This is a genomic window from Vreelandella nanhaiensis (assembly GCF_003990185.1).
Classification (GTDB): Bacteria; Pseudomonadota; Gammaproteobacteria; order Pseudomonadales; family Halomonadaceae; genus Vreelandella; species Vreelandella nanhaiensis.
Window position 1 is genome coordinate 459,862 of record NZ_RZHF01000004.1, and the last position, 53,105, is coordinate 512,966.

The window sequence follows — 53,105 nt, forward strand, 5'->3', positions numbered from 1 at the left end:
AGTTTTCATAGGCCCGCTTGGCTGCTGCCTGCTCAGCGGTGGCAAGGCGCAACGTTTCGGCTGCTTTGGCGCGGGCCGCCGCAGTAGCGGCTATCTCTGCCTGGGTATTTGCCACCGTGGCAGCGGTTTTTGTGGCCACTTCTTTTGCGGAAGCCGCAAACGCTGCGGCATAGCGCCCCGCCATGACAGCGGCAAACAAGGCTGCCGCATCGCGAGCCGTGCCAAGAATGGTTTCCGCGCCTCCGATTTCCTGAATGAACGCACTGGTAACCTGCAACCCGGAGGTCATTGATGGCACCAGCTCGGCCGCTAGGGTCTGGCTTAAACCCTGGGCGGCAAACTTCAAACGATCAACTTCATCGTTATAAGATGCCATGGCATTAGCAGTATCCTGACTGATCGTCAGGCCCAGGGCATCCGCCTCTGCGCGCATCGCGGCAATGGCGTCTGTGCCACTGTTGACGATCTGCACAAGCTTGACGCCTTCGCTATCCCACAACTTCTGCGCCAGCGCGACGCGTTCGCTGCTGCTCTCCACGTTCTGCATTGCGGTCGCAATACGCTCGAATTGCTCTTCCGGCGCCAGCCGGTTTAATTCGGCTGCATTGAGGTTTAGACGCTCAAGCGCTTTCGAGGCAACGCCGGTTCCCTGGGCGGCTTCAGCAATACGGCGGGTTTGGCGCTGCCAAGCGGTAGTCAGCTGCCCGAACTCGACACCCGACAGCTTCGCAACGTAGTTATACTGACTAAGAGCTTCTGTGCTTGCGCCAATGCGGAGATTGGTTTTCTGTAACTGATCGCCCCAGTCTACTTGGCTTTGGATTGTATTCGCGGCGAACATGCCCGCGATAACGCCCGCAATAGGCGCGGCCGCACGGCGTAGGGTTTCCAGACCGCGCGTAGCTACACTGGCACCTCTGTCGATCTCGGTTAATTGCTGGCCAGCGCGGGCGGCATCGCTGCCAAACCGCTTGGACTGGCGCGAACCACGATCAAAGCCTTGATTGAGCTTCCCCAACTCATCTTCCGTAGCCTTGATGGCCCGGATACCGCCACTGGCATCACCGGTGATAATCAAACCAGCTTTGTAGTTCTGGGCCATTACGACACCTCAAATTGCGGGCACAAAAAAGCCCGCGCTATGGCGGGCTTCTTAGGATGTTAAATTCACATAGTCTTACGGGCAGCGACACTCAGTCGCTTTTTAACTCTTCAAGCTGTCTCAGCAAGGCTTCAGTCTCACGCCGATCGGCTTCCAATGCCTCTATAGCGACCTCGGCATCTTCGTTCAAGGGCACGCCATCAACATCGAAGGCCGAGAAGAAAATAACCTCTGGCACAACCTCATAATTTTTGATGCTTTGAATTTCACCAGGGGCATCAATTTCAAGCGCATACGTATCGCCAGGCTCCACCCCGCCAGGCACATGATAGCTTTGCTCCCAAGAATCTACCCATGGCACAGCTCGGCCTGGGGTAATAAATCGAGCCGCTATGTAGCCTCTCGCTACGGCTCTATCACCTGAATTTTCGATAATCACTTCAAAACCTAAAGCATCCGGCAATAGACTGGCATCAATTACTGCTACGTCTGCTTGTGCGGACATCGAAAGCAGGCAAGCTGAACACGCAATGAGCAATCTATTCATTTATGGACTTCCCGACAGCAAGGGTTTAAGCATTGATATGAAATCGCTTTCTCCAAGGATTCGAATAGTCTGGCCTTTTGAAATCAGCTCTTCCGCTTTCCGGTGCTTGCTACTTTTATCTGCCCCGACTAAGCGCTTTAAATCTTGATCACCTACCACCAGCATGGTTGTTTTTTTACTCACCCCGCCAAGAGGGACGCAGCCCAGTTTCGCAGCCGCTTCGCGAGCCTGCTCTCTTGTCATACTGAGCGCGCCGGTAAACACAATGCCTTCGCCGTGCAGGGCTCCTTCCGTGCTTACTTCATAAGTGGATACGTGCCGTTCATAGCCTTGACCTGGTCGAATAGGTGCGGTGACGCACTGAAGCCAATCCGATACACCGAGACCGCTTGCCTCTATCGCTAACAGGAATATCTCACCGGCGGCGATAGCATCCGCTTCTGCGTCGTGGTGTTTTAGCAAATCCACACCCAGACGCCGGGCCGTCTTGGCTAAGGCAACGCCCTCCGTTGCCGCCTCTTCTGGCCACGCCCTTCTAACTACCGGATGCAAGTTAAGCCACGCTGTTGTCGGGGGCTCTTGACCGTATCGACGGCAAGCTTGAGCTACCGCGGCTCTATCGAAATGGCCATACGAAGCGACAACGCTATCGCTGAATATACGGCTGATTACGGGTAGCACGGCTGCAAAGGTCGGCTGACCCTGCACTAGATCGGGCGTGATGCCATGTATGGCAATATTGAATTCATCGAACCCGTCTTCCGGATCGACAAGCAAGGAGTGCGTCTCCACGCGTCTCCCTTGCTCATATACCGCTAGGCCTACCTGACAGATAGAGCTCATATCAGGGTTCGCGGTTTCTACATCGATTACAACAAATCGCTCTGCCACAGCGCCCCTCCTGTTCTTATGATCTAGGGGGGTTGCGACAATATTCAGCCACGACCAATTCCCCGTTGAGTCACCCCAACAGGGAACGTATCGCACTTAGCTAAGTTTGACTAGGCGTTAGTCAATCAATCGACCTGACATTTTTTCTGTTCGGCCAATCTGACGGGCCAGCCTGCGCCAGTCAGGCCGTGAACCCAGCACGCCGCCGCCCAACTGTCGTTTAATCCAGGGCGTCCAGGGCTCACCGCCGTTCAGCACTTCCTTGATGAAGGCATCGCATAGTTCACGTAACGCCGTATTAAACGCCTGGGTCGCTTGGTACTGTTCTTCCAACATGCTCATGGCTTCGTCGAACTGCTCCGCCGGAAGATCGCTCACCTCACGCAAGTGGAAGTGCACCTTCAGCCGGTTGTTAACTGCCCGCACTGCTGACGGTTCACGCAGGTGGTGACTCATATGCGCGCGGTGGATCTGGCTCTTTAGCTTAACCTGCTGGCTGTGGCTCATTGGGGTTGAGGTGACGCGACCTAGCCATTCGCCCTCAATGATCCTGGCGCTTTCGCGTTCGATGCTGTCCTGAACAAATACCATGGCGCGGTCAACTTGTTCCGGCGAGGCGTCTTCAATATGCGCCACCCCTAAGTAGCCGTTAATGAGTTTCCACATTCCGGCGTAGTCAGCACTTTCACCCTGTGCGCTGCGCAGGTTGGCCAGGGTGCGTACGGCACGATTTAGAGGCTTACGATCCTCAATGCTGGTAAAGCGTGGATTCTCGGCAGCACCTTTTTGCCAGTAATCGCTCAGCACATCGAAGCACTCTTCTTGGTACTCCACCAGCTTTTCGCGAATCTCCGGTTTAACTCGGGTTGCATCTACTCCAAACAACCAGCCATTAAGCTTGTTCAGTGGAAGGGTTAGAAACTTCTGAATACCACCCTTTGAAGGCATGTCCATGATGGACACCCCTTTAGAAAGCACCGGGTGACGCTTGATACGTTTGTGCTGCGCCTCCCATTGAAGCCCAATGCCGTCACAAATTGGTTTCATAGCTACGCGCACAACTCCCTTCACATTAAAGGTAGGAATAGTTGTGCCGTGGAAATTGATAGAAATAGGTGATGCGGTAAGTGCTGTCATGATGAAGATTCCCCTTACTTAAGTTGAGAATCCGTCACCACTTCGACCAAAAAGATGGTGACGAACTGCGCAGGGTTGGTCGACCGGTGTAAGAGGAAACCGGCATACCCCGAAGGGTATCCCCACGCAGCCCGCCATAACAGGCATAAAAAAAGCGCTGTTAAGCGCTGTTGCTGCGCCTCTCACTGTCGGGCGACCAAACCCGAGCCACTGATTTTGCAGCGGCAAGGGAATGTTGGCCCAAGTAGGCGCAGGCGTCAAGCTGCCTGTTTATTATGTGGGCGTTGCGTGGTGCTTTAAATACTCAAAATTAGGTAATTAACCGAAAGTGTTCCCATTGCTGCTTGGCGTACTCGCCGCCACGGGCGATGGTGGTGTATGGGTTTACAGTGGTTGTAAGAGATCGTCCATGGTTTTGCGTTCATGCTGTGGATTTTCACAAATTGCGCGTCTCGCCAGTTGTTGTAAGCTCGGCTTTTACTCACAAGAACAGGTGGCAACTATGCAATATGACAGCAGGTTCATTTTTACAGGCGAAGCCGAGAAGTTCATGAGCGACAAAGAGGGAATCGTAGAGGCGCAATTCCCAGAAGGGCACACCCTCATGCCTAATGATACTGCTACGTTCAGGGTCGCCCCTGGAAACCATCCTGTGAAATTTGTATGTACAGAGCGCCACTACGATTTCTCTGAAGCTCGCAAATGCTCTCTACTGTTTTATTTTGATCTGGCGTAGCACTGTCTACCATATTTTCTTCCGCCCCCCAGCGGCGGGCATCACCCGCCACTGGATCATTAATACTAGGTGTACACGAAGAGGTGTGTTGTTGGGCTTCCAATAACTTGCGAATCTTACGCAATTCATTAAGTAGCTCTTGCATAATAATGCCTCTATTTTTTGAATGGGTTTCCCTAAGCCACAAAGCACTCATCGCCGTAGCCTCCCGCTAGCTCCATCACGTTCATCAGCTCTCTGACATTGATCAGGCTTTTCATTCCCTGCTGATAATCGAAGTCCACACGTTGCTGGATGGCATCGGTGACCTGTTTGGCATCTTCGGCTTCCTGCACGGCCGGGGTGTTTTGTTGGGCCATGGCACTGAGGGCGCCCGCTTCGATGTGCTGGACCTGCGCCAGTAACGCGTCTTGCTCATCAAAGCCCAGGCGGGCGTACTTGGGATGACCGTACAGAGCGGTGTAGTCGATGCCTTGGTGCTGAGCGCCCGCCATGCCAGCCACTACCCGCCACTGGGTGCGCATGGCTAGAAACAGCTCAAGCGCTGGCCAGTGCTCTTCCCACACCTCGTAGTGCGTAGGCGCTTCAGTAATGGTGGCATCTTTTAGCCCCCAGCGGTCAGCGTCTTTCTTACGCTGGTCTTTGGGGGCTGGGCCTTGCGCCCACCACTGGCCAGCGCCTCTTAGTTTTTTGCAGCGGCCTGGTTGCGACCTTCTTGAGCGGCGAACCAGCTGAGGATCAGCGGGCGGCGGATGTAGGTAATATCCATCAAAGCATCCAGCAGCTCTTTATCGAATACCAGGTCATTGCCGCTTTCATCTTTCAGGCCCGCGACATTCTTCAGATCGCCGAGAAGATCTTCATCCGTTTTCTCGCGTTTTTGCTGCGCATCCACGATGGCACGATACGATGCCCAATTATGCAACACCCAGGTGGCCTGAATGGTTGATGGCTTTTCATCACCAGGCACTTGAACGGGCACATCAATGGTGGTGGTAGCGATTTTTTTCAGTACTAGGGTCATGGTGTCGTCCTGATCGTCAAAGAAGCAAAAACGCTGCCAGTTGGCAGCGCTGTTAGTGGATTTAGGGATTAGCGGAAAACGTAGCGGTAGTCACCGTCGCCCTCGGGGGCGGAGAGTAGCCGGGTATCCATCGTGCAATGGGTGATGCCTTGGACTTCCGTTTCCTGATAATTCGAAAGCTGAACGCGGTTTGCTTCAAAATCAACGATGTTCCCAGGCACCGTGTTATGAGAGAACGTGACCGCATCTACCACCGTGCCGTTATGCGATTCGATCTTCTCGAAGATGTTGAAGTCTTCCAGGCGCGGCTTTTGGATGTTGACCTGGCCAGTGGCCTGGCGATCGGTAAGGTGCACCCCTTCGTAACCAACTAAGTTGCGGTGCTCTACCTGCCCTGCCATATCAAACGACCATGATTGCATCGGCGCCTGATAGCCAAAGAGCGTAAACGAGCTGTTCTGCTTGTTTACCGGCACCTCACCGGCCTGGGGTGCGCGGACACCGCCCGCTGGCGGGGCTTCTTTCCGTGGGCGCTGGTACAGGCCGGTTAAGCTAAATTCAAAGTACGGCATGCCTTTGGCATCGGTGGTACGTGTCACGGTACCGCGCACGCCGGGCAACACCTGCAGCTCGTCATTATCGGACCACCACATCAGAGAGACTGAGTGGAAATTGCGCGATACCGGGGAATAGGCGACATACTCACTTCCCACGGTTGTATCGACCTCCTCGCTATGGCCAGCGCACAGCATCAGCGGCCAGAAGGACGGCGGTACGCCGGGGGTGCCAGAACCCGAGTAGGGTACACGGATCGTGCGGGTGGAATACGGGGCGACGTTGACTTGCTCATTGGCCCCAAACCCCGGCTTCACGCGCTCACGCTCGGCGGTATCGCCCTGGTAAACGCCTGGAGCTTCTTTGGTCATCACGTCAAAAAAGACGGCGCCGCTTAGGTCACTGGGCGTGACGCCATACTCATCCTCGATCACCGCGGCGACGGTGAGAATTCGCCAGAGTAATGGTTCATTCATTGACCTTTACCTCTTGCTTGGCCACCGGCGTGGTGGGCTTGGGCGCTGCCGTGTCGGTTTTAACCGGGGCCGCAGCAAATTGTGATTGGACCGCCTTGGCGGGCTGTACGGGGGAAGGCTTGGTGCGATGCACTAGCTCACGCTTGCCGTCACGGATCTCGTAACGGCCTCCTGCGTTTGGCATGGGGGTTCCTCCAGGCAAAAAGAAACCCGCACGTGGCGGGCTTCAGGGTTAGCGGTTGGGGTCAGCTGCGGATCAGGCGTTCGTAGCTGTAGAGCTCACGCCAGAACACCAGGCCGCCCGACACGGCGACGCTTTGCCCGCCGCCGTATTCGAGGGGTGCAACAGCGTCTTGAGGGCTTTCAATGCCGAGCAGCGCGCTTGAGATAACGCGGCGCTGGGCATCTATCTGCGATTGCTCAGCGACCAGCACCACGGCGACTTGCTCGGTAACGGTTTGGCGGACGCTCATAGTGCCGAGACCATTGGGCGTGGCGACGGCGTGAACCGGGTGCACGAACGCGGCGGGCAGCGCAGGCGATGCCATCGCCAAGCTGGTGGCCTGGAGTTCGAAGTGGGCACGGTATTGGCGCTGGTCGTATTCGTAATCCGTGGCGGCGTCAGTAATTTCCCAGCTTTCGGTACCGGTTTGCGCGGCCACGCGCTCAATCAGCTGCGTGGTCATGCCGCGCAAGGGGTCAAACGTCGGGGCGCGCAAGCTGAGTACGTAAGTATCCACGCGGCCCAGGCGGTAACCATCTACCTCGATTCCGCTCTGCCCGGCCAGGCTGTATACGCCGTTGGTGGCGGCGGCATCGGCGGGAAGGTTGAGCGGGTAGACGGCATCGCCTACCACCGGCCCGACGATCTGCACCAGGGCGGGCACGGTATCGGTGCGCGAGGGGTCGGCCTCACTGCTTTGCGCAGCGGTGATGCCGACGCCAGTTAGCGCGGCAATGATGTCGGTGATCATGCAATGTTTCCTTTGCTGCGCTGGCGATCAAGGTAGCGGCTGAGCCCTTGGTAAAACCTGCCCGCGGCCCCGCCTTCATTCTTCTGCAGTGCGGGTAGCAGGAACGGGTTAGGCGTCATGTGCTCTGTGCCTTGTTCGTGCCATAGCCCTTTGCGGCCCTGCCAACGCCCGTTAATGCGGCGGTTGGCCCCTACCAGAATGCCCACTTCGCCCTGAGCCAACCCCAGCCGTGAGCGCTGGCGTTTGTTGATGTTCCGGTGCCCAATGGCTTGGGCGAGATCGCCGGTATCAGCCGGGGCCATAGCCTTGGCGTCTCGCTTGACCGGGGCCGCAAGCGATACCAAGCCTGCACGGATAGCGCGCTCTCGGATGTTCTCTTCAAGGGCGCGTAGCTCCTGCTGAACGTCATCCAGGCGCTGGCCTTGAACCTGCCAGTTAAACCCACTCATGGCACATCAACTCCAGTTCAGTACGCTTTCCGCCGACGTCGATTGCGCGGCCTTCCAGCCGATACACCACCTGGCCAAACCGGACGCGCAGCGTTTTGCCGGTCGCGGCGGCGATGTCGGGGCGGTAACGCATGCGAATGCGCGCGGTCGTTTCGGCGTTGGCCTCTTGCGCGGCAAACAAGGTGCGCCCGCGCAGCTGCTCAACCTCGGCCCAGCGCTTGCGAGGCTCTGGTACCCATTCATCAACCGCCGCGCCGGAGTCGCTGCGGTTGCCCTCTTTCAGCCATTCGAGTGTGACGCGGTGGCGGAGTTTTCCGGCCCTCATACGCCTAGTCTCCGGTAGGGCCACAAGATAGCCTCAACCGCGAGAGGCAGCGTTGCAGTGCTAACACCAACTAACACCGCCTCACGGTTGACGTACCAATGGCCAATCATCAACAGCATGGCGGTAGTGATGTCGTCGTCAAGCACCAGCGGTTTTTCTGCCTCGCTGATCAAGGCTGCCTCTGGAGTCTCGAATAGCGGCCGGTCGGTGTAATTTTCAACGTACCGGCGTGCGGCGTTCGAGTAGGTTTCCAGCAGGCCGTCTTCGTCGGAGTCGTCCGGCTCGATGCGGCACTGCTGTTTGATGATTTCAAGGTCGAGCATGGTGGGCACCGAGCGCGGGGGTTATTTTTTGGCCGGGGCTTTGGCTGACTTGCTAGCGGTATCTGCCTTGGCCTTGGTGTCTTCCGCTGCCTTGGTCTCAGGCTCAGCGGGCTTGACCTCATACTGAGAAGCCAGGCCCAAGCGCACCAAGTCTTTAGCACGTCCGGTCTCTACATCGGTTAGCTTCTGGCCTGCCTTTACCAAGCCTTCCTGCTTCGTACCGTTAAAGGTTTTGAGTGCTGTTAAATCCATCGTCATTCAGGGCGCAATTACGCGCCCTGCTCCATGGTTAATGGGTGGATGCGACGCTTAGGCGCCAGCGGTCGGGTCGGTGGTGTCAGGGAAAGCGCCGACAACAAACGACTCGGGGCGATATACCGCCATGGCCAGGCGCTCTTCGGCACGCACGGTCACCATGTTGTTGATGAAGTTGTCGCGGTCTTCGGTAGACACTTCAACGGTGGTGTTTTCGCGGTCGAAGATCTGCGCGGCCATGTTGAACGCGCCCACCATCATCTGCCCTTCGGGCATGGCGGTAGTTTCGACGACCGGCAGGCCCCACAAACGCGGCTGTGCGCCAGTGGTCGGGTTAGCGAACACATAGGCGTTATCGTCTGTTTTGGTCAGCTCGATGCGCTCCCAGTCAGTCGGGTGCAGAACGATGCCGCTTGCGCGGTACTCAGCTAGACGTACCTGCAGGATGGCGTGACGGATCGCATCGACCCGCGTATCGCCTGCCATGTTCAGGGCTGTGTTGTAGGCCGTTGCCTGCGGAATCAAGCCGAGAATGTTCTGGCCCGTTCCATCGCCCAACAGAAGCTGCTCTTCCTCGACGTAGGTCAGGCCGTAGCGCAGGCGGCCATCGATGTAGCTGGCCAGCTGCGGAGCATCATCCAGAATCTGCTTGGTGGCAGGGATCCAGTGAGCAATGGTGCGCACGTTTGATGTAGCCAGCTCAAAGGACAGGCTTGACTCGGCTTTACGCTGCCCCTCGACTTGCGGTGCGGCGTTGTTAACAAAACCGGTTTCCTTCACATACTCAATGGCGTTGGAAAGCGTACGGCCTGGCATGATGAGATCGCGCACTGTGGCCACGCGGTCGGGCTGGGCGATGATGCCCGGCAGGCGCTCGGTCACCACCAGGTTGCCGGCAGAATCATCAGCGCTGGTAATGGCCTTTACCTCGATGCGCCCGGTACGGCCCAGGCGGCCATCGGCCATGGACTTGAAGGATTCTGTATCGACAACCGACTGCCCCCAGGACTTGGCCTGGGCTTGGGATTTGCCGCGGCGAGCACCCTTTTGCTCCAGTGCTGTCAGGCGCTCCTGCATCTCGGTTCCGGACTTAGCTAGTAGCTCCAGGGCGCCCTTGGTGTCGTCGGCAATCTTGCCGGTTTCCTTGATTTCCTTCTGTGCATTTTCGCAAAAGGTTTTGATCTCAAGATCGCGCTTGGTTAGCGCATCCATGAGGCCCTTCATTTCCAGGTTGTCCTGGTTATGGTCGTCATTGCTGCCGCCACCATTTTTACGGCTCATGGTGCGTACAGGCGGGAACTTATGGTGCATACCCATGTGCTTAATTCCTTAAAATTTTGGGAGTGAGAAGCCTGCCAGCACATCCTGCAGCGCCTTGAGGTCTTCGGGATTGGATTGCTTCGCCTCGCCCGCGGACTCACTCCGGAGCAGATGGGACAGGCCACGGTTGGCGATCACCGCAGACTGCGATTTCGAGAAGCCGGCCTCACGCAGGAACCGCTCGAAATCTGGAAGTGTTGGCAAGTCGCCGTGAGCGATCGCAAACTTGACCGCCTCAACACGCGCTTCGTCATTAGCTGGAAACGTCACCAGTGATATTTCCATGAGGTCCAGCTCTTTGAGGCGGCGGACGCGCTCTACCTCGTCGTAGCTGTCGTCGATAACGTAATAGCCAATCGATAAGCCGGAGACCGCTTCCGCCTGCATTAAGGCGTGTGCCTCTGCTGCCTGGCGTACTGAGTCCTTAAGCAACCGTCCTTCGACGTAGAGGCCGTGCTCGTCTTCCTCCAGCTTGGTATAAATGCCTATCGGCTCGCCCTGGCGGTGCTGCCAAAGCACCGGCACCTTACGGCCAGAGGCGTTAATGCGTTCCAAGGTTTTGGAGAATGCGCCCGGCATGACGACTTCGCCGTAGCTGTCGGCATTGCCAAACACACTGCCGTAGCCACTAAAAAAGCCGTCATCATTGACGGCTTTAATGTTGAGCTCGAAGTCTCGTACCTTTAGCGATGCTTTTTTACGTTTCACGCGGCTGCTCCTCTTCTTTAAGCCACGCGCGAAACGCGGCCTTAGCCTGCTGGTCGTCGGTGTTTTGGCCCAGCGCGTCCAGACTGATCATGTTGGATTGCACCGTCAGAACATCGCCGCCAGGCATTGGGGGCAGGTTCTCTCTGGCCCTGATCTCGTTACGGGTATTGATGCCGTTTTGCGACATCTGGCTGTAGAGAGCGGCGCGCCCTGCGCTATCTGCCCTCAGAAGGCCTTCAAGGTTGAACTCGGCAAAGTAGCGCTTACGCTCAGCGGGCGTGAGCAGTTGGCGTTTAACGGCCTGCTCGATGCGCGTTAGGTAAGGGCGCAGCGAGTAGGTAAGAAAGGCTATGTTCTGCTGTTCTAGGCCTGTGCCCCAGGTGGTGCTTTTTTCGGTGTGTCCAATCATCCAGGGCGGCACCCTGAACCAGCGGCATATCTCTTCAATATTGAATGCCCGGGTCTGTAGCATCTGGGCGTCTTCGGGCTTCATTGTCAGCGGCTGGTAGGTGAAGCCGCCTTCTAACAGCAGAGTCTTGCCTGCGTTATTCGAACCGGTGAAGTCTTTCAGGCTCGCCCGAAATGTATCGCGCTGCTCTTTCGTTAGGACCTTGTCAGCCTGCACAAAGCCCGAGCTTTGCATTCCGTTAGCGAACATCTTGCCGGCGGTTTCTTCGGTGGCGATCGCCACACTAATGGAGTTACGCGCCACCCCAATGACCGAAAGCCCTACCCGGCCATTCACGCCGAAACCCTTGACGTGAAAAACCTCATCCTCGCCCAGCGTTTCGGCCCCGTCGGGCCCGTTGTAAACGAACTGCAGGTTGCCATCCTCGTCGTAGTCCGGGTCGTTCATGAACTCGGGCCAGAGCGGTTCCAGCGAAACGACGTGGCCAGCGCCGTTACGGGTTATGCGGGAATAGTGGTTACCCCACATTGCTACGTGGCAGACGACCAGCTCCCAGTATTCGACCGCGGTTAGGTCGGCGTGGGGCTGGTCATGCAGTAGGGTATAAAGCGAATGATCAGAGACCGCTCGTTTACCACCCTTTGCATCTCGTTCATAAAGCCCCAGCGGGAGAGTTGATACAGTTTCAGACAGCAGGCGAACGCAGGACCATACAGCCGATAGCTGCAGCATGGTTTGTGCCGTAACGCTTTTGCCTGCGATTGAGCTGCCGCCATAGTAGGACTGCCAAAATCCGCCGTCGGTCAGGCGTAGCGTTTTGCCAATCCACTGACGCGTGGCTGTTAGGAGTCCCATTAAACGGTCACCATGTTGTTAATGAAGTCGTCGAGATCCTCGACAGATGTTTGTGCTGCGTTCATTGCACGGCCTATTGCCATGATTAAAGCCACGGCGCCGTCGATCTTGTTGTGTGAGCCCTGCTTAATCGGGCGCACCACGTCATCATTACCGGGCAGGTACTTGCCTACTACGTTGCCCACGCACCAGGTCATGATCGGGTGGCCGTCGTGGTGGAAGCGGCCGGTTAATATCGCGGCTTCCAGTTCCTTCATCGGGTCCGACATGTGGGTGTAGCTTTGCTGGAGGGTGACCGGGTTCATGCCCGCGTCGTCCAGTTGGTGCGATAGGTTCGCCGCGCCGTGTGGGTCGATGCCTGACTCTTGCGCCGGGGCTTCTTCGTGGGCTTCGGTCGCCTGGGCAAGCACTTCGCGGTAGTCAATCTCCGCACCTTCGGTGCTCTCAAGCTGCTGTGCTTCGACCCATCCTTGGTACCGGTCAGCCGTGCGGCGGTCATCGTTGCTGAATACCGTGTCTTCCGGCACCCAGAACGTCGGGGCGATGCAGTAGTAGTGCGTCTTGCCGTCGATCTGTTTAACGAACACGCGGACCATGCCGGTTAAATCCAACTTACGGGCAAGGTCGAAACCGTAGTAGCAGTCGATGCCGCGGAACTGCTCAATCGTTAGCGTCCGGTCTTCGCACTTGCGCCAGGCCTCCATGTTGAAGAAGCCTTCTTTCGAAGAGACCCAAACGTTCAGGTGCTTTGTCTTGATGCGGTTGGCTGTGCGTGCCCGGGCCACGGCGGTTGCGATCTGGCTCTTGAGCCAGTCCAGCCCCACCGACACGTTGGCGTTGGGGTTGGCCTTGATCAGCGCCTCTTCGCTGGTCCAGTCGTCGTCTGCATCGATGGTGTAAATCAGAGCGAACAGCTCGTCGTCCAGCTGCGTGCCGTCGAGCATTTCGATGCAGCGCTCGCGATGCGCGTAACACGGCCCCGCTATATCAAAGCCCGCTGTTGTGATCGCGAGTATCAGCGGCTGAAGGCGCGCACCCATGCCCGAGATCATCGTGTCGTACAGGTTTGAATCTGGGTGTTCGTGGTACTCGTCGATGATGGCCATCGAAGGACTGGAGCCGTCGCCAGGGTCTCCGATAACCGGTTCGAACTTGCTGCCGTCGGCACGCTCCAGCTTCTTTGCCCAGACCACAACACCGAAGCGCTTACGCAGAGCGGGCAGCTTCTTCGCCATGGCCAGCGCGGGTTTGAATACTTCCCATGCCTGCTTTTCGCTTGTCGCGCCGCAGTACACTTCCGCGCCGTATTCTTTATCGGCACAGAAGGCGTATAGGCCTGACGCGGCGGCGATGATCGATTTGCCGTTCTTACGCGGCACCTCGATGTAGGCCTCGCGGAACCGGCGCGTTCCATCCTTCTTTCGCACCCATCCGAAAATCATCGAGAACAGAAACAGCTGCCAGGGCTCAAGCACCAGGCGTTGCTTTGAGCGCGCCCAACGGTCCTTGGTGTGCGGCATCTTCTGAATGAAGCGGCACACGCGCTCTGCTAAATCACGGTCAAACTTATAGGGGTAGCTCTTGGCCTTGCTGGCCTTAACATCGTTGAGGTGCCGGGCGCAGGCTTGCTTAACGTATATGCATGCGGGGATCCGGCCGCCTACAACGTCTCTCGCGTACTTCTGCGCCGCGTTGACGTTGGGGTATGCGGCCATGTTTTAAAACTCGCTAAAGTCGTCGTCCTCGTTGCCGTCGTCGTCGCTATTACTCGCGCCGAGCATGCGCAGCCTCGTTAATGGGTCTAGCCCAAGCAGCGATCCCAGGCGCGATAGCTGCGCAATGGCATCGTTACGCGCCGCCACGTAGGGGCTTTTCTTGATGCTGCCGTCTGAGGTAGCCACGACCATGCCACCGTCGTCCGCGGCCCAGTCGGTTATTTTCAGGTCGGCGGTAATCATGTAAGAGAAGCTGTTGCAGTAGGCCAGCAGCAGCGGCGCGTCTTCAGGCTCGAAAGTGCCGCGCTCGATCAGGATCTTGCTTTGGCTTTTCCAAAGCCGGACGGCGTTCTCGTCAATCAGCTCGGGCGGCGGCGCAATCCGCGAAATCGAGCTTTGGTGTTTCATGTCCGTCTTGCGTTTTCGCCCACCGCCAGACGCCCGAACCGGGGCATTGCTATTGGCCATACCGGCTCCAGAAAATTTTCCTTATTTCTCACGCGTAAAAAAAAGCCTGAGGGTGCGGTGTCCGCGTTCGAGGGCTGTAGAGATTTACCCCGCCCCCCTGTGTCAGCCGCCGCGCTGGCGCGCCCGCAACGCTTCGGCCTGCGTCTTCGCCGTGTGACACGGCCCACACAGTGACTCAAGGTTAGCGCTCGCTGTCGCGCCTCCCTCGGCTTCTGGGACGATGTGATCGACCGACTCAAACGGCGTGGCTTTACCCTGTCGCTTGCACTCTTGGCACAGGTAACGGTCACGTTCTGCCACGGCATCACGAATGCGGCGCCATGCTCGGCCACCACGGCCACGACCAGCGCGACCTCTTGTCCATGCCTTAGCCTGGTCTGCGTGTTCGTCGCAATAGCCGTGAGAGTGGCGCGTTGTCTTACGGCATAGCTCGTCGCGGCAGGGTGTGGGCGTGCGGGCTGGCATTAGTCTTCATCCGGGTCGAGGTACCGCGAGGACGCGCCGTCAATGTCGGCATCCAGGTCTTCGGCTTCTTGCGATAGCAGATAGTCGATCACTTGTTGATTGCTATCAGCCAGCCGGGTGATTGCTTCGGTCTGAGCTTGTAGGGCGGCGACTAATAAACAGGATTCTGATTGCCCGGGCATAAGCTCTTTTTTTTCCCCATTCATCCGGCCTATCCTCTTTCATTGACACGCATTTCAATTAGCACGAATATCACTAAGCAACCTTAACTCTAACTTTCAATACCAAGAGAGCTTGAAACATGGCGGATAGAACTGATTTCTCAAATATTTTAAGCAATTACTATCAATCGGCCGGTACAGAACCAAGCCCCCAATCAGAACAAATTAAAAGAAGGAAAGCTGTAACAGCCGCTCTATCAATTATTGAAGCTCATGCCCTAGGCGGAGGCGGGCACCACCCTGATCTTTACAGGAACGCACTCGGTCCGCTAGCTGACGCAATACAAAGAGCGCTAGAAAACGGTAACACTGGTTAAGATTTATCGAATTTTCTTTTTTGTCAGTATCTGCTCTATCCAAGAAGCAGGCGCTTGCCCCATCATCGCCTGCTTATCATCACTTCGCTTCTTGATGTTTATGCCCTGAACAGCCCCCTGGGCAACTACCGACCAGATCAGCACATCCACTACAACAGGCAGTTGGGTGGGATCGAGAACCACGACGGCCAGCAGACCGAAGTTCACGGCGGCCAGGCTAGCGCTAAGCATCCAGCCGTTGAACGGTCGCCAACCTGCGCGCCACCACCCTTCTGCAGCTAACTCAGATCGGATCGTCTGATTCACTTCTGATAGTCGCTTGGTTTCTTCCTGAGCCTGAACAGCCTCAGCCTGCAAACGCATGCCTATCAATTCACGCTCATGTTCATTATTGAGGCGGATAAGGGACTCACGTTTGACAGGATCGTCCAAAGCCGCCACCAGGGCAGCTGGAGTATTTCTGATACCTAACGCGCTGGTAACCATAGCAGCAGCGCCTGCTGTAATACCGCCCACTCCCGGACCTCCAAGTGCTGTGGCCACTGCTGGCGCGTACTTGGCGACCTCTTCAACTGTATCGCGCCAGTTCATCGCACACTCTCCAGTGCCGACACTCGGGTATCAAGGTTATCGATGCGGCTTTCAATCTCGTTAAGCTCGCGCTGAGCGTCTACTTTCCTGTAGTACGTATCGTTCCAGCTCCTCAGCTCTTCACGCATCTGGTGCAGCGTCAAACCCTGCGTTGCCAGACGCTCTTCAAGCACGGCCGACTGACGCCCTATCTGAACAAGCTCCGTGCCTGCCCATAGGATCAAGGCCACTAACAGCACTTGAATGCCGGTCTGCATATGCCGCTCAAACACTGATGGTTTCACGTCCATTTCCTCGGGCATTACCTCGCCCTCCGGTTAAGCTGGGCCCGCTCATACCACGTCTTGTCGGCATCACACAGTTGCCCGCGGGCATGCTGGAACTCATGAAGCAGTCGCTCTAATGAATGCTCATGCTGCCCATAACCCGCGCCCGGCAGTGACGCCCAGATATTACGGCAACGGTCGATCGCTTCAGCGATGCGGCCTTCCTGAATCAGGGGCAGCGCCCTTTGCTCGCGTATCTGCTGAATAGCGCAGCGGTCCTGGCTCAATGGGCCAAAGTCGGGCAGGCCCAACTGATCACGGTAATGCGGCCAGTAGCGGCTTAGCTGTTGATAGCGACCAGCAGCGGTTGAGCTCAAGCCCTTACGGATCTTCACCAGCTGCTGCGGGTGGTCGTCGTAATCGTCCATGAGAATGAGCTTGCTGGGGATAGACCCCACAATGATGCGGTAGCCGTTATCGGTACGCGGATCATCGAGCATGGCTTTGCCCAGCTCAGCAAACGCCAGCATGTCGAGAAACGCGCACACGTTGACGCCGCCTGCTTGGGCGGGAGTGATAACAGGCATAGGCAGTCACTTGGTATAAAAGGCCCCGCACGACTGGGGCAAGGCGCCAGATGGCGCGCGACAGGAACAGCGGAAAGCAAAAAGCCCCGCCGGGGTGACCGGCGAGGCTTTATAGTATGTGGCGGCTAGCTGCATTAAGTGCCAGCCTATATAAACACTACATCAGCAGTTCCCAAGATGCAACACTTAAAAACAGATACAGTTACTTAGCGATACAGATACAGTGGTTATTATCCGATTTTAGCGAGCATTATCATTTGCGCCCTGGCCTCAAGCGCAGCCCTTTTTATAGCTTGGCCCTTGTTGAATAGCGGCACCTGATGCTTCGTTTCTACCATCCGCGCATATCCATCTACTGACTGCTCCCAATGTCCCGCCAGCAAATTCCGCTCCTCGGCGCTCCTGGGTATATGGCATGCCTTACGGTTACCTAGTATGGCCCGCGCTTCAGTCTCAAAGCATACGAGCGTGGCGCCAGCGCCAATACCCGGTGAAAACCCCAAACGCTGCGCATAAGGTCCCAGGTCTGCAGCAATCTGATCGTAACTCTTACCCCAAGGCCCGGTCACCCGCCGGTCTGTTTTTGCCGCCTGGATAAGCGCTGCTAATAGAGCACGAGGTCGAAGCTTGGCATATTCTAAAAACTGTCGGGCTTCCTCATGGGCGGCGTGCACACGAATGCCCCGATCATAGGCAATTGCCAGTGGGTCAGCCGCGGCCGTTCCTCCACCAGGGTGCTCGCCAAGTTTCGCGGTTGAGCTGAATGGCTGAAAACCTAAATTCTCATGAGCAAACCACGTACGGCGTTCCACCTCCATATCCAATACTCGGCTTACAAATATCCGCGTCGCCTCCGGATCGTGGCCTGCATGCGACTCTCTAGCGAACTCGCGTAAACGGCCAATCGGCATCTGCTCATACATTTCCCGCATCGTGCTCCCTTCTTTACTCAATGCCATGCCCATTAGCTCTTCCTCCACTCGGTGCCACCAATATTTGCTTTCGTGTAATGGCTATATGAAGGGCCTAAACACGCATAGTTATCCAGCAGCCGCTTAGCTTCCTCAAGCCCTACTGCCAGCACAGCGCAATAACCGCGCTCTTCTGCCCGCGCCAGCCATTCACGCTGGCTCTCTGCCAGTGCTGCCGTATGCGGTGGCGAGGCCTTGAACTCCATGTACAGGCCATGCCACCCGCCGCGGGCATCCATCACCACCAGATCGCTCACACCTGATTTAACTCCCTGGCGCTTCATTGCGGCCCCAGTGCTCTTGCTGCGCTGACCACCGTTAGGCACGTGGTAGGTCACGTCGTACAAATCACCTACAGGCTCGCCGCGCATCTTCTCACCCAAGAGCCAGCGAATTAAAACGGCCTGCTCGCTACCTTCCCAATCAGTCGGGCGCTTTCGCGGGGATCCATCGTTGTTGGTATTGAGTACGCGGCGCTGCTTGCAGGGTGGTTTACGTGCTGTAGTCATACATCACCCCGCTGGCGCTGCTTGCGCTCCCATTTGCTGTAATCCGCCATAATCCGGTCGAGCATGACGCGTGCGGCGTCGTTGTGATCAATCTCGGCGCGACTCTCAACACTGCACGCCTTACGCAGCCAATCGGCGCAATCTTCGGGCGTGTGGGTGCCATCAGGCATCTGGTCTACGGGCACCTGGTGTACACGGCGTCGGCGTTGGTCCAGGTAAAGGCCAAAGCGCGGATTCTGGCAAAGCATGGCGGCACGGCGGGAGTGCTGGCCGCCCTTCTGTGTAGTGTCTGTCATGCCCGCGCCCTCCCGCGTTGCATCCGACGCATGCAGTGCTTGCATGCTGGCAAGGGTTCACGGGTACCGGGGTCGCGAAACTCGCTGGGCGGCTTGCGGTACTGACACTCGGGGCACTTGGGCTGAATGTAGGCTTTGTGCTTCATGCCTCACCTCCGACCGCCACCAGTTGCTTACCGGTTTCAATCAGCCACGCAAGATCACGCCACGCGTCAGCATCACCGGCAGCGTGGGCCTTCTCAGCCTGCGCCAGCAGTGCGGCATTCATGGCGGCGCAACGGTCGAGCAGTTCTGTACTTATCCGATCACGGCCAGATAAGAATAGGGTTAGCTCCTCTGCCTGGCGCTTGCCTTCCTCTGCCTGAAAAGCTTTTACTTCCTGCTCTTTGGCGGCGGGCAATCCTTTTACACCGCCCGCCCTGCGCAGCACAGCCTCGCCCCTAGTGGTGGGCGTCCAGCCTCGGCTATGGTCTGCTGATCCAGTGACTGACAGCAGGCCCTCGCTCTTTAGAACATGCAGCGTTCCGACAGTCGCACTAATGGAGTACGGTTTCGCCAAGGCAGCGATGGTATTGGTCGCAACGCCACCCCGGTATTTCTTATTTTCACTGCAAACCAACTGCAGCACCAGGTGCTCAAGGCTACTTAGCGGCATCGTTCGCGCCCTCCTGATAAATCAAATACGCTGCGGCTTGGCCTTTTTCGGTCAGCTGCAGTATCTGGCGGGCCGGTTTGTCCTGAGTCGTGCCCATGACGGTAATCAGATCTGCGTCAAGTAGCTCACGGGCGCGGCCGCAAATGCTCGACAGCGGTATGCCTGTGCGTTCTGCTGCCTGGTTGCGCGTCATCGGTCCAGCGCTGAACGCTTCAAGCACATGCTGCTGACTTGCACATAGACGCCCGCTGCGGCGGTAATCGTGAAACGCTTCTGCTGAGACTTCGCGGCCCGTGGGCTGCATCACTGCTGTATTCATGATTAAGCTCCTCCCAGGCCTGCACGCATAAGGCGCAGGGCTTGGCTTGGGTTCATACGGTCAGGCATACCCGACGCTGCGGCGCGTTGCTGGGCAGCTTCACGGCTGGCGCGCTCTGCCAGTTCTGCACGGTTCAGTTGGCTGTCGTGCCCGATCAGCGTGCGGGTCTGCAGCTGCTCGCCGTTCATCACGCGGTTAACCAGGGCGGCGTACTCTTTCCGGAAACGGCTTTCCATGCGGCTAGCGCGTGTTTCACCGCCACCGTGGGTCAGTTCCCACCAGCCCACGGCTTGGCCTGCCATGCGTACTGCTTCATGGCTCCAGGTGTGGCGCTGGGGCTGGTGGGCGTTAGCGGTAACCTCGCGCCAAGCTTCTGCCTCTCCCGGCAAGCCCATGTCTTCCGGCTTGGGCTGGCACATAGCGGCGAACGCTATCGGCATCGGAGGCCAAACCTCATCATTCGAGCGGGCCGCGTCTTGGATCTGCTGGCGCATACGGCGCAGGCCGATCGCTAACTGGCCGGGCGTGACGTGCTGCAGCTCTGCCCACCAAGCGCCGGTCTCATCAAACGCGCCCCACTGGCTGGAAAACTTGTTGCCGAACAGTTCGCCCATCACGTTGAACAATTCGTCCACGTCACCAGCCGTTAGCGCTGGACCATTCGCCGTCGATTGTTTGCCCTGCTCCTGCTGATGCGCGGCCTTCGGCGGCTGCTCGCGCTTCCTGAGCTGTGAGACGGCGAGTGGGAGTACGGTCGCGGCGGTTTGCATGGGCGTTGCCTCCGGTGGTGGCGGTTTTCGTAGCGGTCTGTTGTTGGCGCTTGGCGTTCTCGTAGATCCAGCGCACAAGGCGGCGGGTCCAGTCTGCGTGGGTGTTCGTGCGGCCCGGCTGGGCGGCGAAGTGCTCACGGAAGTCGATCAGGGCGTCATGCACGTTGGCATCGGCTGACAGGCCGCGCTGCAGGCAGGCCATGCGGTAGGTTTCCGGCTCGGGCTCCCAATCCAGGTGCATGGCGGTTTTGCGGGGTGCGGCTTGATCGTCAGCGGCGGGTTCGCCGTCGTCGGCCTGTTGGGCGGCACGTTCGAAGATCGTCGGCTGAGTCTCGCGCGCATCAGAGAGAGAGGGGGTTACTCTCTGTTGTAGTCTCTGTAAGAAAACTCCGTTTGGGCAGTTCTGTGCACTCCCATCGGGGGAAACTTGATTCTCCGGTTGGGCGTTTTCAGATTCTCCGGTTGGGAGAGTCTGAGCAGCGGCGGGCGTTTCAGGCGGTTTTTCGGTTACTTCATCACTCAGCGCCAGCGCTAATTGAGCGGCTAACGCCTCAGAATTGACCCGGTACCACGTCTTGGCAGGAACGCCCTTCCGTACTTCCTCGAGCACGCCAATTTGGGTCAACTGCTTACGGGCAGTGACCTGCTGCTTGGCGCTCATACCGGTTTCGGCTTCCCAGCTATCGTGTTCGCCCTGTTGCTCTTTCCAGAACCAACCTTCACGCTTGGATGCTGTGGGCGTATTGGTCAGGAAAAGCGCTTGGCTCAGGAAGATGGCGCCCTGCACTGTGACGCCCGGCAAGCGAGTGAAAACAGCTTGATAGGCAACAGGGCGACCAAGTAGTGCGGGAAGCATGGCGGCGGTTATGGTCATGGCCTTCACCTCAGAGCCGACGCCCAAGACGACGGATAACGGCAGCAGATAGCTTGCCCTCACGTTGCATCTTGGCTAATTGGTCGGAATAGCTTGTGCCTCCCTTGGGCTTTAGGTCGGAGTCAGGGACACGTCCACGGCGTGACCAGTCGTAAACAGTCGTAACGGCTACATCCAATGCATCAGCAACCACAGAGAATCCTCCGCAGTCACTAATCACATCACGTAGAGTTACTGGCCGAAGAGGTACTTGCTCATGGCTTGAATGGGTAGCTGGCTGAGTAGCTTTGCTAATAGACGACATTGCGGCTGCCTCGCATTTGGTTAATACGTAAATGCTACGTATATAACCGTACAAAGGCAAGAAATTACATATATTGCACCAATTACAATTATGCTAATTGACGCTAAACTACGCGTATTCCTGTAGTTTTCAGGCTAGTTAGCGCCGCACTGGAGTTCCGAAATTCATGACCGACAAGCAACCCCCTGGGCCAAGCCGGGAATTAGTTTGGGAGCGAGTCATGCAAGCCGCCCAAGATTTTCACAAACACCCAAAGGAACGTGGTGTCTCGAAGCTAATAGCTATCGACGCGAATAAGTCCATTCAATACGTTTCAGATTGGAAGGCTGGAAGATCCCCTATTCCCATGGCCACTCTTACTACACTAGCCACGGTGTATGGCGTCAGCGCGGGATACTTGGCAGGCTTTACCGACGATCCGGTACCGAAAGTTTCGCGAGATGATGCGAGGCTTAGCGCCAGAATGGCTGAACTTGTTGAGCGGGCAATTGAGAAATCTAGCGAGCCTGTGGACACCATGCTAGCTACCCGCTTATGTCAGCAAGCTATACAGATGCTATTGAGTGGCGAAAAAGACACCACGATACTTGGTACTCTAATCAACGTGGCAGAAGGCCGTACCGACGACGGCTAAACATTATTGCAATATTGCATCACTCTTTGCGCAGCAGCCCTGAACACCACCGCCACCCAGGCGGTTTTTTTATACCTAGCCCTAACAAGCTATGCATGCAGGCAGCCTTATTCCACGCCCTGCAGCAGCCCGCCCACCCTTGCTATAACACGGATTTCCCGATATGCAAGGCGATAATTTCATCTTTTTTTACCTCCTTTGGCCTTGCGTATCGCGCGATCCATGGAGAATGGAATAAGGACAAATTAGAGACACAAGGCGAAATGATGAGACAAACAACGGGAGCGCTTGACGCCTGTTCTGCCCACAACAAACAAAGCGGACAATATATAATGCTAATGCCCCTGAGGGGTGGCCAAACCATAACTTTCACTATACTGTATATCTATACAGGCTATGGCCATGGGGCAAAAACAAATGCATGACAGCAAGCGCCAGCAGCGCGCTCAAAACGAACAAGCTAATAAACCAAAAAACGATTCCCTTAAATTAGCTAACGCTGCGATCACGCACCCTAGACCTCAAAAAAACGAGATAAGTGACGCCGTACGAAGAGTTATAGCGAGCCACGCTGACGGCGTAGATTACACGCTCTCACCATAGCTGTTACCAGCACTTAAAAGAGAATACCGGCCATGTGCCGGTATTTTTTGTTCTGAATATACGTATTTAACTTGACCTATTACGTGCTTTTACGTAGTTTTATATGAAACACGTACTTTAGGTTACAGCCATGTCCCTCACCAAACGCCAAAACCAGATTGTTTGCCTCCTCGCTGAGGGCCATACCGCTGAGCAATGCGCGGCACTGATGAATCGATCGGTCGGCACCGTGCGCCGCCACATCATCTTGGCTTGCGAGCGAGTCAAGGCCCGCAACACCACTCACCTTGTCGCGCTGGCCATCAGCCGAGAATGGGTTCGTTTAACGCTGGGGCTAGTGCTCTCCATCTGCATCGCGTTTGGCAACGGTGACGATCAGCAGCGCAACACGGCTCGCCTACGCATACAGCGCCCAAACACACAACTACGTCGGGAGGTGTGAACCATGGCTATCAACACTATCGAGCAGGCACTTGCCGCAATGGCGGACGAACTTAAAAGCGCCCGCATGACTGCCCTTGCCCATCAGGCAGTTGCCAAAGGCGGCGATCTGCAAGTGATGCTCGTCGTTAGAACGGCAAAGCAAGGCGCCGTCGTTTCCATGGAGGCTCGTGATTGTGTTGTTGAGAGCTTCGGTTCGTTCATCCGGCTGAAATAAGCCAGTACTTGGAGCGTTTAAGCATGAGCCTACAAGCACCCAAAACCATTACCGAAGTGTTCCAGGCGAACAATATCAACAGCGCGTTTGCCTGCACGCTTCTGCATTGCCAAGAGCTGGCGCTGGCCGTGAACCTGCAGCGCAAATACGCGGTGATGCTGGAAACCACCCAGCACGGCATCTTTTGCGAATCGTGGGAAGCCCAGCACAACGCCCAGCACGTTAGCCACACGCAACATGATTGCTTTTACTCACACCATGAGACGGCTATTACGGCTATCTGCGACATCAATGAACACCTCACCACGCTGCTACACGAAAGCGCAGGCGGTGCGGCATGACTCACGTTATCAGCCTCTGCTTTGCCATCGCCGCCTGGCAGCGCCACGCCATGCAAGACGGCTACACGCTGCAAAGCACCGTTATCCATGCGCAACAGGTGCCAAACGGCTACCTACCCGCGTTCACCGGTGCCGACGGTACGAGAATCATCGTTCGCCTGAACCATCCGCTACCTACCGAGCAAGCTGCACGCAATTGCCTGCGCGATGTGCTGTGGGCAGCTCACAGCGAGCAGCGTATCTGCCTGCTGCCCCACCCGCTAACGCCAGTACAGGAACAAGCCGCATGAGTATTCAACTATCAAAAACTCTCTGGGCTGGCGCCCTTCTCGGTGCCGTGCTGGTCATGAGTCACTTATCAAAAGGCGAAGCGCAGGATCAGCAGCAGTGGCTAACCGCGTACTGCACAGAAGCGGCCGTGTGGGCGGCCGAAGAAGCCCGGGGCGTACCGCTTAATCAGCGCACCGGCCAGCCTGATTATCGCGGTATCGCCGCCGAGCAATGCCCCGGCATGCGCCCTGCCGGCCCCGCGATCGATGACGACTACCGAGCGCCAGCACGACTGGCAATACCGGATGCCGCGCCCATTCAACAGCTTGTTCAGTTTTGAGGTGAGTGATGATCACGCCCGTTTCATTAGTCGATTACAAAAACACAGTGCTTGAGTTGATCGAAGAGCTGGATGCTGATTGTGAAGAATGCGACGGCACCGGCGTTTGCCCTTGCTGCGAACGCGAATGCCAAGAGTGCGACGGCTTCGGCACAAAGGGTAAAGAGCTTAGCGATTGCGACATTCACGCCATGTATTTCCAAGCCGTGATGCTCAGCCTCAAAAAGCTATGTGCTTACTCCAGCCGCCACGACTTCCTTACTGAGGCGGGCGACTTCATCAAAACAAATGGCAGGCCGGATATGCGTAGCGCATGGCTAAAACATTACCAGTTTGGAGCCGCGCCATTTATCGACATATCCCAACCCAACATCAACACCGTGCATTAAGGATGACAGCTATGTGGTTCAAAAATCTACACCTCTACCGTCTGCACGAAGTTCAGCTACTGAGCCCTGAGCAAATGGCCATGGCCCTAACCGATCATGCCGCCAAGCCTTTGGGCACCGCCGACGCCCGCCGGCTTGGCTGGACAGCGCCAGCGGGTCGCCTTGGTGGCGGTCAGTTACTGCACACGGTCCAGAACGATGGCCACCGCCTGATAAGCGCCCTACGCCAAGAGCGCATGCTACCCGCTTCCGTAATCAAGGAAGAAGTAGACGAGCAAGTAGCCGACATTGAGGCCCGCGAAGGCCGCAAGGTAACGCGTAAAGAGAAAATGGCGCTCAAGGAGCAGGTAACCGAAGCGCTACTGCCTCGCGCCTTTACACGCAGTCAGAAGATTGACCTCTGGTGGGACACCGAGCGCAACCTGATTGGCGTCAATACGCCAAGCCGCTCACGCGCAGAAGACGTGTTGGACCTGCTACGGGAAACACTGGGCAGCCTGAAAGCCACGCCCCTGTCATCCCAGACGCTACCCATTCGTGCCATGACCACCTGGTTAGGCGACCCGGCTACCCGCCCAGCTGATTTGCAGATTGGCGATAGCGTAGTACTGAAAGCAAAAGGTGATGACGGCGTACTGCGCGGGCGCCAGGTAGATCTGGATAGTGACGAAATGCAGCAACTACTTGAAAGCGGCCGACAAGCCAGCCAAATGGCCATGGCTATCGAGGGGCAGCTTTCATTTGTGCTCCACGACGATCTAGCGCTCAAGTCGCTGCGCTTCGGTGATGCGCTCATTGAGGAAGCCGACCACGCCGATGATGGCGACGATGCCTTGGCACGCCTTGAGACTGACTTTGTGCTCATGGCTGGCAGCCTGCGCGATAACGTAGCGCGCCTGATTGAGTGGCTGGACGGTGAGAATCAGCAGGAACCCGCGTCAACTAAGAGCGAGGCCCAGTCATGACCGCCATATACACCACCGACCCCAAGCAGGGGGATAGCGTAACGCTCAGCGAGATAGCTAGCCGCTACAACATCAGCATATCTACCGTGTCCCGGCGCTACGCCCAGGGCAAACGTGGCAATGCATTAGTTGGCGGTACAGATGTAGCTGCCCGCGTTGCTGAGTTAAAAGCCGCCGCCCGCGCTTGCGCCGCACGCAAAGAGGACGTTATCAGCGCCAGCACTCGCGCGCTTATGTGTCCGCTTAAACACATTGCTGATGCCGGGAAAATGATTGGAGGTGCGTCGTGAGCCCTATAAGCCCTGGCCCAGAACCGTTTATGTACTCGCCCAAAGCGTGCGTTAGCTGTCAGCAGTATCAGCACCACGGTTTTGATGAAGATAAGCACTGCCCTTTTCAGCAGCGCTCATCGCTACAGCAAAAACCCAGCCGCACACCTTACGGCCGATGCGATCGCCATGGTGTGCAGGTGTTTGCTACCCAGATATGCAATGCCCACACGCCAGATCCGCACATTGAGTGCTTTGACGTAAGCAACCGCCCAGAGCCACGGGTAGCGATTCAGGAGGGCATGCCGTTATGAGCGCAGCACTTGATGAGCTAATAGAGACAAACGCCCGCTATGTCGCTACGGAACCGGCACTGGACCCAAGTAAAAGGCAGCAACGAATAGGCGCTCTAGCCGCTGAAGACCAGATGACAGATGGCGAGATAGTGCTAAAGCGCTTTTTCTATTCGCCGGTGGGCATCCAATCGCTGGATCACCTGTTGTCATGCTGGCGACCCGGTAAAGGGCGTGGCTGGACTGATAAGCGCGTGCTAACGACTTTAGAAAAGCTACTGGCGGCAACGCTGATACAAGAAGTGGAAGGCGCGCTAGAAATGGAATACGAGCTGACAGAACTAGCCTACCGCCATTACTCAGAGCACGGGAGGAAGACAACGTGAGCATGGATCACAACTACGCACGAGGAAAGTTAAAGCTTTTATTGCGGGATCTGAGTAACTACAACGCCGGGGAGTTCTGGCGTGAAATGAGCCGTATCGCATCAGGCGCGACCGCCTCAATCCACGCAGAGGGATTAAAAGCTGAACGCGATGCGCTGGCTGACAGCAATACCCAATTAATGCAGCAGAACGAAGCGCAGATAAGTATGAACGCTAAGTTGATGCATGAGCGCGACGCGCTGGCGGCGCATGTGGAAGTGATAGAACGGACGGCAAGATTATTGCTTCAAGGATTGGCTAATGATGATCAGTGGAGGCCAAATTCATCTACTGGCCAGATTTTTAATGCGCTAGTGCATGACATGGAAAAAAAACCGATAGCCAGCCTCGCCCGACGCGATGCTGCGCTTAAAGCAACCGGGATAAGGGAAGCGGTCGACCATATCCTTTCCATGGGTGGCCAGACCCATTTAGGCATCTTGAGGCATGACCGATACATGTACATATCCACCCGAGAGTTAAGGGAGCATGCCGACGCTCTCTTTCAGAAAGCTGAGGCCCTGCAATGACCCAGCCGACTCACACCCACCGTGAGCTTGGCGGCAAGTACGCCGAGCTGCAACAGCACATGGGCACGGGGCCGCTCGAGGGCCAGTGGCTGGTCATTTATGAAGATCTCGACAAGGGTATCCAAAGCGGCACCACTCAAGCCGACTGGCTACAGAACTGGCGCCCACTCCTGATCGACGACTGCCCCGTGTGTATGGGTGCCGGTCATGACCACATCAAGGGCAACCGGGACCGTCCGTGCGGTAGCTGCTACGGCTTGGGCAAAGTACGCGCCGACGGCGAAGCGGCCGCCGAGCTTTGGGAACTGGCCACGATTGCTACCGGCATCATTCAGCGCCAGCAAGAAGAGCTTTTGAATCTGCGGCGCATTGCTAACAACCCAGCAGTACAGGCGCTGCTTGATCAGGAGCGCCAGCAGGCCATCATCGAAAGCACGGCGCGCAATGAGCAGGCATGGCGCGAAAGCGCTGGCTATGGCCCTGGTGGCCAGCGGTATACAGGAGACTGACATGCAACCACTACTGACTCCCCAGGACGTGGCCACCCTGCTTGGCGTGTCATCCAGCTGGGTCTATTCGAACAAGTCGCGCATCGGATTTATTACGATCGGAACAGCGGTTCGCTTTGATAGCGACGATGTAACGCGCTACGCTCTCAGCCGCAAGCGCGGCCCTCAGCACGACGAGGAACGCAAATGGGAATCACAGTCCGATACAGAGAAAGCCGCGACAAGTGGATCGTCACGGAAACGCACAACGGTAAGCGACATCAATGCTCGTTTGAAGGCACCAAGGAAGGTAAGCGCCAGGCCGACGAGTACGCAGCGGCACGCCAAGCTGCAGTAAACGATGCCCGCTTTAACGGAGAGGTCATGGGGCGCCAGCTACGGCGCACCTTCCTCGAGGGCGTTGAGCGCTGGATAGATGAATACGATGTAACAAGCCAGGTAAAAGCCATTAAGCCCGTGGTGGCATACATGGGCCCTAATGTGATGCTGGGCATTGAGTCAGTCGACAAGGCCCGGCAGATGGCAAAGGACCTGCGCCAAAAAGGTCGCAGTCAGAGCACAATCAACAACCATATTCAGGTCGTTAAACGGGTGCTCAACCTGGCGTACAAAGAGTGGGAGTGGATAAGTCAGCCGCTGGGGGACAAGCTCAAAAAGCCCAACCCGAAAAACGAGCGGCATGTTTATCTAACGGAGGGGGATTTGCGGCGATTGTTGCAGGCGATACCCGATAGCCGTGGCGATGATAAGAAAGTCATCGCCCTGGCAGCCGTGACAGGGCTGCGACAGGGCGAGCTGTTATCGCTGGATCCGTCTAACGTCAGCGGCGGTCGCATCATACTGCGACCAAACCAGACGAAAAGCGGCAAGGCCCGAGTGGTGCCGGTACCGCTGGATGCGCAAGAGTGGTTGAGAGACCTTCCCTTTAAGAGCGCGCATTACACGATACGGCATACGTTCGAAACTGCAAGGGCGGCGATCGGGCGAAAGGATCTACGGTTTCATGACCTACGCCACAGCTACGCCAGCCTGTTAGCCCAGGCGGGTGAGAGCATGACGCGGGTGCGGGATCTGCTGGGGCATTCCAGCTTGCTGGTGACCAGCCGATATACGCACATGTTTGACCGAGACCTGGATGGAATTGGCGCAAGACTGCCGAAATTAGGTGAAATTGTTAGCGACCAACCGATTATTGTCAGGCATTAATCGGAAGGTTTAAGCCGCAGCAGCTGCGACCAAAATGCGGCGACATGCGACCAAACTGCGACCAAGCGCTAATCAAGACCAAACGACAGGCATAAAAAAAGGGGCCTAAGCCCCTGAATATAAAGATGGTGCCGGTGGCCAGACTCGAACTGGCACACCCGTAAAGGCGGCGGATTTTGAATCCGCTGCGTCTACCAATTCCGCCACACCGGCAATGGATGCGCATTATACGTAGATAACTCCATAGGTCAATCACATTGACTGACTTTGTCCAGCGAAGGGGGTATCCTATGCCGCCTGTTTGACCACCGAAAAGAGCCACTTCCATGCAGCGCGCGGACTTTTATTTCGAGCTACCCGATGAGCTGATTGCTCGCTACCCTTCTGAGCAGCGCAGCGACTGCCGTTTGCTGTGCGTGGATGGCCAGAGCGGCGCGCTTGAGCATCGCCGTTTTCCTGACCTGCTTGAGCTGCTGGAGCCTGGCGATTTGCTGGTGTTCAACGACACCCGTGTGATCCCGGCCCGCCTGCACGGCCATAAAGCCAGCGGCGGCAAGGTGGAAATGTTGCTCGAGCGCCCGCTGGATAGCCATCGGGGCTTGGCGCATATCCGCTCAAGCAAATCACCCAAGCCCGGCACCGAGCTGATTTTTGAAGGTGATATTCACGCCGTAGTGGAAGGCCGTCGCGACGCGCTGTTTGAGCTGCGTTTTCTGGGCGATACGCCCATGATTGCGCTATTAGAGCAGCACGGCCACATGCCGCTGCCGCCCTATATTACCCGCGAAGACGAACTCAGCGACCGTGAACGCTATCAAACCGTCTACGCCCGCCGGGACGGTGCCGTTGCTGCGCCCACTGCGGGGCTGCACTTCGATCAGCCGCTTCTGGATGCGCTGGCCGAAAAAGGCATCAACAGCGCGTTTGTCACTTTGCACGTGGGCGCGGGCACCTTTCAGCCGGTGCGGGTGGATAACATTCTTGAGCACCATATGCACAGCGAGTGGATCGAGGTGTCAGAAGCCACCTGCCAGCAGGTGCGCGAAACACAAACCGCAGGCAAGCGGGTCATTGCCGTAGGCACCACCAGCGTTCGCTGCCTGGAAAGTGCCTGCCAAAAAAGTAGCGACGGGCAAATCGCGCCCTACAGCGGGGATACGGATATTTTCATCTATCCCGGCTACGAATGGCACTGTGTGGATGCGTTGATTACCAACTTCCATCTGCCGGAATCGACGCTTTTGATGCTGGTGTCCGCCTTTGCCGGTTACGACACCATGATGAACGCTTATCAAAAAGCGGTTGACGAGCGCTACGCCTTCTTTAGCTACGGCGATGCCATGCTGCTTACCCGCTAAGCGCCTTTACGTTGCCCTTCGCTTTACCGATGATTATTGACGAGTTACCACAATGCGAAACGAATGCTTTATGCGCTTTGAGCGCCTGGCCGATGATGGCCGCGCTCGGCGCGGTCGCCTCCACTTCCCCCGCGGCACGGTCGAAACCCCTGCATTTATGCCGGTGGGCACCTATGGCACGGTAAAAGGCATGACGCCGGAATCCATCAAGGAGATCGGTGCCGAAATCATTTTGGGCAATACCTTCCACCTGTGGCTTCGACCGGGTACCGAGGTCATTGAAGCCCACGGCGATCTGCACGACTTCGCCCAATGGGACAAGCCGATTCTCACCGACTCTGGCGGTTTTCAGGTGTTTTCGCTCGGCGAAATGCGCAAAATCACCGAGCAGGGCGTGCATTTCCGCTCGCCGGTGGATGGCAGTAAGGTCTTTATGGGACCGGAAGAATCCATGGCGGTGCAGCGCTCGCTGGGCTCTGATGTGGTCATGATCTTTGACGAGTGCACGCCCTACCCGGCCACCTTTGAAGAGGCCGAGAAATCCATGGAGCTGTCGCTACGCTGGGCCAAGCGCTCACGCGACGCCCACGGCGATTCGCCCTCGGCGCTTTTTGGCATCATCCAAGGCGGCATGCACCCCGAGCTTCGTGAGCGCTCGCTCAAAGGGCTCATGGAGATCGGCTTTGACGGCCTGGCGATTGGCGGGCTTTCAGTAGGCGAGCCCAAAGAAGAAATGATCAAAGTACTCGACTACCTGCCCACCTGGATGCCTGATGAAAAGCCACGCTATCTGATGGGCGTAGGCAAACCCGAAGATCTGGTAGAGGGCGTGCGCCGCGGTGTGGATATGTTTGATTGCGTGATGCCCACCCGTAATGCGCGTAACGGCCATCTGTTTACCGCCGATGGCACGGTCAAGATTCGCAACGCCAAGCATCGCCACGATACAAGCCCGCTTGAAGCGGAGTGCGACTGTTACACCTGCAAGAATTTCTCACGTGGCTATTTGCACCACCTGGACCGCTGCAACGAAATGCTGGGTTCGATGCTCAATACCATCCATAACCTGCGCTACTACCAGCGTGTAATGGCTGATTTGCGCGCGGCAATCGAAGCGGGTACATTGACGACCTTTGTGGAAGGCTTCTACGCCCGGCGCGGCCTGCCGGTGCCTCCCCTAGCCGAATAATCATCATCCGCTGCGGCGGGTGAGCTAAGGGGCTTCTGATTAATGTAATAGTTGATCAAAGCCCCCCTAACCCTTTCACCCACTAAGGGTCTTAACCTAGGAGTTCTCTGCAATGCTGGATTTCTTCATCTCACCAGCCCACGCCCAAGAAGCGGCTGCTGGCGGTGGCATCGCGCAAATCGTCATGCTGGTCGGCTTCGTGCTGATTTTCTATTTCCTGCTGTGGCGCCCGCAGGCCAAACGTGCCAAGCAGCACAAACAGCTGGTCACCAGCCTGGATAAAGGCGATGAAGTCGTGATTGGCGGAGGCCTGGTAGGTCGCGTCACTAAAGTCAGCGATGAGTTCCTGACCCTTGAAGTGTCTGAAGGCACCGAAGTAAACGTGCAGAAAAATGCCGTTGCTGCCGTACTGCCGAAGGGCACCATTAAGTCCATCTAACGCTTAAAACATCCCTGCCGATCAGTGCCAGCCACCCCGGCAGGGGTGCCATGGTAGATACGATGGTAAATTTTGCTGTGCGTGGGGCCTCCCCGCACAGCAATTCCGTTTGTAATTGAAGGCAGGGCTTGCATGCTCAACCGTTACCCCCTGTGGAAGTATCTGCTGATACTGGTCGTCCTGGTGGTTGGCCTTATCTATTCGCTTCCCAACTTATTCCCCGAAGATCCCGCTATTCAGCTGAGCAGCGCCCAGGGCGAGACGCTGGAGTTGCGTCAAATCCAGCGCGTTGAAAGCGCACTTGAAGAAAACGGCATCGCTGTAAAAGCTTCCGAGCAGGAAAACGGCCAGTGGCTGATTCGCCTGCGCAACGACGAAGACCAGCTAAACGCCCGCGATATTGCCGCAGAGCTTCTAGGCAGCGACGCCACCGTGGCGCTCAACCTTGCCGAAGCCACGCCCGGCTGGCTGCAGGCATTTTCGGCCTCCCCCATGACACTGGGCCTTGATCTGCGCGGCGGCGTTCATTTCCTGCTGGAAGTGGATATGAATGCAGCGCTCACCCAGCGCCTGGAAGTTAATGCCAGCGCCATGCGCGAACTGTTGCGCAGTGAGCGTATCCGCTACCGCAACACCGAGGTTGAAGGCCGTACGCTCTCGATCGATTTCGCAAGCTCCGAAGACCGCGATAATGCTCGCCGCCTGATCAGCCGTGACTTCCCCAACTTCGAGTTCACCAGCGAAGGCAGCGACCGCTCCTCAAGACTGGTCATGACGCTAAGCGATCAAACCGTCAACGAGATCCAGGACTACGCCATCAACCAGAACTTGACCACCCTGCGTAACCGGGTGAACGAGCTGGGTGTAGCCGAGCCGATGGTTCAGCGCCAAGGGCCAAGCCAGATTGTGGTGGAATTGCCAGGCGTTCAGGATACCGTTGCCGCCAAGCGGATCGTGGGCGCTACCGCGAATCTTGAGTTCCGTCTGGAAGCTCGTAACGACACACCGGATGCAGAAACGGAAACTCACGTCTTCCGTAACGATCCAGCGCGTTCTGCCGAGCTGATGCGTGATGTCATTATTACCGGCGACAGCGTTTCCAGCGCCAGCAACAGTTTTGATGAAAACGGTCGCCCACAGGTAAACATCAACCTGGATGGCACCGGCGGCACGCTGATGAACCGCGCCACGCGCACCAATATCGGGCGCAACATGGCCGTACTGTTTATCGAGCATAAGAGCGAAGACACGGTGGTGGTTGACCCGGAAACGGGCGAAGAAACCATTGTGCGTGAGCCTTATGTGGAGCGCGGTCTGATTAGCCTTGCTACCATTCAAAGCGCACTGGGTAACAGCTTCCGGATTACCGGTCTGGACTCCCCCACAGAGGCCGCTGAGCTTGCGCTTCTGCTGCGTTCCGGTTCACTGGCAGCGCCGATTTACTTTGTGCAGGAACGGACCATCGGCCCAAGTCTGGGCGCTGAAAACATCAAGCGCGGCCTACTTTCTGTGCAGGTAGGCTTACTGCTGCTCGTGCTGTTCATGCTGGCGCGCTACAAGGTATTTGGCATTTTTGCCAACGTTGCCCTGGCCCTAAACCTGACAATTCTAGTCGCGGTAATGTCCATGTTAGGCGCCACGCTAACTCTGCCGGGTATCGCGGGTATCGTACTGACGCTGGGTATGGCGGTGGATGCCAACGTGCTGATCTTTGAGCGCATACGCGAAGAGCTGCGTAATGGGCTATCGGTTCAGCAGGCGATTCATGCAGGGTATGAGCGCGCCTTCACCTCTATTGTCGATGCCAACATCACCACGCTTCTGGTCGCGGTGATCCTGTTCTCGATTGGTACCGGCCCAGTCAAAGGCTTTGCGGTCACGCTCTCTATCGGCATCTTGACCTCCATGTTCACTGCGCTGATGGTCACACGCGCCATGGTCAACTTGACCTACGGCAGCAAGCCCGTCAAAAAGCTGTGGATTTGAAAAGCATGGATTTAAAGAACATGGATCTGAACCACGCGCTCAGCCCAGAATTTAAGAGGTGGTAATGAAACCCCTATCAAACCTGCAAATCGACTTTATGGGACGGCGCAACCTTGCGTTTATCGTCTCTGCTGTAATGCTGGTTGTGTCGATTGGCGCCCTTGTGTTCCAACAGCTCAATCTGGGCCTCGACTTCACCGGCGGCACGCTGATTGAAGTGCGCTACGGCGCTGCGCCGTCGCTGGATGCCATTCGCCAACTGATGGTGGAAAGCGGCTTCAGGGATGTATCGGTGCAAACGTTCGGTGCGTCCACTGAGGTGCTTATTCGCCTGCAGCAAGCGTTTGACCCCGATGTGGGCAGTGATGTAGTGAACCTGCTGCGCTCCAGCGGCGAAAACGTCAACCTGGTACGTGCCGAGTTTGTTGGTTCTCAGGTAGGCGATCAGTTGCGTGACCAAAGCGGCCTGGGCCTGCTGGTCGCACTTGGCGTAGTGATGCTGTATGTTGCCTTCCGCTTTCAGTACAAATTTGCCATCGGGGCGCTTTTAGCCCTGCTTCATGATGTCATCATTGTAGTGGGCATCTTTGCGCTGTTTCAGCTTGAGTTTGACCTGACCGTACTGGCGGCCATTCTGGCAGTTATCGGTTATTCGTTGAACGACACGATCGTCGTCTATGACCGCATTCGTGAAACAATTCGCACCTCGCGTATCGACGATATGCCGCAGATATTCAACGAAGCGATCAATTCTACGCTGTCGCGTACGTTAGCAACATCCGGTACCACCATGCTGGTATTGCTGGCGCTGTTGCTATTAGGCGGCGATATGATTCAGAACTTCGCCATCGCTCTGCTGATTGGTGTTGGGGTAGGCACCTTCTCTTCTATCTATATTTCGGGCGCGTTGCTGCTCCCACTCAAGCTCTCGCGTGAGGACCTGATCCCCACCAAGAAAGCCATTGATGAAGAGGAAGAAGAGCTGCCCTGAGGCGAAAGTAACGCTTAAAAGCAGCCGACAAAAAGGCCCTGCCGGGAAGCCCGGCAGGGCCTTTTCAATCCGCAAATAGCAAGCGGCAACCTCTGTCACCTACCCCTTACTACTCATGGCTCACCAATCAACCAATCACTATTCACAACTTAAAAATGCGGCGCCAGCTGCTTGATCAGCGCCTTGTAAAGACGCGGGCCTGCGGCCATTAGCTGTCCTTCTACCTTGACACTGGGCTGGCCATCCGGCGTCCCCATCAGCGCACCGGCTTCTTTTAGAAACAGCGTGCCTACCTGCATATCCTGCTCTTCCATGCCCAACACAAAGGCGCTATCTACACGGCCGCTAGCCAGCTCACACATATCCAGCAGACCACAGCCCGTCGCTACCAGGGTTTCTACCTGAGGCGCCAACTGCTGGGTAACGGTAAGGTAGGCCGGTAAATGGCTGGAGCGCAGCCACGCCTCGGGAAGGCTCATGGCCAGACGCGTGCCGGTAATCGCGGTGGGTTTACTAACCCGCATACGCTTGCCATTATGCTGGGCACCACGGCCACGGCTGGCAATATATTCATCATCGCCAAACGGTGAGATCACCACCGCGTGTTCCGGGCGGCCCTTGATAAGACACACCACTGAGAGAGCAAAGCCTTTACCCGCTACCGCCAGATTGGAGTAGCCATGCATGGGTTCAATCTTCCAGACGATCTCTTCCCCTTCACCTTCGCCAGCCTTATGAGGCGTATAGCGGCCGGTAACACCGTGCTGGGGATAGCCGCGCTCCAACTGATGCACAATTGTCGCTTCGGCCTTGCGCGCCGTATCTTCAAGCAGGCGGTCAAGATTGGATTCTTCATGGGCGTTTTCGATACGCTCACGAACACGTTGAAATTGTTCAACCGCGCTGCGCGCCGCGCGCAGCGTAAATTGGACCATCGGATTCATGATCGGGCCTTGTCACAGTGATGTTAAAGAACGTTAGGCGCAGGATTGCCTATGGCGCGCAATTCTAGCAGACCCCTCTCGGGCACGCTATCGACTCGTGCTAAACTGCTTGTTTTCTGCGTTTGATCACCAAGTTCTTTACCAAGCCCTGTTCACATTTATCGAGCCCTATCACCATGCTTGAGCGCATTCGTATCGTTTTAATCGGCACCAGCCATCCCGGCAACATCGGCGGCGTTGCCCGCGCCATGCACAACATGGGCCTGGCAGATCTCGCCCTGGTTGCCCCACGCTGCGAGGTCATTACCCAGGACAGCATTTCCCGTGCATCCGGCGCTGATCATTTGCTGCACCAGGCAAGCGTCTACGCAACGCTTGAAGAAGCCGTCGCCGACTGCACGTTGGCCGTTGGTGCCAGCGCCCGCTCGCGCACCCTGCCCTGGCCCATGCTGACCCCGCGCGAACTGGCGGACCGCCTGCCCAATGAATGTCAGGCGGCCGGTTCACGCGTGGCGCTGGTATTTGGCCGGGAAGATAGCGGTCTGACCAACGCAGAGCTTCAGCGCTGCCATGCCCATGTGCATATCCCCACCAACGCTGACTTTAGCTCGCTCAATCTGGCCGCTGCGGTACAGGTGTTGGCCTATGAATGCCGTATGGCCTGGTTAAGCCAGCAAGACGCTGCGCCTGCGCCTGCTGTCGATGACGAGCTGGTAACCCACGAAGAGCTTGAACGCTACTTTGAGCATCTCGAGCGCACCCTGATTGCTATCGAATTTCACGACCCGGCCCAGCCTCGCCAACTGATGGCGCGGCTACGCAGACTCTATTTGCGTGCCCGCCCGGAAAAAATGGAAATGAATATTCTACGCGGCATTTTATCTGCCACTGAAAAAGCGGCAGGTAAGCCATAACCGGCCCCGGCAAATAGTCAGGGAAAGCGTAAACTTGAAGTTATGGGTCAACGCCCCAACCTCGCTACTCTGCTAACGATACTTTAAATGACCGCGTTCCTGCCCTGATCAAGGACCACTCATGTTTCAACGCCTACGTGAAGACATTAACAGCGTATTTGACCGCGACCCGGCGGCCCGCAACTTTCTAGAGGTACTGACCAACTATCCCGGTCTTCACGCGCTGTTGCTTCACCGTTGTGGTCACTGGTTGTGGAGCAAAAACCTGAAATGGCTGGCCCGCACGCTGTCGACGTTTTCCCGCTGGTTGACCGGCATAGAGATCCACCCGGGGGCCACGATCGGTCGGCGATTTTTTATCGACCACGGCATGGGGGTTGTGATCGGGGAAACGGCCACGGTGGGAGACAACGTGACGCTGTATCAGGGCGTGACGCTTGGCGGCACCAGTTGGAACAAGGGCAAGCGCCACCCCACCCTTGAAGACGGCGTGATTGTGGGCGCCGGGGCTAAAATTCTCGGCCCCTTTACCGTCGGAGCAGGCGCTAAAATCGGCTCGAATGCGGTCGTTACCAAGGAAGTACCACCGGGGGCAACGGTCGTAGGCATTCCCGGCAAGATTGTCAAACGCGCCGACCCCGACGTTGAGGAAGCGCTTGAAGTGGACCCAGCGCGGCGCGAGGCGATTTGTCAGAAATTTGGTTTTGATGCCTACGGCGTAAGCCAGGACATGCCCGATCCGGTGGCCCGCTCCATGCAGGCGATGCTGGATCATATGCACGTTGTGGATGAGCGTATCGAGCGGATGTGTTCAACGCTTCGCAAGTTGGATGCCAGCTACCGTGAGGGCCGCCTGCCGGAACTGCGCGATGAAGACTTCGCCGGTATTCTGGATGAAAACGACACTGGCTGCGCGCCCAGAGATCCTACTGACGACACCCTGCCGCCGGGTAAAGGTTGACCAAACTACTCAGGTTTTCCCATAATGGCAGCATATTTGCCGGGAGCACGCTGAACGTTCAGCGTCGAGGTACCTGTCATGCGTTTAACTACCAAAGGGCGTTACGCTGTTACCGCCATGCTCGATCTGGCCTTGAATGGCCAGTACGGACCTACCTGCCTTGGAGATATTTCAAAGCGTCAGGAGATTTCACTCTCTTACCTTGAGCAGCTATTCTCCCGGCTACGCCGCTCTGGGCTGGTGCAAAGCGTTCGCGGCCCAGGTGGTGGTTACTTGCTGGCCCGTCCGGCGGGTGAAATCAGCGTTTCCCAGGTGATCGATGCGGTCGATGAAACGGTGGATGCCACGCGCTGTCAGGGGTTATCCGACTGCCAGCAGGGCAGCACGTGTCTGACGCATCATCTCTGGTGTGAGCTATCCGGCCAGATCCGGCATTTTCTTGATGACGTTACCCTTGCCCAATTGATGCAGCGCCCCGATGTTCTACGTATCGCTACGCGGCAAAGAAATCGCGTTGAAGCAGGCATTCTTGCCTCATCACCGTAATGCACCTGAGTGTGATAACGGCCATCCAGGCGCATTTGAATTAAGCGGCTCTTTATGACCACGACCTCTACGCCCTCACTACCTATTTATCTGGATTACGCTGCCACCACACCAGTGGATAACCGTGTGGCTGACGTTATGCAGCGTTACCTGACGGTGGATCAGCTGTTTGCCAACCCTGCCTCGCGTAGCCATATGCTGGGCTGGCAGGCCGAACAGGCTGTCGAGCAGGCCCGCCGCCAAGTGGCTGACACCATTGGCGCCGACCCACGTGAAATCGTCTGGACCAGTGGTGCAACAGAAGCCGACAACCTCGCACTGATTGGCTACATGCGCGCCAATCGTGAGCGCGGCATGCATCTGGTGACCTCGATCATTGAACACAAGGCGATTGTGGATACCGCTAAAGCGCTTGAAAGTGAAGGCTTTGAGGTCACCTGGCTAACGCCGGGCGAGGATGGCCGCACCACACCCGAACAGCTGCGCGCTGCCATGCGTGATGATACTGCGCTGGTATCGCTGATGGCGGTCAATAACGAGCTGGGCAGCATTAACGATATAGCCGCGCTCGCTGAGGTAGCCCACGAATTTGGCGCGGTCTTCCACACGGATGCTGCCCAGGCGGTGGGCCGAATTCCTCTTGACGTGACCGCGCTGGGAATCGACTTGATGTCGCTTTCCGGGCATAAGTCCTACGGCCCGAAAGGCGTGGGCGCGCTCTACGTCAAGCGTCATCCGGATATCCGCCTGGAGGCGCTGATTCATGGGGGCGGTCATGAGCGTGGCATGCGTTCAGGCACGTTGCCGACGCATCAGATTGCTGGCATGGGTGAAGCATTTGCGCTGATGCAGCAGCAACATGCAGAGGATCAGGCGCATATTGCAGGTTTGCAGAAGCGTTTTTTGAGAGGGCTTGACGAGCTTGACGGCGTGGTGGCCAACACCCCGCTTGATCAGGCCGTACCCAACATTCTGAACCTGGCGTTTGAAGGTATTGACGGCGAGTCGCTGTTGATGGCGCTACGTGATGTGGCGGTTTCCACCGGCTCGGCCTGCAATTCGGCAAGCGTTGACCCTTCTTATGTACTGCTGGGCGTAGGCGTTCCGCGCGCTCTGGCACTATCCTCGCTACGCTTTAGTTTCGGGCGCTTTACCAGCGAAAACGATATTGATCACGCGCTGACCCTTATCCGCCATGCGGTAACGGGTTTGCGCACACCGCCACGCTAAGCGGCTGGCGCTTTTTATCAGGAGGACGCCTTATGGCAACACTCAACATCACCCCGGCTGCCGCCCAACAGATCCGTCACGTGCTTGATGAGCGCGGCCAGGGCCTGGGCCTGCGTGTGTCGGTCAAGCCCAGCGGCTGCTCGGGTTATAGCTACGTTCTGGATTTTGCCGATGAGGTCAGCGACGAAGAAATTCGCTTCGAGGACCATGGTGCCAGCGTTTACGTGGCCCCTGACGCGCTTGAGATGCTCGACGGCAGCGAAGTGGATTACGTCAGCGAGGGTTTGAACCGTTTTTTCAAGTTCAACAACCCAAACGTTAAGGACCAGTGCGGTTGTGGCGAAAGCTTTACGGTTTAATCCGCGTGCCCTCTGCGTATCACCGGTATTCAACCCCCGCGTGAAGCGCTATAATCGCGCTCACTCGGCAACCGGTAACGTATACCGCCACATGCCGAAACGCTTTTCCTTCGCCGCCCCGGCTTGCCAGGGCGGCAATTTCTGCTTTATCCCCTTTTAAGGAGGTCTATACATGGCTACTGAACGCACTCTTTCCATCATCAAGCCCGATGCGGTTGCCAAAAATGCGATCGGCGACATCATTGCTCGTTTTGAAAAAGCGGGCTTGCAAGTGGTTGCCGCCAAAATGGTTCAGCTGTCTGAAGAGAAAGCGGGCGGCTTCTATGCCGAGCACAAAGAGCGTCCGTTCTTTAAAGATCTCGTTGGCTTCATGACGTCTGGCCCGGTTGTTGTACAGGTACTGGAAGGCGAAGGCGCGATTGCCAAGAACCGTGACCTGATGGGCGCTACTAACCCGAAAGAAGCGGCACCCGGCACTATCCGTGCTGACTTTGCGGAAACAATCGACGCTAACGCTGTCCATGGTTCTGATTCTGCAGAAAGCGCTGAGCGTGAAATCAGTTACTTCTTCGGTAACGACGAAATCTGCCCGCGCTAATTACTAGCGCCGCCGTTTCAACGTTCGTTGCCGGCCATTTTCGCGGGGGCTTTGCCCCCGCCTCTTCTCTAGAACGCTGACCGCCATGACCACCACCGTAGCCCAACATACGCCTGCCTCCCACTCTTCACCTGACAGCACAACGCCGGTCGAAAAGGCGCCTGCGCGCCAGAACCTGCTTGGCATGTCTCGCGAACAGATGGAAGCGTTCTTTTTGTCGATCGGCGAAAAGAAATTTCGCGCCGCCCAGCTGATGAAGTGGATTCACCAGGAAGGCACCGACGATTTTTCCGTCATGACCAACCTGTCAAAACCCTTGCGCGACAAACTTGCCCAGGTGGCCGAAATCCGTGGCCCAGGTGTGGTGTATGAAGGCACCTCAAGTGATGGCACTCGCAAATGGGTGCTTGAAGTCGAAGACGGAAGCTACGTCGAAACGGTGCTGATCCCGGCTGAAAACGGTAAACGCCGTACACTGTGCGTCTCTTCGCAGGTGGGCTGTTCATTGGACTGCAGTTTCTGTTCGACCGGTAAACAGGGTTTTCAGCGTAACCTGACCGCCGCCGAAATCATCGGCCAGGTATGGGTGGCCCAGCGCAGCGTTGGGCCGCGCCGCGATACCGCAAACCGTCCCGTGACCAACGTGGTCATGATGGGCATGGGTGAACCGCTGCTCAATTTTGACAACGTGCTCCCCGCCATGAAGCTGATGCTGGACGACAACGGCTATGGTCTGTCCAAGCGCCGCGTCACGCTGTCGACATCAGGCGTTGTCCCCATGATCGACAAACTGGGCGACGAGATTGACGTCAGTCTGGCCATTTCACTGCACGCCTCAACCGACGAGCTGCGCAACGAATTGGTCCCGATCAACCGCAAGTACAACATCCAGGCGCTGCTGGATGCGTGCCACCGCTATTTGTCCAAATGCCCGGACAATCGCCAGGTCACCATCGAGTACACCTTGATCAAGGATGTGAACGACCAGCAGGAGCATGCCGAGCAGCTAGCCGCCCTGCTCAAAGAGTTGCCCTGCAAGATCAATCTGATACCGTTTAATCCGTTCCCCAACTCAGGGTATGAGAAGCCCTCACGAAATCAAGTAATGCGTTTTCAGCAGTGGCTTTACGACCTGGGCTATAACGCCACGGTACGCACCACCCGTGGCGATGATATTGATGCAGCCTGTGGCCAGTTGGTTGGCCGCGTAAAAGACCGCACTAAACGCAGTGCACGCTACATCCAATCCGTGCAGTTGGATGCTGACTAAACGGTGCTTATCTTGACTTCCGGCGAGCACGGCGCTTTGATGGACACGTTTTTATTTGCTGTGTTCGCGGATAGTTGGCAACTTATACCATGAGGGCAAACATGATCTGTCACTGCAGGCGCTTTAACCCATTCAGGGTGCCCATGCTCGCTGTGCTGTTTAGCAGTGTGTGGCTAGCCGGCTGTGCCACATCCAGTTCTTCGCCCACCCAGGCAAATAACGATGCCAGGGACGCTTATACCCAGCTAGGGGTCGCGTACCTTGAACAAGCCAACCTGCCTCGAGCACGTAGCGCTCTTGAGCGCGCATTGAAGGTCGACCCACGTCATGCGCAAGCGCTCCAGGCCATGGCGCTAGTCTATCAGCAGCAAGGCGACGTTGAGCTTGCCGAAACGTATTTTCAACAGGCCATAGACGCCGAGCCTACCTTTACCCGGGCGCGTAACAATTACGCGGCCTTTTTGTATCAGCAGGGGCAGATAGAAGCTGCCTGCAAACAGCTGGAAAGTGCTGCAGAAGATCCACAGTACGCCAGCCGCGCCCAACTCTTTACCAACTTGGGCCAATGTTATCTGGCACTGGAAGAATTTGATAAAGCGCGCGGCCATTTAATCCGTGCGCAGCGTATCGACCCGCGTCATACACCTGGATATTTAACGTTAGCCGAACTGGAAGTTTTGCAGGGCAACTACATGGATGCCTCGCCACCGCTGCACACTTACTTGCAGCTGGCTGGCCCAGACCGGGCCGTGCTGGAACTGGCGATTGATATCGCCCGCGCCGAAGGCGATGACGCCACGGCTGCCGATTACCAGCGCCAGCTGGGCACTTATTAATTGACGCCCTGATCACCTAATTATTTAAGGATGCTCAGCCATGAGCGACACACAATTTCAAGATAGCGTTACTTCTTCTCGTATCAACGCCTCCCCTGGCGAGCTCCTCTCACGCCAGCGTGAACAGCTAGGTGTACCGCTGGGCGAGGCTGCCCGTGCACTCAATTTGCGCCCTGCGGTGGTCGAAGGCCTTGAGCAGGACCGCTACGACGAAATCCCGATAACAGCTTACCGCCGGGGTTATCTGCGCGCCTACGCCAGATACCTGGGCCTGGATGATCGTCTGGTACTGGACGCCTACAAGGAGCGCTATGGCGCGACCGATGCCGAGCGTAAAGTGACGCCAGTCTCCGTCAATCGTCCACCATCAAAGCTTGGTGTCTGGCTCTTCAGGCTGATGACGGTATTGGTCATTGCAGGCTTGATCGGCGTGACAGTGATGTGGTGGCAAAGCCGGGGGGGCAGCGAGCCGCCCAGCTTCGATGAAACACCGGCCATGGAAGAGAACAGCGAGCCATCTTCAGCCGCCGAGGAAGGTGCCGAGCCGGCGCCTCCCACGACACCGGCGCTCTCCTCAGAACAAGAGCAGGCGGGTGTTCGTTCAACGCAGCCTGAAGAGGAAGCTTATGCCGTGGAGGCAACCGAAAGCGAAGCCGCACCTGCTGACGCTGAGCAAACCGCGACAGTGAACGATGTCGCTGCCCTGGATGTAGCGGCGAACACCTCCGGCGAAGCTGTCGAAGAGCCTGCGCCTGCGAACAGTGACAACCGGCTGGAACTCACGTTCAACGAGCAGTCATGGACTGAAATTTTCGATGCCAACAACCAGCGTGTCTTTGTTGGCTTACAAACGCCGGGCACCACTGCCACGGTGGAAGGTGAGCCGCCGTTTCGTTTAACCGTAGGAAACGCCACTGGCGTCGTGCTGCGTTATCAAGGTGAGCAGGTCAATCTTGTAGAACGCGCAGGTGCCAATAATGTAGCCCGATTTACTCTGGGAGAGTGACCCGTCTTATGCACGCCCCTTCTCCGATAAAACGCCGCCAGTCCCGCCAAATTCATGTAGGCAAGGTCGCGGTAGGCGGAAATGCGCCTATTTCCGTACAGAGCATGACTAACACCAACACGCTGGATGTGGCGGCTACCGTGGCGCAGATCCAGCAGCTGGAAAAGGCCGGTGCGGATATCGTGCGCGTTTCAGTACCCGATATGGACGCCGCCGAAGCCTTTGGCAAGATCAAGAAGCTGGTGGATGTGCCGCTCGTTGCAGACATCCACTTCGATTACAAGATTGCCCTGCGCGTAGCCGAACTGGGCGTTGACTGCCTGCGCATCAACCCTGGCAACATTGGCCGTGAAGACCGTGTGCGTGCCGTGGTCAGCGCCGCGCGTGACAACGGCATCCCTATCCGTATTGGCGTGAACGCAGGCTCGCTGGAAAAGGATCTGCAGAAGAAGTACGGCGAACCCACGCCTGCCGCGCTAGTTGAATCAGCCATGCGCCATATCGACCACCTGGACCGGCTCGATTTTCCCGACTTCAAGGTCAGCGTCAAAGCCTCTGACGTGTTTATGGCCGTGGCCGCCTATCGCGACCTGGCCACCCGTATCGAGCAGCCGCTTCACCTGGGTATTACGGAAGCTGGCGGGCTGCGTTCGGGTACTGTCAAATCCTCCATCGGCCTAGGTATGCTACTGATGGACGGTATTGGCGATACCATTCGCGTGTCGCTTGCTGCCGACCCGGTCGAGGAGGTCAAGGTCGGCTTTGATATGCTCAAAAGCCTCAAGTTGCGTGCCAAAGGCATTAACTTTATCGCCTGCCCTAGCTGCTCACGGCAGAACTTTGACGTTATCAGCACCATGAACCAGCTTGAAGAGCGCCTGGAAGACGTGATGACGCCGCTGGATGTCTCAGTCATCGGCTGTGTGGTCAACGGGCCAGGTGAAGCCAAAGAGACTGATATCGGCTTAACAGGCGGCAGCCCTGCCAACCTGGTGTATATCGATGGCAAGCCCGCCAGTAAGCTGAGCAATGACCACTTAGTGGATGACTTGGAGCGGCTAATCCGCGAAAAAGTGCGCCAGAAACAGCAGCAAGAAGATGACATGATTGCCCGCAGCATTTGATCGCCGGGACAGCGCATCAGCCAGGATGCAGAACAAGGAGTTTTCATTGAGCAAGTCCGCCGCTAAAAAGATTCAAGCCATCCGTGGAATGAACGACCTGTTGCCCAGCGATAGCCCTCGCTGGCAATTTTTTGAGACCAAGGTGCGCCAGCTGATGCAGCGCTATGGCTTTGACGAGATCCGCACTCCTATCGTTGAGCAAACCGCCCTGTTTGCCCGCTCGATCGGCGAAGTGACCGATATTGTCGAAAAAGAGATGTACACCTTTGAAGACCGCAACGGCGACAGCCTGACTCTGCGACCTGAAGGCACCGCCAGCTGTGTACGCGCGGCGATGGAACATGGCCTGCTGCACAACCAGACCCAGCGGCTTTGGTACCAGGGCCCGATGTTTCGTCATGAACGCCCGCAAAAAGGCCGCTATCGCCAGTTTCATCAGGTGGGCGTGGAAACTTACGGCTTTGAAGGCCCGGACATTGACGCTGAAGTCATCCTGATTTCTGCACGCCTGTGGAAAGAGCTTGGCCTGTTTGAGCACGTGACTCTTGAGCTGAACTCTCTGGGCTCAGCGGAGGCACGTCTTGCCTACCGTGAAAAGCTAGTGGCCTACTTCGAGCAGCACCGCGAAATTCTCGATGAGGACTCCCAGCGTCGCCTGATCAGCAACCCGCTGCGCATTCTGGATTCCAAAAATCCGGCCATGGCCGATATGCTCAATGGCGCACCGCAGTTAATGGATCATCTGGATGACGAGTCTCGCGAGCATTTTGAGCAGCTAAAGGCCATGCTGGATGCAGCAGGCATTCCCTTTGTGATCAACCCCCGCCTGGTGCGTGGGCTCGACTACTACTGCCGCACGGTATTTGAATGGACTACCTCGGCGCTGGGCAGTCAGGGTACGGTATGTGCCGGTGGCCGTTATGACGGCATGGTGGAACAGCTGGGCGGCAAGCCGACCCCGGCGGTCGGATTTGCGATGGGCATCGAACGGCTGATTCTGCTGCTGGAAACGTTGAATCTGGTACCTGAAGAGGCTCTGGGTGGCTGTGACGTCTATCTTGTGCCCATGGATGACAGCGCGACCGTTACCGCGCTCACGCTCGCCGAGCAGCTGCGTAGCGAGCTTCCCGGCCTGCGCCTTCAACTGCACTGCGGCGGCGGCAGTTTCAAAAGCCGCATGAAAAAGGCCGACAAGAGCGCGGCGACGCTTGCCATTTTGCTGGGCGAAGACGAGCTTGCCGATCAGATGGCAACGCTCAAGTTCCTGCGCGACGACCGCGAGCAGCAGCGTGTAAGCCAGGCAGCACTCTCTTCAATGCTTGGCGAACTGCTGGCCCGCTAGGTCAAACGAACCGGCGCTTGCGCCTACCAATCACTTATCGTCGCTAGGTAGCGGCGATTTTATGCAATAGGAGACCGCCCGTGGCGGATCGAAGCGAAGAAGAGCAGCTGGATATCGTCAAACGCTGGTGGAAAGAGAACGGTACCTCGCTGATTGCAGGTGCCGTGCTGGCGGCTGCGGGTGTGTTTGGCTGGAACGCCTGGCAGAACTACCAGGAAGGTCAGTCAGAAGCCGCCTCGGTCCGCTACCAGCAGTTGATCAGCATAGCAACGGCCCAGGAGCTGGACGAGCAGCAGACCGCCAGCGCCCGCGAACTGGTTGCTGAGCTGACCGATGATTACGGCAAGACGCTGTATGCCGATCTCGCCCGACTGCTGGATGCCCGCCTGGCGGTGCAGCAGGATGACCTTGAAGGCGCCAAGGCATCACTTGAGCAAGTGGCCGACGGTTCATCGCGCCGCTACGTGCAGAGCCTTGCCTGGCTGCGTTTAGCGCGTATTGAAGTAGCCTCCGGCAACCCCAATGCTGCGCTTGAGCTGCTTGATGAGCCCATCAGCGAATCCCTGGCCGCTCAACAGGCTGACGTACGCGGCGATGCTCATGCAGCGCTTGGCCAGACCGAGCAGGCGCGCAGCGCCTGGCAGAACGCACTGGCGCTTGCCCAACAGCAGGATCAAACGCTTTACGGCGTGCAATTCAAGCTTGACGATCTCGGCGCCGAGGAGGCGACACAATGATGAATCTGCGTTTTCCCAAACAGATCATGCGCGTGACGTTCGGCGCCGCCGCCATTGCCCTGCTGGCAGGCTGTGCCAGTAAAGGCGAACCCGCCTACACGCCTAAAGAGCTGCGCAGCTTTAATGAAACCGCAACGCTTGAAACGCAGTGGCGCCAGAATGTTGGCAGCGGCCTGGGCCGGGCACGCTACCCCATCGCCCCGGCGCGTGAAGGCAGCACCGTGTTTGCCGCCGATGCTGAAGGGCTGGTCATGGCGCTTGATGCCAATAGTGGCGAGCGCGAATGGCGGGTAGAGCTCGATACACCAATTTCAAGCGCTTTGACCGCTATTGCCGGGCATGTTTACCTGGGCACGCGCAACGGTGAAGTGATCGCTCTTGACCAGCGCGATGGCAGCGTTAGCTGGCGCTCGCGGGTTTCCAGTGAAGTGCTCGCCGCCCCCCAGGCCAATCAGCAGCTTCTGGTCGTACAGAGCGTCGATGGCCAAGTGACCGCTCTGGATCGCGCTACGGGTGCCGAGCGCTGGGTATACACCAGCTCACAGCCCGCACTGACACTGCGTGGCACCGGCACGCCGACGGTTATTGAACCAGTCACGTTCGTGGGCCTTGCCAACGGACGCCTAGCTACCCTTGATAACCGCAGCGGCCAGCCCCTTTGGGATATGCAGATTGCAACGCCTCGAGGGCGCAGCGAAGTTGAGCGACTTGTCGACCTTTCCGGCCAGCCGTTGATTACGCCTGACGGTCGCCTGTTTATTACCAGTTACAACAGCCGGGTCGTGGCACTGGAAGCCACCCGTGGCAACGTTCTCTGGGAAAGCAATCTCTCTAGCCGCCATACGCCGCTGATGGTAGGTGACTATCTGTTTGTCGTTACCGACAACAGCCAGGTAGTAGCACTCGATGCCAGCAATGGCCAGGAAATCTGGCGTAACGATGAGCTTGAGGATCGCTGGCTCACCGCTCCCTCCTTTGCAGCGGGGAACTTGGTACTCGGCGATTTCGAAGGCTATGTCCATCTGATCGACGCGCGTGAAGGTAACATCGTGGGCCGTACCCGGGTACATAAATCCGGCCTTAGCGTGCCCGCCGTTACTGATGGCAACACCATTCATGTCCAGGCCAATAATGGTCGCCTGGAAACCCTGGAAGTCACTCCATGACACCCGTCATTGCTTTGGTCGGTCGCCCCAATGTGGGCAAATCGACCCTGTTTAACCGCCTAACACGTTCGCGTGATGCGCTAGTGGCCGATTTTCCCGGCCTTACCCGTGACCGTAAGTATGGTAACGGCATGCTGGGCGGCAAGAGTTACACCGTAATTGATACCGGCGGTATCAGCGGTGATGAAGAAGGTATCGATGCGGCGATGGCCGAGCAGTCGCTTGCCGCGATTGATGAGGCTGATATCGTTCTGTTTCTGGTCGATGCCCGCGCTGGCCTGAACGTGGCCGACGAAGCTATCGCCAACCATTTGCGGGTCAACCAGAAGAAAACCTGGCTGGTAGTCAACAAGACCGACGGCCTTGAAGAGCACTCGGCCATGGCCGACTTCTGGAAGCTGGGCCTGGGCGACCCGTGGCCCATCGCGGCCGCCCACGGGCGTAACGTGTCCACACTGATGGATACCGTGCTTGAACCGTTTCCCGAACGCGATGCCAGCATTCCGGCCGACACCGGCAGCAAGGGCATTCGCATCGGCGTGATCGGCCGCCCGAACGTGGGTAAATCCACCCTGGTCAATCGCCTGCTGGGTGAAGAGCGCGTGGTGGTGTTCGATGAAGCGGGTACCACACGGGATGCTATCGAGATTCCGTTTGAGCGGCGCGGCAAACCCTATGTGCTGATCGACACGGCCGGTATCCGTCGGCGCAAGAACGTTAGCGAAATTGCCGAGAAGTTCTCCATCATCAAGACACTTGATGCGATCAAAGAGTGTCATGTGGCGGTGATGGTACTCGATGCACGCAACGGCCTGGTCGAGCAGGACTTGCACCTGCTGGATTACGTGCTGACCACCGGGCGCGCCCTGGTGCTGGCGATCAACAAGTGGGACGGCCTGGAAAGCGAAGCCAAAGAGAAGATGCGCTCGGATATCAAGCGCCGTTTAGGCTTTGCCGACTATGCTGAAATTCACTTTATCTCAGCGCTTCACGGCACCGCTGTGGGCGATCTGTACCCCTCCATTGATCGGGCGTTCAACGCGGCCAATGCGCACTGGTCTACCAACCGGTTGACCACGCTGCTGCAAGATGCGGTTAGCCAGCATCCGCCCCCCATGGTTAACGGGCGGCGTATCAAGCTGCGCATGGCCCACCAGGGTGGCAGCAACCCGCCAATTATCGTGGTGCACGGCAATCAGACCGCGTCAGTGCCCGAAGCGTATCGTCGTTACCTGATCAATACTTTCCGCAAGGTATTGAAGGTACGCGGCACGCCCATGCGGTTTGAATTCCGTTCAGGCGATAACCCATTTGACCAAATGGCAGGGGCCAGCGATAAAGAGAAAGCCAAAAAGCGCGAGCTTAACCGCACCAAGGAGGCGCGCCAAAAGCGCCGCTAATTGCCAAGCGCTCTACGCCCCCAAACGCCTGCTTTAACCAGCAGGCGTTTTTGTTCTACCTTATTCATCACGTTTTCACGGTCATAAATTCGCTTGACATAAAATCCTGCGGGCCCTCAAATAGCCGCGCTTTTTAGCCTATCACGTTGGCCTTTGCCATCATTGCCCTTCTTGGGAGGGAACTTATGCGTTATGCCGTTCGTCACTGGCGCTGGCTGGTGACCCTTAGTTTGGCCAGCCTGCTTAGTGGCTGTCTTGCACTGCCCCAAACAGGGCTTTTTGCGTTCCGCTTGGCGGTAACATCGCTGGGCGTTGAGGATGTTCGTATTGGCCCCTACAGCATCAATGCAGGCCTGGATACCAGCGACTTGACCAGCCTGCTGGCCTCAAGCCTGGGCGCTGGCAGCCTGCCGGTTCAGGCAACGCTTGCCATGGGGCTGGGATTACCGGCTGGCATGCCTGCGGTGGCCATGTCAGGCTTTAACTGGACGCTGGATATGCCGGGCGTTGACCCTGTGCAGGGGAAATACACGCAGGATGTTTCATTAACCCCAGGTGACGGCGCTAATCTGCGCCTGCCGGTGGCGTTTGACATTCTGGGTACCGATACCCAAAAGATGGCGCCAATGCTGAATCTAGCCAAGCAACTCGCTTCTCAAGGCGAGCTGCCAGCGGGTAGCCAACTGGCTATCACACCGGGGGATCTACGCGGGCTAGGCATGACGTTGCCCGCAGGACTGCTAACACCCACCATTCGCCTCAATGTAGGCGAAGATGGTCAGCTAATCCCGCAGCGTTAATGTTTCTCTTCCAGGCGTTTGCGGCCAACGAAGTGGGCCGCAAACTGCCACGCCGTACGACCACTGCGCCCACCGCGTAATGTGGCAAAACGCACCGCTTCAGCTCTTGCTGCGTCATCCCAGTCACCTGGCTTACCTACCTGCCTGACCCAGTGCTCGCATACTTCAAGGTATGTTGCCTGGCTGAACGGGTGGAAGCCCAGCCACAGGCCAAACCGGTCCGACAGCGAGATCTTTTCCTCCACAGCATCACCGTGATGAAGCTCTTCGCCCACGAGCTGTGAACCGCTATTGTCGTCCATCGACTCTGGCAGCAAATGGCGCCGGTTGGATGTTGCATACAGCAGTACGTTTTCAGGCGGGCCGGTTAGGGCGCCATCCAGTACGCTCTTCAATGCCTTGTAGGCATCGTCGTTACCTTCAAACGACAGGTCATCGCAATACACCACAAACCGGTGCGGCACATGGCGCAACTGTTCAACCAGCATGGGCAAACTTGCCAGGTCGTGTCGGTCAACCTGGATCAAGCGTAGCCCCTCACCGCCCAGTGAGTTAAGCAGCGCGCGTACCACCGACGATTTACCGCTACCCCGCGAGCCCCAGAGCAGCGCATGGTTCGCCGGCAAGCCTTGCAGAAAAGCACGGGTGTTATCCAAAAGCGCCAGTTTCTGCCGCTCAATACCCAGCAGATCATCCATGGTCATGGCATCGCGCGGCGGCACCGGCACCAGCCGACCGCCTAACGGATGGCGCTGCCAGATGGCGGCCACATGGGTACTCCAATCGACCGTGACGGGGGCAGGAGGTAACCATTGATCCACATGGTCAAGTAGCTTGGTTAAACGTTGGCTCAGTTCAGCGTCCATACCTATCCTCTGACAAGTGACGTTATACTAGGGAGATTGATTTACCGCTCTTAGTGGTTATCTTGTGTACAGGGAACTCATTCGTCTATAAGGAAACCATCTCATGCGTTGGCTTCGTCCATTTGCGATTACCGCGTTGTGCGCCTCACTGGCAGCCTGTTCCACTTCGCCCACCGGGCGCTCGCAATTACTGCTGCTCTCAGATGATCAGCTTAACGAAATGGGTCAGCAGGCATTCGCCCAATATCAGCAGGATGTGCCTCCCGCTGACCAAGCCAGCCTTCGCTACGTGCAATGCATCACCGATGCGATTGTTGAGGTGCTTCCCGGCGAGCAGCGCAACCTGGACTGGCAAGTGCGTGTTTTCAAGGCCGAACAGCCCAACGCCTTTGCCCTGCCCGGCGGCTACATGGGTGTAAACACCGGCATGCTTAATATCGCCACTACTCAAGATCAGTTGGCATCCGTCGTCGGTCATGAAATTGGCCACGTGCTTGCCCGCCATGCCAACGAGCGTGCTTCAACCCAGAATGCCACCTCTCTTGGGCTATCGGTGATTTCCAGCGCATCAGGCATGCAGACCCCGGGTGGACAGCAGCTGATGGGCGTACTGGGCCTCGGCGCGCAATACGGCATTGCCCTGCCCTTTTCACGCCGCCACGAAAGCGAAGCCGATATCATTGGCCTGGACCTCATGGCCCAGGCAGGTTTTGACCCGCGCCAAAGCGTAACGCTTTGGGAAAACATGCAGGCAGCCTCTGGCGGTGGCGCGCCGCCCGCCTGGATGTCGACTCACCCAAGCCAAGGTCAGCGGATTGAAGGCCTGCAGGCCAACATGGATAGCGCACTTGCCACCTATGAGCAGGCACGCAGCAGCGGACGTACGCCCAACTGTCAACGTCCCTGAGGTGCCGACTTTAGCCTGCTGGCGATAAAATCAGCCAAAAGGGCCGAGCGATCTCGGCCCTTTTGATTTCCAGCCCGGTTAGCCGGCGTTCAGCATCCGGCGCAGCGTTTGGCGCACATGGGTGGTATCAGGACGCACGTTGCGCCATAAAAAGAACGCTTCAGCTGCCTGTTCAACCAGCATTCCCAACCCGTCCAGCCGTTTGGCGCCGTGGGTACCGGCCCATTTCAGAAACACCGTCTCTTCCGCGCCGTACATCATGTCGTAGGCCCAGGCGCCGTCGGCAAACAAGTTACCGGGTAGTGGCGGCAGATCGCCATTAAGGCTTGCACTGCTGCCGTTGATCACGAGATCAAACGGGCCTTTAGCCGCTTTGAAGCCTCCACTGTGAAGCTCCCCGAGGTCGGCGAAAGCCTCTGCCAGCTGCTGGGCTTTTTCAGGGGTGCGGTTGACCACCATCACCTCGCTGGGCTGTTCAGCAAGCAGCGGTTCCAGAATCCCCTGCACGGCACCGCCAGCGCCTACTACCAACACGCGTTTACCCGCCAGCGTAACGTGGTGGTATTTCAGATCACGTATCAGACCAACGCCATCCGTGTTATCGCCATAGATAAGCCCGTTACCGCCGACCGTTAACGTATTGACCGCTTTAGCACGCTGGGCACGTTTGCTTAATGTGTCGCATAGCGCATAAGCCTCGCCTTTAAAGGGCACGGTAACATTGGCGCCCCGGCCGCCTTTCTCCACAAAGGCGAGCCAGGCGTCAGCGAAACCATCAAGAGGCGCTAGTTTCGCCGTATATTCAAGTGCCTGATGGGTTTGCTGAGCAAATTCGTTATGAATCAATGGCGACTTTGAGTGCTCAATCGGGTTGCCAAATACGCAGTAAAGGTCACTCATTAGCGCGTTCCTATGCGGTGTTTACGTTACCATACGTTGCTACGCAGCCGAGCTGGTAGCCTTACTCAATGCCCAGCCAGTCGCGGGCTACCAGATAATCATTCAGCCGGGCTTCAGGACTATCGGGCGCTGGCGTATAGGCATACTCCCAGCGCGCTAGAGGTGGCATCGACATCAGTATCGACTCCGTGCGCCCACCGCTTTGCAGACCGAACAGCGTGCCCCGGTCCCATACCAGGTTGAACTCCACATAGCGCCCCCGGCGGTAGAGCTGAAACTCGCGCTCACGTTCGCCCCAAGGGTCATGCTGGCGACGCTCGACAATGGGCAGATAGGCATCCAGGAAGCTATCACCCACAGCGCGCTGAAAGGCGAAGCACTCTTCGAAAC

At 57.0% G+C, this 53,105-nt stretch carries 73 protein-coding genes and 1 tRNA gene (2 of these 74 only partly in view); 37 read left to right on the plus strand and 37 right to left on the minus strand.

The annotated features are described in order from the left end of the window. The 4 genes from ELY38_RS02445 to ELY38_RS02460 all read right to left on the minus strand — a co-directional run. Positions 1-1,102: the beginning of an EF-hand domain-containing protein gene (locus ELY38_RS02445; RefSeq protein ID WP_127059914.1), read on the minus strand. Its footprint begins 4,472 nt before the window's first position; the window shows 1,102 of its 5,574 coding nt (coding positions 1-1,102); the start codon lies at positions 1,100-1,102; the stop codon falls past the left edge of the window. A gap of 91 nt (positions 1,103-1,193) precedes the next feature. Continuing rightward, a complete protein-coding gene (locus ELY38_RS02450; protein ID WP_127059915.1) occupies positions 1,194-1,649 on the minus strand; it encodes a hypothetical protein in 456 nt (151 codons plus the stop codon). Further along, positions 1,650-2,540, minus strand: coding sequence for an exonuclease domain-containing protein (locus tag ELY38_RS02455; RefSeq protein ID WP_127059916.1), 891 nt, complete (start codon positions 2,538-2,540; stop codon positions 1,650-1,652). Between the two features lie 117 nt (positions 2,541-2,657). Then, the gene (locus ELY38_RS02460) at positions 2,658-3,677 is read right to left on the minus strand and encodes a phage antirepressor N-terminal domain-containing protein (protein WP_127059917.1); all 1,020 of its coding nucleotides are present in this window, start codon (positions 3,675-3,677) and stop codon (positions 2,658-2,660) included. A 409-nt stretch (positions 3,678-4,086) separates the two neighbouring features. Between ELY38_RS02460 and ELY38_RS02465 the strand changes: the two genes are divergently transcribed. Beyond that, positions 4,087-4,413 (plus strand): hypothetical protein, encoded by a 327-nt coding sequence (locus ELY38_RS02465; protein ID WP_127059918.1) that lies wholly within the window; start codon positions 4,087-4,089, stop codon positions 4,411-4,413. A 176-nt stretch (positions 4,414-4,589) separates the two neighbouring features. Here the strand turns inward: ELY38_RS02465 and ELY38_RS02470 are convergent, their stop codons facing one another. From ELY38_RS02470 to ELY38_RS02595, 28 genes are all read right to left on the minus strand, one after another. Continuing rightward, positions 4,590-4,979: a DUF1799 domain-containing protein gene (locus ELY38_RS02470; protein WP_185858901.1), complete on the minus strand. Its 390-nt coding sequence runs from the start codon at positions 4,977-4,979 to the stop codon at positions 4,590-4,592. Between the two features lie 116 nt (positions 4,980-5,095). Further along, positions 5,096-5,437 carry a hypothetical protein gene (locus ELY38_RS02475; RefSeq protein WP_127059920.1) on the minus strand — a complete coding sequence of 114 codons (342 nt, stop codon included), beginning with the start codon at positions 5,435-5,437 and terminating at the stop codon, positions 5,096-5,098. Positions 5,438-5,505: 68 nt separating this feature from the next. After that, the gene (locus ELY38_RS02480) at positions 5,506-6,468 is read right to left on the minus strand and encodes a phage tail tube protein (protein ID WP_127059921.1); all 963 of its coding nucleotides are present in this window, start codon (positions 6,466-6,468) and stop codon (positions 5,506-5,508) included. After that, a complete protein-coding gene (locus ELY38_RS02485) occupies positions 6,461-6,652 on the minus strand; it encodes a hypothetical protein (protein ID WP_127059922.1) in 192 nt (63 codons plus the stop codon). Before ELY38_RS02485 ends, ELY38_RS02480 begins: the two co-directional genes overlap by 8 nt. 61 nt (positions 6,653-6,713) lie before the next feature. Next, positions 6,714-7,355 carry a phage tail terminator protein gene (locus tag ELY38_RS02490; RefSeq protein ID WP_127059923.1) on the minus strand — a complete coding sequence of 214 codons (642 nt, stop codon included), beginning with the start codon at positions 7,353-7,355 and terminating at the stop codon, positions 6,714-6,716. Positions 7,356-7,438: 83 nt separating this feature from the next. Next, positions 7,439-7,891 (minus strand): HK97-gp10 family putative phage morphogenesis protein, encoded by a 453-nt coding sequence (locus ELY38_RS02495; protein ID WP_127059924.1) that lies wholly within the window; start codon positions 7,889-7,891, stop codon positions 7,439-7,441. After that, a complete protein-coding gene (locus tag ELY38_RS02500) occupies positions 7,878-8,216 on the minus strand; it encodes a phage head closure protein (RefSeq protein ID WP_127059925.1) in 339 nt (112 codons plus the stop codon). Before ELY38_RS02500 ends, ELY38_RS02495 begins: the two co-directional genes overlap by 14 nt. After that, a complete protein-coding gene (locus ELY38_RS02505; RefSeq protein ID WP_127059926.1) occupies positions 8,213-8,539 on the minus strand; it encodes a head-tail connector protein in 327 nt (108 codons plus the stop codon). The genes ELY38_RS02500 and ELY38_RS02505 overlap by 4 nt, the downstream gene beginning before the upstream one ends. 21 nt (positions 8,540-8,560) lie before the next feature. Then, on the minus strand, positions 8,561-8,797 hold the full coding sequence (locus ELY38_RS02510) for a hypothetical protein (RefSeq protein ID WP_127059927.1): 237 nt from the start codon (positions 8,795-8,797) through the stop codon (positions 8,561-8,563). 51 nt (positions 8,798-8,848) lie between these two features. Further along, positions 8,849-10,111: a phage major capsid protein gene (locus ELY38_RS02515; protein WP_222845102.1), complete on the minus strand. Its 1,263-nt coding sequence runs from the start codon at positions 10,109-10,111 to the stop codon at positions 8,849-8,851. A gap of 12 nt (positions 10,112-10,123) precedes the next feature. Further along, positions 10,124-10,822: an HK97 family phage prohead protease gene (locus ELY38_RS02520; protein WP_127059928.1), complete on the minus strand. Its 699-nt coding sequence runs from the start codon at positions 10,820-10,822 to the stop codon at positions 10,124-10,126. Then, entirely contained in the window at positions 10,812-12,086 is a 1,275-nt protein-coding gene (locus ELY38_RS02525; protein ID WP_127059929.1) for a phage portal protein, read from the minus strand. The genes ELY38_RS02520 and ELY38_RS02525 overlap by 11 nt, the downstream gene beginning before the upstream one ends. Continuing rightward, complete coding sequence (locus ELY38_RS02530) at positions 12,086-13,801, minus strand: terminase large subunit (RefSeq protein ID WP_127059930.1); 1,716 nt, start codon at positions 13,799-13,801, stop codon at positions 12,086-12,088. The genes ELY38_RS02525 and ELY38_RS02530 overlap by 1 nt, the downstream gene beginning before the upstream one ends. A 3-nt stretch (positions 13,802-13,804) precedes the next feature. Then, positions 13,805-14,269: a phage terminase small subunit P27 family gene (locus ELY38_RS02535; protein ID WP_127059931.1), complete on the minus strand. Its 465-nt coding sequence runs from the start codon at positions 14,267-14,269 to the stop codon at positions 13,805-13,807. A gap of 102 nt (positions 14,270-14,371) precedes the next feature. Then, the gene (locus tag ELY38_RS02540) at positions 14,372-14,734 is read right to left on the minus strand and encodes an HNH endonuclease (RefSeq protein WP_127059932.1); all 363 of its coding nucleotides are present in this window, start codon (positions 14,732-14,734) and stop codon (positions 14,372-14,374) included. Then, entirely contained in the window at positions 14,734-14,940 is a 207-nt protein-coding gene (locus tag ELY38_RS02545; RefSeq protein WP_127059933.1) for a hypothetical protein, read from the minus strand. Before ELY38_RS02545 ends, ELY38_RS02540 begins: the two co-directional genes overlap by 1 nt. A gap of 335 nt (positions 14,941-15,275) precedes the next feature. Further along, positions 15,276-15,863 carry a 3TM-type holin gene (locus ELY38_RS02550; RefSeq protein ID WP_127059934.1) on the minus strand — a complete coding sequence of 196 codons (588 nt, stop codon included), beginning with the start codon at positions 15,861-15,863 and terminating at the stop codon, positions 15,276-15,278. After that, positions 15,860-16,147: a hypothetical protein gene (locus ELY38_RS02555; RefSeq protein WP_127059935.1), complete on the minus strand. Its 288-nt coding sequence runs from the start codon at positions 16,145-16,147 to the stop codon at positions 15,860-15,862. The genes ELY38_RS02550 and ELY38_RS02555 overlap by 4 nt, the downstream gene beginning before the upstream one ends. Before the next feature lie 17 nt (positions 16,148-16,164). Continuing rightward, a complete protein-coding gene (locus ELY38_RS02560; RefSeq protein ID WP_127059936.1) occupies positions 16,165-16,716 on the minus strand; it encodes a glycoside hydrolase family 24 protein in 552 nt (183 codons plus the stop codon). 230 nt (positions 16,717-16,946) lie between these two features. Further along, positions 16,947-17,675 carry a hypothetical protein gene (locus ELY38_RS02565; RefSeq protein ID WP_127059937.1) on the minus strand — a complete coding sequence of 243 codons (729 nt, stop codon included), beginning with the start codon at positions 17,673-17,675 and terminating at the stop codon, positions 16,947-16,949. Between the two features lie 5 nt (positions 17,676-17,680). Continuing rightward, positions 17,681-18,196, minus strand: a complete 516-nt coding sequence (locus tag ELY38_RS02570) for a VRR-NUC domain-containing protein (protein ID WP_127059938.1) — start codon at positions 18,194-18,196, stop codon at positions 17,681-17,683. Continuing rightward, positions 18,193-18,492 carry a hypothetical protein gene (locus ELY38_RS02575; RefSeq protein WP_127059939.1) on the minus strand — a complete coding sequence of 100 codons (300 nt, stop codon included), beginning with the start codon at positions 18,490-18,492 and terminating at the stop codon, positions 18,193-18,195. Before ELY38_RS02575 ends, ELY38_RS02570 begins: the two co-directional genes overlap by 4 nt. Further along, complete coding sequence (locus tag ELY38_RS19000; RefSeq protein WP_185858902.1) at positions 18,489-18,638, minus strand: hypothetical protein; 150 nt, start codon at positions 18,636-18,638, stop codon at positions 18,489-18,491. Before ELY38_RS19000 ends, ELY38_RS02575 begins: the two co-directional genes overlap by 4 nt. Then, positions 18,635-19,147, minus strand: a complete 513-nt coding sequence (locus ELY38_RS02580; RefSeq protein ID WP_127059940.1) for a hypothetical protein — start codon at positions 19,145-19,147, stop codon at positions 18,635-18,637. Before ELY38_RS02580 ends, ELY38_RS19000 begins: the two co-directional genes overlap by 4 nt. Beyond that, positions 19,134-19,466: a helix-turn-helix domain-containing protein gene (locus ELY38_RS02585; protein WP_127059941.1), complete on the minus strand. Its 333-nt coding sequence runs from the start codon at positions 19,464-19,466 to the stop codon at positions 19,134-19,136. The genes ELY38_RS02580 and ELY38_RS02585 overlap by 14 nt, the downstream gene beginning before the upstream one ends. A 2-nt stretch (positions 19,467-19,468) precedes the next feature. After that, positions 19,469-20,080: a replication protein P gene (locus ELY38_RS19305; RefSeq protein WP_340148030.1), complete on the minus strand. Its 612-nt coding sequence runs from the start codon at positions 20,078-20,080 to the stop codon at positions 19,469-19,471. Between the two features lie 22 nt (positions 20,081-20,102). Next, positions 20,103-21,110, minus strand: coding sequence for a DnaT-like ssDNA-binding domain-containing protein (locus ELY38_RS02590; protein ID WP_127059942.1), 1,008 nt, complete (start codon positions 21,108-21,110; stop codon positions 20,103-20,105). Positions 21,111-21,120: 10 nt separating this feature from the next. Next, entirely contained in the window at positions 21,121-21,414 is a 294-nt protein-coding gene (locus ELY38_RS02595) for a helix-turn-helix domain-containing protein (RefSeq protein WP_127059943.1), read from the minus strand. Positions 21,415-21,760: 346 nt separating this feature from the next. Here ELY38_RS02595 and ELY38_RS02600 point away from each other — a divergent pair, with 346 nt between their 5' ends. The 15 genes from ELY38_RS02600 to ELY38_RS02665 all read left to right on the plus strand — a co-directional run bounded on the left by ELY38_RS02600 (position 21,761) and on the right by ELY38_RS02665 (position 28,846). Further along, complete coding sequence (locus tag ELY38_RS02600) at positions 21,761-22,048, plus strand: hypothetical protein (protein ID WP_127059944.1); 288 nt, start codon at positions 21,761-21,763, stop codon at positions 22,046-22,048. A 733-nt stretch (positions 22,049-22,781) separates the two neighbouring features. Continuing rightward, positions 22,782-23,093 carry a helix-turn-helix domain-containing protein gene (locus tag ELY38_RS02605; protein WP_127059945.1) on the plus strand — a complete coding sequence of 104 codons (312 nt, stop codon included), beginning with the start codon at positions 22,782-22,784 and terminating at the stop codon, positions 23,091-23,093. 3 nt (positions 23,094-23,096) lie between these two features. Beyond that, positions 23,097-23,309: a hypothetical protein gene (locus ELY38_RS02610; protein ID WP_127059946.1), complete on the plus strand. Its 213-nt coding sequence runs from the start codon at positions 23,097-23,099 to the stop codon at positions 23,307-23,309. A gap of 23 nt (positions 23,310-23,332) precedes the next feature. Continuing rightward, positions 23,333-23,650, plus strand: a complete 318-nt coding sequence (locus ELY38_RS02615; RefSeq protein WP_127059947.1) for a hypothetical protein — start codon at positions 23,333-23,335, stop codon at positions 23,648-23,650. Then, entirely contained in the window at positions 23,647-23,940 is a 294-nt protein-coding gene (locus tag ELY38_RS02620) for a hypothetical protein (protein WP_127059948.1), read from the plus strand. The genes ELY38_RS02615 and ELY38_RS02620 overlap by 4 nt, the downstream gene beginning before the upstream one ends. Next, a complete protein-coding gene (locus ELY38_RS02625; RefSeq protein WP_127059949.1) occupies positions 23,937-24,260 on the plus strand; it encodes a hypothetical protein in 324 nt (107 codons plus the stop codon). The genes ELY38_RS02620 and ELY38_RS02625 overlap by 4 nt, the downstream gene beginning before the upstream one ends. A gap of 8 nt (positions 24,261-24,268) precedes the next feature. Further along, positions 24,269-24,649: a hypothetical protein gene (locus ELY38_RS02630; RefSeq protein ID WP_127059950.1), complete on the plus strand. Its 381-nt coding sequence runs from the start codon at positions 24,269-24,271 to the stop codon at positions 24,647-24,649. A gap of 11 nt (positions 24,650-24,660) precedes the next feature. Then, positions 24,661-25,614: a recombination-associated protein RdgC gene (locus tag ELY38_RS02635; RefSeq protein ID WP_127059951.1), complete on the plus strand. Its 954-nt coding sequence runs from the start codon at positions 24,661-24,663 to the stop codon at positions 25,612-25,614. Then, entirely contained in the window at positions 25,611-25,904 is a 294-nt protein-coding gene (locus ELY38_RS02640; RefSeq protein ID WP_127059952.1) for an RNA polymerase sigma factor sigma-70 region 4 domain-containing protein, read from the plus strand. The genes ELY38_RS02635 and ELY38_RS02640 overlap by 4 nt, the downstream gene beginning before the upstream one ends. Further along, entirely contained in the window at positions 25,901-26,197 is a 297-nt protein-coding gene (locus tag ELY38_RS02645) for a hypothetical protein (protein WP_246009053.1), read from the plus strand. The genes ELY38_RS02640 and ELY38_RS02645 overlap by 4 nt, the downstream gene beginning before the upstream one ends. Then, positions 26,194-26,562: a hypothetical protein gene (locus ELY38_RS02650; protein WP_127059953.1), complete on the plus strand. Its 369-nt coding sequence runs from the start codon at positions 26,194-26,196 to the stop codon at positions 26,560-26,562. The genes ELY38_RS02645 and ELY38_RS02650 overlap by 4 nt, the downstream gene beginning before the upstream one ends. Then, positions 26,559-27,131, plus strand: coding sequence for a hypothetical protein (locus tag ELY38_RS02655; RefSeq protein ID WP_127059954.1), 573 nt, complete (start codon positions 26,559-26,561; stop codon positions 27,129-27,131). Before ELY38_RS02650 ends, ELY38_RS02655 begins: the two co-directional genes overlap by 4 nt. Beyond that, positions 27,128-27,640: a hypothetical protein gene (locus ELY38_RS02660; protein WP_127059955.1), complete on the plus strand. Its 513-nt coding sequence runs from the start codon at positions 27,128-27,130 to the stop codon at positions 27,638-27,640. Before ELY38_RS02655 ends, ELY38_RS02660 begins: the two co-directional genes overlap by 4 nt. Before the next feature lies 1 nt (position 27,641). Continuing rightward, positions 27,642-27,977 carry a helix-turn-helix domain-containing protein gene (locus tag ELY38_RS19005; protein WP_185858904.1) on the plus strand — a complete coding sequence of 112 codons (336 nt, stop codon included), beginning with the start codon at positions 27,642-27,644 and terminating at the stop codon, positions 27,975-27,977. A gap of 26 nt (positions 27,978-28,003) precedes the next feature. Continuing rightward, entirely contained in the window at positions 28,004-28,846 is an 843-nt protein-coding gene (locus tag ELY38_RS02665) for a tyrosine-type recombinase/integrase (RefSeq protein ID WP_185858905.1), read from the plus strand. A 126-nt stretch (positions 28,847-28,972) separates the two neighbouring features. On the opposite strand, the gene ELY38_RS02670 is transcribed toward ELY38_RS02665, so the two are convergent. Beyond that, positions 28,973-29,059: transfer RNA gene (locus tag ELY38_RS02670), tRNA-Leu, on the minus strand. A 113-nt stretch (positions 29,060-29,172) separates the two neighbouring features. Here ELY38_RS02670 and queA point away from each other — a divergent pair. The 5 genes from queA to secF all read left to right on the plus strand — a co-directional run bounded on the left by queA (position 29,173) and on the right by secF (position 34,809). Further along, entirely contained in the window at positions 29,173-30,204 is a 1,032-nt protein-coding gene (gene queA / locus ELY38_RS02675; RefSeq protein WP_127059957.1) for a tRNA preQ1(34) S-adenosylmethionine ribosyltransferase-isomerase QueA, read from the plus strand. Positions 30,205-30,274: 70 nt separating this feature from the next. After that, the gene (gene tgt / locus ELY38_RS02680) at positions 30,275-31,393 is read left to right on the plus strand and encodes a tRNA guanosine(34) transglycosylase Tgt (protein ID WP_127060147.1); all 1,119 of its coding nucleotides are present in this window, start codon (positions 30,275-30,277) and stop codon (positions 31,391-31,393) included. A 112-nt stretch (positions 31,394-31,505) separates the two neighbouring features. Next, complete coding sequence (gene yajC, locus ELY38_RS02685) at positions 31,506-31,832, plus strand: preprotein translocase subunit YajC (protein ID WP_018918121.1); 327 nt, start codon at positions 31,506-31,508, stop codon at positions 31,830-31,832. 132 nt (positions 31,833-31,964) lie between these two features. Next, positions 31,965-33,818, plus strand: a complete 1,854-nt coding sequence (secD, locus tag ELY38_RS02690; protein ID WP_127059958.1) for a protein translocase subunit SecD — start codon at positions 31,965-31,967, stop codon at positions 33,816-33,818. Between the two features lie 64 nt (positions 33,819-33,882). After that, entirely contained in the window at positions 33,883-34,809 is a 927-nt protein-coding gene (gene secF / locus ELY38_RS02695; protein WP_127059959.1) for a protein translocase subunit SecF, read from the plus strand. A gap of 149 nt (positions 34,810-34,958) precedes the next feature. Here secF and ELY38_RS02700 read toward each other — a convergent pair whose 3' ends face one another. Then, a complete protein-coding gene (locus ELY38_RS02700) occupies positions 34,959-35,753 on the minus strand; it encodes an inositol monophosphatase family protein (RefSeq protein ID WP_127059960.1) in 795 nt (264 codons plus the stop codon). A gap of 176 nt (positions 35,754-35,929) precedes the next feature. Between ELY38_RS02700 and trmJ the strand changes: the two genes are divergently transcribed. The 15 genes from trmJ (at position 35,930) to ELY38_RS02775 (ending at position 50,042) form a co-directional block, all read left to right on the plus strand. Beyond that, a complete protein-coding gene (gene trmJ, locus ELY38_RS02705) occupies positions 35,930-36,667 on the plus strand; it encodes a tRNA (cytosine(32)/uridine(32)-2'-O)-methyltransferase TrmJ (protein ID WP_127059961.1) in 738 nt (245 codons plus the stop codon). 121 nt (positions 36,668-36,788) lie between these two features. Further along, positions 36,789-37,628: a serine O-acetyltransferase gene (gene cysE / locus ELY38_RS02710; RefSeq protein ID WP_127059962.1), complete on the plus strand. Its 840-nt coding sequence runs from the start codon at positions 36,789-36,791 to the stop codon at positions 37,626-37,628. Between the two features lie 78 nt (positions 37,629-37,706). Next, on the plus strand, positions 37,707-38,174 hold the full coding sequence (iscR, locus tag ELY38_RS02715; protein ID WP_126950642.1) for a Fe-S cluster assembly transcriptional regulator IscR: 468 nt from the start codon (positions 37,707-37,709) through the stop codon (positions 38,172-38,174). Positions 38,175-38,228: 54 nt separating this feature from the next. Next, entirely contained in the window at positions 38,229-39,404 is a 1,176-nt protein-coding gene (locus tag ELY38_RS02720; RefSeq protein WP_127059963.1) for an aminotransferase class V-fold PLP-dependent enzyme, read from the plus strand. 32 nt (positions 39,405-39,436) lie between these two features. Continuing rightward, the gene (locus tag ELY38_RS02725; protein ID WP_127059964.1) at positions 39,437-39,763 is read left to right on the plus strand and encodes a HesB/IscA family protein; all 327 of its coding nucleotides are present in this window, start codon (positions 39,437-39,439) and stop codon (positions 39,761-39,763) included. Between the two features lie 172 nt (positions 39,764-39,935). After that, a complete protein-coding gene (gene ndk, locus ELY38_RS02730; RefSeq protein WP_126950645.1) occupies positions 39,936-40,361 on the plus strand; it encodes a nucleoside-diphosphate kinase in 426 nt (141 codons plus the stop codon). 85 nt (positions 40,362-40,446) lie between these two features. Further along, entirely contained in the window at positions 40,447-41,631 is a 1,185-nt protein-coding gene (gene rlmN, locus ELY38_RS02735; protein ID WP_127059965.1) for a dual-specificity RNA methyltransferase RlmN, read from the plus strand. A 101-nt stretch (positions 41,632-41,732) separates the two neighbouring features. Continuing rightward, a complete protein-coding gene (pilW, locus tag ELY38_RS02740) occupies positions 41,733-42,467 on the plus strand; it encodes a type IV pilus biogenesis/stability protein PilW (protein WP_127059966.1) in 735 nt (244 codons plus the stop codon). Between the two features lie 40 nt (positions 42,468-42,507). Continuing rightward, positions 42,508-43,473, plus strand: a complete 966-nt coding sequence (locus tag ELY38_RS02745) for a RodZ domain-containing protein (protein WP_127059967.1) — start codon at positions 42,508-42,510, stop codon at positions 43,471-43,473. An 8-nt stretch (positions 43,474-43,481) separates the two neighbouring features. Then, positions 43,482-44,597: a flavodoxin-dependent (E)-4-hydroxy-3-methylbut-2-enyl-diphosphate synthase gene (gene ispG / locus ELY38_RS02750; RefSeq protein WP_127059968.1), complete on the plus strand. Its 1,116-nt coding sequence runs from the start codon at positions 43,482-43,484 to the stop codon at positions 44,595-44,597. Positions 44,598-44,643: 46 nt separating this feature from the next. Beyond that, a complete protein-coding gene (hisS, locus tag ELY38_RS02755; protein ID WP_127059969.1) occupies positions 44,644-45,939 on the plus strand; it encodes a histidine--tRNA ligase in 1,296 nt (431 codons plus the stop codon). Positions 45,940-46,019: 80 nt separating this feature from the next. Further along, positions 46,020-46,676: a YfgM family protein gene (locus tag ELY38_RS02760; protein WP_127059970.1), complete on the plus strand. Its 657-nt coding sequence runs from the start codon at positions 46,020-46,022 to the stop codon at positions 46,674-46,676. Further along, on the plus strand, positions 46,673-47,842 hold the full coding sequence (gene bamB, locus ELY38_RS02765; protein ID WP_127059971.1) for an outer membrane protein assembly factor BamB: 1,170 nt from the start codon (positions 46,673-46,675) through the stop codon (positions 47,840-47,842). The genes ELY38_RS02760 and bamB overlap by 4 nt, the downstream gene beginning before the upstream one ends. Beyond that, positions 47,839-49,242 (plus strand): ribosome biogenesis GTPase Der, encoded by a 1,404-nt coding sequence (gene der / locus ELY38_RS02770; protein WP_127059972.1) that lies wholly within the window; start codon positions 47,839-47,841, stop codon positions 49,240-49,242. The genes bamB and der overlap by 4 nt, the downstream gene beginning before the upstream one ends. A 185-nt stretch (positions 49,243-49,427) precedes the next feature. Further along, positions 49,428-50,042, plus strand: a complete 615-nt coding sequence (locus ELY38_RS02775; protein ID WP_127059973.1) for a hypothetical protein — start codon at positions 49,428-49,430, stop codon at positions 50,040-50,042. Here ELY38_RS02775 and ELY38_RS02780 read toward each other — a convergent pair. Beyond that, complete coding sequence (locus ELY38_RS02780) at positions 50,039-50,908, minus strand: ATP-binding protein (protein ID WP_127059974.1); 870 nt, start codon at positions 50,906-50,908, stop codon at positions 50,039-50,041. The genes ELY38_RS02775 and ELY38_RS02780 overlap by 4 nt on opposite strands. Positions 50,909-51,011: 103 nt before the next feature. On the opposite strand from ELY38_RS02780, the gene ELY38_RS02785 reads away from it, so the two are divergent. Then, positions 51,012-51,815, plus strand: coding sequence for a M48 family metallopeptidase (locus ELY38_RS02785; RefSeq protein WP_127059975.1), 804 nt, complete (start codon positions 51,012-51,014; stop codon positions 51,813-51,815). 78 nt (positions 51,816-51,893) lie between these two features. Here ELY38_RS02785 and aroE read toward each other — a convergent pair whose 3' ends face one another. Both aroE and hemF read right to left on the minus strand, forming a co-directional pair. After that, positions 51,894-52,715 (minus strand): shikimate dehydrogenase, encoded by an 822-nt coding sequence (gene aroE, locus ELY38_RS02790; protein WP_127059976.1) that lies wholly within the window; start codon positions 52,713-52,715, stop codon positions 51,894-51,896. A gap of 61 nt (positions 52,716-52,776) precedes the next feature. Next, positions 52,777-53,105, minus strand: partial view of an oxygen-dependent coproporphyrinogen oxidase gene (gene hemF / locus ELY38_RS02795; protein WP_127059977.1) — the final stretch only. The gene runs 586 nt beyond the window's last position; 329 of the gene's 915 nt are visible here — the last part of the coding sequence; its start codon lies beyond the right edge, outside the window; its stop codon occupies positions 52,777-52,779.

Coding starts and splice junctions, on each gene's coding strand:
- ELY38_RS02615 (WP_127059947.1), top strand. CDS start 23,333: ATGAGCCTACAAGCACCCAAAACCATTACCGAAGTGTTCCAGGCGAAC.
- ELY38_RS02600 (WP_127059944.1), top strand. CDS start 21,761: ATGGCCACTCTTACTACACTAGCCACGGTGTATGGCGTCAGCGCGGGA.
- ELY38_RS02560 (WP_127059936.1), bottom strand. CDS start 16,716: ATGCCTGTTATCACTCCCGCCCAAGCAGGCGGCGTCAACGTGTGCGCG.
- aroE (WP_127059976.1), bottom strand. CDS start 52,715: ATGAGTGACCTTTACTGCGTATTTGGCAACCCGATTGAGCACTCAAAG.
- ELY38_RS02515 (WP_222845102.1), bottom strand. CDS start 10,111: ATGGGTATGCACCATAAGTTCCCGCCTGTACGCACCATGAGCCGTAAA.
- ELY38_RS02530 (WP_127059930.1), bottom strand. CDS start 13,801: ATGGCCGCATACCCCAACGTCAACGCGGCGCAGAAGTACGCGAGAGAC.
- tgt (WP_127060147.1), top strand. CDS start 30,275: ATGCGCTTTGAGCGCCTGGCCGATGATGGCCGCGCTCGGCGCGGTCGC.
- ELY38_RS02545 (WP_127059933.1), bottom strand. CDS start 14,940: ATGAATGGGGAAAAAAAAGAGCTTATGCCCGGGCAATCAGAATCCTGT.
- ELY38_RS02460 (WP_127059917.1), bottom strand. CDS start 3,677: ATGACAGCACTTACCGCATCACCTATTTCTATCAATTTCCACGGCACA.
- cysE (WP_127059962.1), top strand. CDS start 36,789: ATGTTTCAACGCCTACGTGAAGACATTAACAGCGTATTTGACCGCGAC.
- ELY38_RS02665 (WP_185858905.1), top strand. CDS start 28,004: ATGGGGCGCCAGCTACGGCGCACCTTCCTCGAGGGCGTTGAGCGCTGG.
- ELY38_RS02595 (WP_127059943.1), bottom strand. CDS start 21,414: ATGTCGTCTATTAGCAAAGCTACTCAGCCAGCTACCCATTCAAGCCAT.
- ELY38_RS02475 (WP_127059920.1), bottom strand. CDS start 5,437: ATGACCCTAGTACTGAAAAAAATCGCTACCACCACCATTGATGTGCCC.
- ndk (WP_126950645.1), top strand. CDS start 39,936: ATGGCTACTGAACGCACTCTTTCCATCATCAAGCCCGATGCGGTTGCC.
- ELY38_RS02640 (WP_127059952.1), top strand. CDS start 25,611: ATGACCGCCATATACACCACCGACCCCAAGCAGGGGGATAGCGTAACG.
- ELY38_RS02580 (WP_127059940.1), bottom strand. CDS start 19,147: ATGCCGCTAAGTAGCCTTGAGCACCTGGTGCTGCAGTTGGTTTGCAGT.
- ELY38_RS02725 (WP_127059964.1), top strand. CDS start 39,437: ATGGCAACACTCAACATCACCCCGGCTGCCGCCCAACAGATCCGTCAC.
- ELY38_RS02525 (WP_127059929.1), bottom strand. CDS start 12,086: ATGGGACTCCTAACAGCCACGCGTCAGTGGATTGGCAAAACGCTACGC.
- ELY38_RS02660 (WP_127059955.1), top strand. CDS start 27,128: ATGACCCAGCCGACTCACACCCACCGTGAGCTTGGCGGCAAGTACGCC.
- ELY38_RS02585 (WP_127059941.1), bottom strand. CDS start 19,466: ATGAATACAGCAGTGATGCAGCCCACGGGCCGCGAAGTCTCAGCAGAA.
- ELY38_RS02625 (WP_127059949.1), top strand. CDS start 23,937: ATGAGTATTCAACTATCAAAAACTCTCTGGGCTGGCGCCCTTCTCGGT.
- ELY38_RS19305 (WP_340148030.1), bottom strand. CDS start 20,080: ATGGGCGAACTGTTCGGCAACAAGTTTTCCAGCCAGTGGGGCGCGTTT.
- ELY38_RS02700 (WP_127059960.1), bottom strand. CDS start 35,753: ATGAATCCGATGGTCCAATTTACGCTGCGCGCGGCGCGCAGCGCGGTT.
- ELY38_RS02610 (WP_127059946.1), top strand. CDS start 23,097: ATGGCTATCAACACTATCGAGCAGGCACTTGCCGCAATGGCGGACGAA.
- pilW (WP_127059966.1), top strand. CDS start 41,733: ATGATCTGTCACTGCAGGCGCTTTAACCCATTCAGGGTGCCCATGCTC.
- queA (WP_127059957.1), top strand. CDS start 29,173: ATGCAGCGCGCGGACTTTTATTTCGAGCTACCCGATGAGCTGATTGCT.
- ELY38_RS02780 (WP_127059974.1), bottom strand. CDS start 50,908: ATGGACGCTGAACTGAGCCAACGTTTAACCAAGCTACTTGACCATGTG.
- ELY38_RS02635 (WP_127059951.1), top strand. CDS start 24,661: ATGTGGTTCAAAAATCTACACCTCTACCGTCTGCACGAAGTTCAGCTA.
- rlmN (WP_127059965.1), top strand. CDS start 40,447: ATGACCACCACCGTAGCCCAACATACGCCTGCCTCCCACTCTTCACCT.
- ELY38_RS02465 (WP_127059918.1), top strand. CDS start 4,087: ATGGTTTTGCGTTCATGCTGTGGATTTTCACAAATTGCGCGTCTCGCC.
- ELY38_RS02630 (WP_127059950.1), top strand. CDS start 24,269: ATGATCACGCCCGTTTCATTAGTCGATTACAAAAACACAGTGCTTGAG.
- ELY38_RS02620 (WP_127059948.1), top strand. CDS start 23,647: ATGACTCACGTTATCAGCCTCTGCTTTGCCATCGCCGCCTGGCAGCGC.
- ELY38_RS19005 (WP_185858904.1), top strand. CDS start 27,642: ATGCAACCACTACTGACTCCCCAGGACGTGGCCACCCTGCTTGGCGTG.
- secF (WP_127059959.1), top strand. CDS start 33,883: ATGAAACCCCTATCAAACCTGCAAATCGACTTTATGGGACGGCGCAAC.
- ELY38_RS02535 (WP_127059931.1), bottom strand. CDS start 14,269: ATGGCCAATAGCAATGCCCCGGTTCGGGCGTCTGGCGGTGGGCGAAAA.
- ELY38_RS02505 (WP_127059926.1), bottom strand. CDS start 8,539: ATGCTCGACCTTGAAATCATCAAACAGCAGTGCCGCATCGAGCCGGAC.
- ELY38_RS02550 (WP_127059934.1), bottom strand. CDS start 15,863: ATGAACTGGCGCGATACAGTTGAAGAGGTCGCCAAGTACGCGCCAGCA.
- yajC (WP_018918121.1), top strand. CDS start 31,506: ATGCTGGATTTCTTCATCTCACCAGCCCACGCCCAAGAAGCGGCTGCT.
- ELY38_RS02540 (WP_127059932.1), bottom strand. CDS start 14,734: ATGCCAGCCCGCACGCCCACACCCTGCCGCGACGAGCTATGCCGTAAG.
- ispG (WP_127059968.1), top strand. CDS start 43,482: ATGCACGCCCCTTCTCCGATAAAACGCCGCCAGTCCCGCCAAATTCAT.
- bamB (WP_127059971.1), top strand. CDS start 46,673: ATGATGAATCTGCGTTTTCCCAAACAGATCATGCGCGTGACGTTCGGC.
- ELY38_RS19000 (WP_185858902.1), bottom strand. CDS start 18,638: ATGAAGCACAAAGCCTACATTCAGCCCAAGTGCCCCGAGTGTCAGTAC.
- ELY38_RS02650 (WP_127059953.1), top strand. CDS start 26,194: ATGAGCGCAGCACTTGATGAGCTAATAGAGACAAACGCCCGCTATGTC.
- ELY38_RS02785 (WP_127059975.1), top strand. CDS start 51,012: ATGCGTTGGCTTCGTCCATTTGCGATTACCGCGTTGTGCGCCTCACTG.
- ELY38_RS02745 (WP_127059967.1), top strand. CDS start 42,508: ATGAGCGACACACAATTTCAAGATAGCGTTACTTCTTCTCGTATCAAC.
- ELY38_RS02485 (WP_127059922.1), bottom strand. CDS start 6,652: ATGCCAAACGCAGGAGGCCGTTACGAGATCCGTGACGGCAAGCGTGAG.
- ELY38_RS02590 (WP_127059942.1), bottom strand. CDS start 21,110: ATGACCATAACCGCCGCCATGCTTCCCGCACTACTTGGTCGCCCTGTT.
- ELY38_RS02565 (WP_127059937.1), bottom strand. CDS start 17,675: ATGGCATTGAGTAAAGAAGGGAGCACGATGCGGGAAATGTATGAGCAG.
- ELY38_RS02570 (WP_127059938.1), bottom strand. CDS start 18,196: ATGACTACAGCACGTAAACCACCCTGCAAGCAGCGCCGCGTACTCAAT.
- ELY38_RS02450 (WP_127059915.1), bottom strand. CDS start 1,649: ATGAATAGATTGCTCATTGCGTGTTCAGCTTGCCTGCTTTCGATGTCC.
- ELY38_RS02720 (WP_127059963.1), top strand. CDS start 38,229: ATGACCACGACCTCTACGCCCTCACTACCTATTTATCTGGATTACGCT.
- secD (WP_127059958.1), top strand. CDS start 31,965: ATGCTCAACCGTTACCCCCTGTGGAAGTATCTGCTGATACTGGTCGTC.
- ELY38_RS02605 (WP_127059945.1), top strand. CDS start 22,782: ATGTCCCTCACCAAACGCCAAAACCAGATTGTTTGCCTCCTCGCTGAG.
- trmJ (WP_127059961.1), top strand. CDS start 35,930: ATGCTTGAGCGCATTCGTATCGTTTTAATCGGCACCAGCCATCCCGGC.
- iscR (WP_126950642.1), top strand. CDS start 37,707: ATGCGTTTAACTACCAAAGGGCGTTACGCTGTTACCGCCATGCTCGAT.
- ELY38_RS02775 (WP_127059973.1), top strand. CDS start 49,428: ATGCGTTATGCCGTTCGTCACTGGCGCTGGCTGGTGACCCTTAGTTTG.
- ELY38_RS02495 (WP_127059924.1), bottom strand. CDS start 7,891: ATGAGTGGGTTTAACTGGCAGGTTCAAGGCCAGCGCCTGGATGACGTT.
- der (WP_127059972.1), top strand. CDS start 47,839: ATGACACCCGTCATTGCTTTGGTCGGTCGCCCCAATGTGGGCAAATCG.
- ELY38_RS02575 (WP_127059939.1), bottom strand. CDS start 18,492: ATGACAGACACTACACAGAAGGGCGGCCAGCACTCCCGCCGTGCCGCC.
- ELY38_RS02510 (WP_127059927.1), bottom strand. CDS start 8,797: ATGACGATGGATTTAACAGCACTCAAAACCTTTAACGGTACGAAGCAG.
- ELY38_RS02480 (WP_127059921.1), bottom strand. CDS start 6,468: ATGAATGAACCATTACTCTGGCGAATTCTCACCGTCGCCGCGGTGATC.
- ELY38_RS02500 (WP_127059925.1), bottom strand. CDS start 8,216: ATGAGGGCCGGAAAACTCCGCCACCGCGTCACACTCGAATGGCTGAAA.